This window comes from Paenibacillus chartarius, assembly GCF_042432825.1.
GTDB lineage: Bacteria > Bacillota > Bacilli > Paenibacillales > NBRC-103111 > Gordoniibacillus > Gordoniibacillus chartarius.
The window spans coordinates 1-57671 of sequence record NZ_JBHLWN010000002.1; the positions used below are offsets into that span (position 1 = coordinate 1).

Here is a 57671-nt window from a genome sequence, read left to right on the forward strand (position 1 = left end):
ACACCATCACCTACCAGAAGCTCACATCATGACCTTAGCGGAGCTAACTTGATATTCAAATAAAATTATTATGGCGCCGCAAGGCAATATGGGATCGATCGCCCATGTTACGCTTAGCAAGCAGGCAAACGGACAAATCGCGATTGCTCACGAATTCTTGAAGGCTGACGAAACTGTTAAGGAAGACGCTTCGCTAGCCGCTTTAGCCGCCGAATACCAGGCCAAGCTCGAACAAGAGCTGAGCAAGAAAATCGCTGCTGCCGAAAGCAGTTTGCCCTATGGCGACAACCACGAATCCCGGTTCAGGGAAACCGCCATCGGAAACCTGATCGCCGACGCGTATCGCGATTACTACCAGACGGACATTGCGTTCGCGAACGGCGGCGGTATCCGCGCCAGCATCAATAAGGGCGATTTTACGTTAAAGGACGCGAAGTCCATATTGCCGTTCGGCAACAAAATCGTTGTTGCCGAGGTAACCGGCGACATGCTGCTTGCCGCGTTAGAGAACAGCGTATCGGCCGTTGATAAGCTTGCCGGCGGCTTCCTGCAAACGTCGGGATTAACGTACTCGTACAACCCTTCTCTGCCTGCGGGTCAGCGGATCACACAGGCCGCGGTTGCCGGAACTCCATTGGTGAAGGAACGTTTATACAAGCTCGCGCTCTCGAATTATATGTACACGGGGGGCGACAAATATACGATGTTCAAGGACGCCAAAACGATTGTCGGGGCTAACGAAGCCTTAACCGATTTCGAGCTGCTGATCGCTTACGCCGAGAAGCAAAAGATGCTGTCCGCCAAGGAGGAAGGCCGAATTGCGGTCAACGGCTTCGCGGACGTGACGAACGGCCACTGGGCCGCTCGGGAAGTGTACGAGCTTGTGGGTAAAGGCGTGCTCACTGGTATGGACGAAGCGCGATTCGCGCCGCTTCTAGCGGTCAAACGCGGTGAGTTTATCGGGTATGTAGGCAAGGTGCTGGGGTTGGAGCCGTCAAAGATTTTCGCCTCAGTAGGTTGGAGCGCAGATCGTGCTGATGAAGCTGTAAGCCGGGAAGAAATGGCTGCAGTGCTGAAGTGGTCCTATGAGCTGAAATCGGGACGTCCACTGCCGAACTCCTTGCCGGCATCGTTCCGGGATCAGGATCAAATCGCCGTTGAAGCTCAGCCGGCCGTGTCCGGGCTTGTGGAGATTGGGGTTCTGAGCGGTCGTGAAGACAACAAATTCGCTCCCAAGGAACCGGCTTCCCGCGCGGAGATCGCCCGAGTGCTGTGGAAGTTAAGCGAGATCGAAAAATAAGTATGGATCGGTATCTTGCGGCTTTCTGCGAGATACCTTTTTTGTTATGAATGTTATCGACAGCAACAAACAACCGGCATAACACCGTATGCGCGCCATCCTCCCTTTCGGCACCTAATCACGAACCGAAAACTCTTTCCATGTTCCCCAATCGAACGAACATCTTCTTTATCTTTGTGTGAAGCGTTAAAAATGTTGGCGGTCACTCGTGCCCGTGATATTCTCAAAGAGACGATGCTCTTCAATTGGAAAATGGAGGTTGAACTTTATGCAAACGATTCGCAACATGTTCGCGCACCTGGATTGGGCGAACCGCAGGATTTTGGAGGCGCTGCAGGCTGCACCGGCAAACGAAGTCGGGCATTCGGTGAAGCTGTTCAGGCATGTGCTTCAAGCGGAGCGCATTTGGCTGATCCGGCTGCGCGGTGAGAGCAGCGAAGGTCTCTCGGTATGGTCGGATGACACCGACTTGGCCAACTGTGCCGCTCTGATCGAGGCGAACGGCAGCGGTTTCGCTGCATGGCTCGACGCCATTCCTGAAGCCCGGCTGAACGATCCGATTGCGTATCGCAATCAGGCAGGCGCCCCGTTCGAATCGACTGCACGGGACATCTTGACGCATATTGCCCTGCACGGCCAGTACCACCGAGGTCAGGTTAACGCAGCGCTCCGTGCAGGCGGATTGGAGCCTTCCCCTGTCGATTACATCCTCTACGCACGGCTGAACGAGAACGCTTGACCCGTATGGAATTGAACGAAGATCACATCTTTAAGGTTAATCAAGCGATGTATTTTATCGAAACGCATCTTGACCGGGAGCTATCGCTTCGTGAAATTTCGGAAGTAGTCGCCTTCTCCCCCTTTCACTTCCACCGAATGTTCTCGATCGTTACAGGCGAGACGCTCCACAGCTATGTGCTGCGCGTCCGTCTGGAAACGGCGGCGCGGCACATACTGCTGTATCCCGGAGATTCGATAACGGACATTTCGGCGCGGCTGGGCTTCTCTTCGATATCGAATTTCAGCCGAGCATTTCAGAAGCGGTTCGGGATGGCGCCGATACAATATCGCCGGAGCGGGAAGCAAGCTCCTCAGCTTGCACCACGATCCTTACCGACACCGACGAACTTGCAGCCCCCTTCTTACCCAATTGAGATACGTTCGTTGCCTTCCCTGTATGTGGCCTGCAAACCTTTTCGGCAAGCTCGGATGGGCTTAATGAACAACAAAGTAACGTCGGCGTTCCGTGATGTTGGGGATTGGTGCCGCCGCAACGTGCCTGACCAAGCGCCACGTACAACGTTGTTAAGCTCCGGTGAAGAAAACTGGCACATCCTTCCAAATTCGATGGCTTATGACGCCTGCATGACCGTCCCCGATCATATTGTGTCAGAAGCACAAGCTATTCGAACGAAGCGCTTGCCTGGCGGACTGTACGCGGTCTGTCGATTAGAGAAACGGGCTGAACATCCTTCCGCCTTCGCCGAAGCGATTCGGGAGATGACGTGGGCTTCCGAGCATATGTACGTTCACTGGATCCCGAACCACAGCTATCGGTTGGACGATAGGCCGGGATTGCATATATTTTATACGGAACCAACGAATCCGAGCATCGTAATGGAGTGCTGCCTGCCCATTGCACCTCTGAATCCGCAGAAAAGCAAGAAATGAGAAGTGTGTGCCGCCCCTTCCTTGGTATGCTTGCGACATCAAACAAGGAAGGGGTACTATCGATGCAACGCACGGTTTGGCTGTTTTTGATTTTCGCCTTCGGCATATCCTGGAGCTGCTGGACACTATTAATATCCAGGACACCTGACAGTTCGAGTCCGATCATGCTTCTATGGCCTTTAGGACAGTTCGGCCCTTGCTTTGCCGTGCTTATCCTGATGCTGCTATCAAGGCTCGGCACTTTTCCTTCACGCCCCCGGCTGCTTAGCGCCCGATTTACCTTATTTCTCCGTTCACCTGGATGGTATCTTTGCATTCTGCTCCCGCTGCTATGGATTGCTCCCGCCTGGCTAATCGCCTACGCCGAACACACTGCGCCCCTGCCGGAATACCGTTGGGCTGTTATGACTCAAGTGTATGTGTCGTCCATCCTCTTCGCGATCGGCGAAGAGGCGGGCTGGAGAGGTGTTTTGCTGCCAGCGCTCCTGGACAAGAAACGTCCCTTCACCGCCAGCATACTGCTCGGAGCAATCTGGAGTGTATGGCATCTTCCTATCCTTTATTTTTCCGTCTTTGATTCGATCGTCCAATTCGCTTCCTTCCTCGCCGGATACGTGCCTGTACTTCTCATCTGGTCGTTCATATTTACATGGGTTTATGAACGGACCGACCGCAATATCTGGATCGTGACGCTGCTTCACGGCTCTTTTACGGCGACTTATCAGATTTTCGAACCGATTCTGGGTCGGATAGGTGCTTTCGGAGTGCTGCTTCCGCTATGTTCCGGTCTCTTATTTGTCTGCTGCCTGCTCATCTCGGGTAGATCGTATTGGTTTGGCAAACCGGCTTATTCGAAAAAGGATTAAAGAACACGCTCGATCCAAAGTCCGTGAAAGCGCCAATTGCGAACTCACGGACTTCTCGTCGTTCAACGGGTAACTTCACTGTTTTTTAAACAAGGATATCTGAAATTTGGCATATAATCCCAATCAAAACTTGATAAAATTTCCATGAGGGAAGCCATTTCCTTAGCCGCCTTGATGAAGCGAGTCACTTCGCAGCCAAAAAGTAAGCGCATACAATCGAGAAAGGAGGAACGATTTCGAACCGTCATTGCTTCCCTAAAACCCCAATCGATTGGAGGAACATTGTGAATGAGTAAGAAGAAAATGAAGCGTCGAATCGCCGCGGTGTGTGCCTTTGCTTTATCCGTTGCAGCCTCCTCCTTTATTCCTGTGCAAGACGCGTCGGCCGCTGCGGCTCGTCAAGCCGAGAAGCTGAACCGGGGTATCGTAGCGGTCAAAGCCGGCACCGGCGTGTTTGTGAGCTGGCGTCTGCTCGGAACGGAAACGAGCGCGGTCTCCTTTAATTTGTACCGCGACGGTACGAAGGTCAACTCCACTCCGATTACGGACAGCACCAATTATCAGGATCCTGCAGGCACTACGTCGTCCAGCTATACAGTTCGCGCCATCGTGAACGGTGTGGAACAACCGGCTTCTGCCGCTGCGACGGTTTGGGGCACCAATTACAAAGATATCCCGATTCAAAAGCCGGCCGGCGGAACGACTCCTGACGGCGTAGCCTACACGTACAGCGCAAACGATGCAAGCGTTGGTGATTTGGACGGCGACGGCGATTATGAAATCGTTCTCAAATGGGATCCTTCCAATTCGAAGGATAACTCCCAATCCGGCTATACCGGCAACGTCTATCTGGATGCTTACGAAATGAACGGCACGCGGCTATGGCGAATCGATCTCGGTAAAAACATTCGGGCAGGCGCTCACTATACCCAGTTCCTCGTATACGATTTCGACGGAGACGGCAAAGCCGAAGTCGTATGCAAAACAGCCGACGGCACCGTTGACGGTACGGGCGTTACGATCGGCAACGGCAGCGCGGATTACCGCAATTCGAGCGGCTATATTCTCAGCGGCCCCGAATATTTGACGGTCTTCTCCGGTCAAACGGGCAAAGCGCTCACAACCGTATCGTACGAGCCTCCGAGAGGCACCGTGTCGAGCTGGGGCGATAGCTACGGCAACCGCGTCGACCGATTCCTTGCGGGTGTCGCTTATTTGGACGGCGTACGCCCCAGCATTGTGATGGCCCGCGGGTACTATACCCGTACGGTGCTGGTTGCTTACGATTGGCGGAACGGCACGCTGACCCGAAGATGGACGTTTGACAGCAACAGCTCGACCAATTCGGGTACGGCGGGACAAGGCAACCACAATCTCAGTGTGGGAGATTCGGACGGCGACGGCAAAGACGAAATTCATTACGGCTCGCTCGGCATCGACGACAACGGCGCAAAGCTGTACAATACGGCGCTTGGTCACGGCGACGCCATGCACTTTAGCGATCTGAATCCGGATCGTGCGGGCCTCGAGGTGTTCGGCGTCCATGAGAGCACGTCCGCGCAATACGGTGCCGAAATCCACGATGCCCGTACCGGCCAAGTGCTCTGGGGCGTCCAAACCGGCGCGGATACGGGCCGGGGCCTTGCTGCGGATATCGATCCGCGCTACAAAGGCGCCGAGCTCTGGGCAGCGGGAGTCGGCCTTCATACCGTGACCGGAACGCAAATCAGCAGCTCCAATCCGGGCTCGATCAATTTCGCCATCTGGTGGGACGGTGATTTGTCCCGTGAGCTTCTGGATCATACCGGCGGAACCGGCAAAATCGACAAATGGAACTATTCGGCGGGCTCGCTGACGAGACTGCTTACGGCAACCGGTACGAGCTCCAATAACAGTACAAAAGGAAATCCGGCTCTACAGGCCGATCTGCTCGGTGACTGGCGCGAAGAGGTCATTTGGAGAACAACGGACAGCACCGCCCTGCGCATTTATACAACTACCGATGTAACCGCTGCTAAAATACACACGCTGATGCACGACCCGGTATACCGCCTCGGCATCGCCTGGCAGAACGTCGGCTACAATCAGCCGCCGCATACGAGCTATTATCTCGGCACCGGCATGAGCGCAGCCCCGCAGCCCAATATTTATACGACTCCGTAATAAAATAAGAAGGAGACAGCCGCGAGGCTGTCTCCTGTTTCAGTCATAAAGTTCTTCCAACTGAATGTCACGGTTCACGGGGCGGGCTTACTTCCTCGCCATACGGAAGACGCAAGCATTGCTCTCCGGTCATATGTGCGCCGCGAGAGCGAGCGCTTCATTTTGCCGTTCCAGGATGGTATCGATCAACGCTGCGATGACTTTGCCATTGGCCTCCACGAAGCCCGGTTCCAGCACCTCAGCATGCTTCCCGAGCAGCTCGTATTCCACATATTCGTACGCCGTCGCTTGCTTCCACAATAACAAATCGGTGGTCGCGGCTTTGCCAGGCTCCGTCCCTTCCGCTACCAGGCCGTGAATGCGGGCCTGCACCGTTCCCGTATTAACCAGCTGATTCGTGTACGACATGTAAGCGTACATTTTATTACGGGTTTTTTCCCTGATGAATGGCGTGGACAGAAGCCTTTGGTACGGTTCGCCGGCCTCGTCAAGCAGCCGCTCGACCACGTCGTTCATCGCTTCCGGAGCCATATCGGTTCGCTCGGTTTGTCTCGTCGAATCGATCATGATGATGTCGGATACCGTGTGTCCCCTCTTCTCCATCGCTTTGGCCACCTCAAACGCCAGACAGCCTCCGGCCGAATAGCCGAGAAAGACGAACGGCCGCTGATCTTGAACGCTTGTGATGGCGCCGACGTACCGATCGATCAAGTCTTCCTCGCTGCCGGCATCGTCGATAAAATCCAATCCGTACACAACGCAGTGATGATCCAGACGTTTGGCGAGCTCGTAGTAAGCAAAACCGTAGCCCGCTCCCGGAGGAAAGCAAAACACTAGAATGGAGCCGTTATCGTTCAGCTTGACCATCGTACCGGTGTCATCCAGTTCGAACTTGCTGCGGACGAGCTCCCGGGCCATATGCTCGATTGTAGGCATCTCCAGCATTCGTTGAATCGGGACCTGAATGCCGGTCGCCATATATACCTTCTGAATCAGCTCGAGCATTTTGATTGAATGTCCGCCGATGTCGAAGAAGCTATCCGTCATGCCGATCCGGTCCAGCTTCAGCACCTCTTGCCATATTTGCGCAAGCTGCGCTTCCAGGGAGGTGCGGGGCGGCACGTATTCCGCCGCCGCTTGTTGTATGCCGCGATCCGGAGCGGGCAGCGCCTTGCGGTCGAGCTTCCCGCTGTGCGTGAGCGGCATCCGCTCTACTTGCACAAAGTAGGACGGAAGCATGTACGACGGCAGCTCCTCCGCCAGCCGGCTGCGCAGCTCGCTTGCAGTCAGCGGCTTGTCCGCTACGAAGTAGGCGCAGAGCTGCTTCTGCCCGACTTCGTCCTCCCGTGCGGTTACCGCCGCCTCTTGTACGGACGCCGCTTTCAGCAGCTGTGCTTCCACTTCGCCAAGCTCGATGCGGTATCCGCGGATTTTCACCTGATGATCAATGCGGCCCAGATATTCAATATTGCCGTCAGTCAGCCATTTGGCAAGATCGCCCGTTCGGTACATACGCTCTCCCGGCGCGTAAGGATTGTCCACGAATTTCTCTGCGGTCAGCTCGGGGCGGTTCAAATAGCCTCTCGCCAGTCCTTCGCCCGCGATGCACAGCTCGCCCGGCACGCCGACCGGCTGCAGGGCGGTCGTCCCAACGCTAACGATGTACAATTGGATATTCGAGATCGGTTTGCCGATCGGCACAGGGACGTGTGCCGGTTCTGTACCGCAATCGTAATACGAGACGTCGACGGTCGCTTCCGTCGGACCGTACAGATTGATGAGCTGCGCCCCGCTTACAGGCGTAATCCACTGTGCGAATCTGCGCACTTGCGGCGCCGTCAGCGCTTCCCCGCTGGCGAACACGCGCTTCAGCGATGAGAGCTTGCTCTGGACGGCATCTCGCGGCTGGCGCTCCACATATTCGAGGAAGGCGTGCAGCATCGACGGCACGAAGTGCATCGTCGTAACGGCTTGCCGCTCGATCGCTGCCAGAATCGTTTCGGGATCCTTCTCCCCTCCCGGCGGCAGCAAACACACGCTCGCCCCTGTCCACGACCACCAGAACAGCTCCCACACGGAGACGTCGAAGGTGATCGCCGTCTTTTGCAAAATTGTGTCATCGGCACCGATCGGGTAAGCCTCCTGCATCCAGAGCAGCCGGTTGACAACCGGACGGTGTTCGACCATGACGCCCTTCGGTTTGCCGGTCGAACCCGACGTATAGATCACGTAAGCCAAATGCTGCGGTCCGCTCAGCGGCGGCAGGTTGGTGCCGTCTTCAGCGTAGGCCGATGCATCGTTCAGATCGACGAGCTTCCATTCGTTCGTCAAGCGGTCGGCGTTCGTTTCCCCGATAGAACCGTCCCCCCTCAAATGGCCTTGAAGCAGCAATAGCTTGGCGCCCGAATCGTCGAGCATGTAGCGGATGCGCTCCTTCGGGAGCTGCGGGTCGATCGGCACGTAGGCACCGCCGGCCTTCAGGATCGCAAATATACCGACGATCATCTCCAGCGAGCGCTCGGAGAGCAGCCCGACCGGCTGATCGGCCTGTACGCCAGCGGCGCGCAGCGTCCGCGCCAGACGGTTAGACCGTTCGTTCAGCTCCCGGTAGGTAAGCCGGCAGTCTTCGTAAACGACAGCGGTCTGCTCCGGCGTGCGCATGGCTTGCTCCTCGAACAGCTGATGAATCGTCTTGTCCCGCGGATAGTCCGCATGGGTGGCATTGAAGGCCGTGGCGATTTGCGCTTGCTCCTCCGCCGTCAGCAGCTCCAGCTCGTCCACGCGGATGTCGGGGTTGACCGCAACCTGCTCCATAATTCGGACAAGATGACCTTGAATCTTCTCCATCATCGCCCTGTCATATACGCTTGCATTGTATTCCAGGCGAATCTCGATGTCCTCGCCGGGAATGACCATCAAGTTAAAATCGTAGTTCGTTTGCTCGACGATATCGACGTCCGAGATCGCAAATCCGGCCGGTTCGGCGCTGCCAAGCTGCTCCATCCGCTGCTCGACAGGGAAGTTTTCGAACACCATAATATGCCCGATCAAGCCTTGCTTGAGATCGCTGAGCGCTTGAATTTCATATAGCGGATACGTTTCGTATGAACGGGACGCGAGCGCCTGCTCCTGCACCCGGCGCATCGCCGCCGCGAACGTATCCTCCGCTTCACAGCGCACTCGCACCGGAATCGTGTTGATGAACAGGCCGATCATCGATTCGATGCCGGGGATTTCCGCCGGCCTTCCCGATACGACGCTGCCGAACACGGCATCATTCGTGCCGTTATACCGCTGCAGCAGGATGCCCCAGGCCGTTTGCAGCAAGCTGTTGACCGTCACCTGCTGACGCGTTGCCGTCTGCTGGATGGCATGCGTCCGCTCTTTACCGAACGAGAACGACAGCTTGTTGAGATCGTAATCCGCCGCCGGATCCGGAGCTTTCGCGTGAGGAAGCGCCGTCTGCTGCTCGAATCCGGCCAAATATTCGCCCCAGTACTTCGCCGCCGCTTCGCGGTCCTGCCGCTGCAGCCACTCGAGATATTGACTGTAAGGATACGCTTCGCCAAGCTCGGGCTGCTGCTGCCGGACGATCGCGAAGTACGCCTCGAACACTTCCTTAGCGACCAAAGACAAGCACCAGCCGTCCATCAAAATATGATGGAAGCTCCACAGGAAGCGGTACGTCTCCTCTCCGGTACGAACCATTGCAACGCGGATCAGCGCATCGTCGGCAAGGTTGAAGCTGCGGGCTTTATCTTTATTTTTCTTTGACGTAAAATACGCTTCCTGCTTGTCCGGCTCCATGCCGCGCAGGTCTTCATACTGATATTCAACCCGCTTGTTGCGGAATACGACCTGCAGCGGCTCCTCCTTCCACCCGCTGTAAAAGTTCGTCCGCAGTACGGCGTGCCGCTGCGCAAGCACGTCCAGGCTTTTTCCGAACGCCTCCGGATTCAAGCTCCCCTGCAGCGTAAACGAAGCCTGCTCGAAGTAGGCTCCCGATTCTGCGTCAACCAGGCTGTGGAACAGCATGCCTTTCTGCATCGGGGTCAGCATGTACACATTTTCGATGTCGCCGATATGGCCGGTTTGTTCTGCGATCCGCTCCAGCTCCTCGATCGTCAGCCCCTTGTACAGCACATCGCTTGGCGTCAGCTCCGTCCGCTCTTTCCCGACACAGTGCGCGATGACTTGCCGCAGGCTCGACCGCAGCATCCCGGCCAGCCGCTCGATCGTTTCCTTGCGGTACATGCCGCCGCTGTAGCCGATCGTCATCGTCAATTGCCCGCCGGCGATCATGCCGTTAATATCCAGCACATAGGTTCTGGCCATGCTTTCGCTGGAAGACTGGCCGCTCGAATAGGGAGAAATATGCAGAGCGTTATTGTCCAAATCCTGATCGAATTGCCCCAAGTAATTGAAGCTGATTTCAGGCTCAGCCGCCAAGCCGTTGAAAGCATCGCCCGCCGGGCGCGACGACATATATTTCAAGATGCCGTAGCCGATTCCCTTGTTCGGAATTTGACGCAAGCTCTCCTTCACGCTCTTGATCCGGTTCGACAGCTCCATCCCCGTCTTCATCTCCAGGACGATAGGGTATTGGCTTGTAAACCAACCGATCGTACGTGTGATGTCGAGATCCGGGACGATGGGCTCCCTGCCGTGCCCTTCCAGCTCGACGGCCACCTGCTCCATGCCGGTCCATTCGTGAACCGCCATCCCGAGCGCCGTCAGCAGCAGGTCATTCATATCCGTACCGTACGCCCGGTGCGCCTGCTTCAGGAGCTGCTCGCTTTCTTCCCGGGTCCATTGCAGCGTAACGGTCTCGGTGTCCCGCATCAAGGCATACTCCTGACCGTAATCGCGGGGCAGCGGCTTGATCGCGGCTTGCGCGATCCGCTCCCAGTACGTCCGCTCGCTCTCCATGGCCGGGCTGTCGGCATGCGCGGCAAGCCGCTCGGCCCATGTGCGGAACGCATCCGTTTTATCCGGAAGACGGATGTCCCCTCCTTGCAGCGCCTGCTCATAGCCCGCAGCCAAATCCTCAAACAAGATGCGCCACGAGACGCCGTCTACCGCCAAATGATGGACGACGATCAGCAGGTGATCCCCGTCGCCGCAGCGGAACAGCCCCAGCCTCATCAGAGGGCCTTCCAGCAGATCGATGCCGCGCTGCAGCTCGTCGGCCTTGGCTTCGATCGCCTCCGCGCAGTCTGCGATCCCGCGCATATCCATCACTTCCAGGCTGTACAGCTCGCCTTCTGCGATACCCCGGTTATAAGCTGTATATCCGGTTTCGGCCCGGCGGAAGACGAGACGAAGCGCATCGTGATGCACGGCGAGCTTCCGCACGGCCTGGCGAAGCGCAGCTTCCTCGAAGCCTTCTTCCCGGTACAGCATGATCGCCTGGTTATAGTGGTGTCGCTCGGCGAACGGCTGCTCGAAGAACCGGCGCTGAATCGGTGTAAGCGGCGTGTCCCCCTTCGCCTCCCCCTGTTCCGCGCGTCTGGCGATCGGCTGGAGATGCGGACTTAGCTCCGCTACAGTCGGATATTTGAACAAATGCTTGATTTCGAGCTTGTACCCGGCTTGATACAGCCGCGAAGTAACCTGAATCGACTTGATCGAGTCGCCGCCGAGCTCAAAGAAGTTGTCGAGCACGCCGATCGGGCGCCCGGTTCCGAGCACCTTTTGCCAAATTTCCGTTAACGTCATCTCCACAGGGGTTCGGGGCGCTACATAGACCGTTTGCAGGCTTGCTTCCGGAGCGGGGAGCGCCTTGCGGTCGAGCTTCCCGCTGTGGGTGAGCGGCATTCGCTCCAGCTGCACGAAGAAGGACGGAATCATGTACGACGGCAGCTTCTCCGCCAGCAGGCTTCGCAGCTCGCTTGCGGCAAGGTGCTTGTCCGCCACGAAGTACGCGCACAACTGCTTCTGGCCGTCCGCGCCCTCCCGGGCGGTGACGACCGCCTCCTGAACAGACGCCGCTTGAAGCAGCTGCGCTTCCACCTCGCCGAGCTCGATCCGGTACCCGCGAATTTTCACCTGATGGTCGATCCGGCCCATATACTCGATATTGCCGTCCGGCAGCCATCTCGCCAAATCGCCTGTCCGGTACATACGCCCGCCCGGCGCGAACGGATTGTCCACGAACTTCTCCGCGGTCAGCTCGGGGCGGTTCAAATAGCCTCTGGCCAGCCCGTCGCCCGCGATGCACAGCTCGCCGGGAACGCCGACAGGCAGCAGCGTTGTCGTCCCTTCCTTGACGATGTATAGCTGAATATTCGAAATCGGCTTGCCGATCGGCACCGAAAGGCGGGTCTCTTCCGGTCCGCAATCGAAGAACGACACGTCGACGGTCGCCTCCGTAGGCCCGTACAGGTTGATAAGCCGAGCGTGATGGACCGGCGCGATCCACCGGGCGAACCGGCTCACATGCGACGGAGCCAGCGCTTCCCCGCTCGCAAACACCTGTTTCAGCGTACTCAGCTTCGTATCGAGCGCTTCGCGCGGCTGCCGCTCGACATAATCCAGGAAGGCGTGCAGCATCGACGGCACGAAGTGCATCGTGGTAACGGCATGCTGTTCGATCGTGTCGAGAATCGATTCCGGATTTTTCTCCCCGCCGGGAGGCAATAAACATACACTGGCCCCTGTCCATCCCCACCAGAACAGCTCCCATACGGAGACGTCGAACGTGATGGCCGTCTTTTGCAATATCACGTCATTCGTATCGATCGGGTAAGCGGTTTGCATCCACAGCAGCCGGTTCACCACAGGGCGATGCTCGACCATGACGCCCTTAGGCTTGCCGGTCGAGCCCGACGTGTAGATCACGTAAGCCAGATGCTCCGGCCCGCTGGCTGGCTCCAGGTTCGAGCCGTCTTCGGCGTACGAAGCATCGTCGTTCAGATCGACGAGCCTGAGATTGCCGCCGATGCTATCGGCGAAGGAAGCATCCCGTACATGTCCTTGATGCAAGAGCAGCTTCGCCCCCGAGTCGTCCAGCATATAACGGATGCGCTCCTGCGGAAACTGCGGGTCGATCGGCACGTAGGCGCCGCCGGCCTTCAAAATCGCGTAGATGCCGACGATCATCTCCAGCGACCGCTCGGCCATGATCGCGACCGGCTGATCGGCCTGCACGCCCATGGCACGAAGCGAGCGCGCCAGCCGGTTCGCCTGCTCGTTCAGCTCCCGGTACGTGAGGAAGCTCTCTTCAAAGACGACGGCGACGAGCTCCGGCGTACGCGCCGCCTGCTCCTCGAACAGCCTGTGGATCGTCTTGTCCCGCGGATAGTCCGCCTCCGTATCGTTGTACCCGGTGACCAGCTGCGTCCGCTCGGCCTGCGACAAGATGTCGATTTGCTCAATTGGAAGCTCGGGCTGGTACAGAACTGTTTCAAAAATACGGCTCAAATGATCGGCCAGCTGGGCGGCAAACGATTCCGTATATCGATGCTCGCTATAAAGCAGCTGCAAACGTACCAATCCGCCAACTTGTTCAAATTGAAACTGAAGCTCCGAAACGGCGGCCCCTGCATCATCCGTACTGTGCAGCGGCTTCAACGTAACCATCGTAGGTACAACAGGAGTTACGTCCGCATCGTAGGATAGATGAAGCGGACCGGCCATGCTGCGGAACGGAATGTTTTGATGCTGGATTGCCTCGGTGACGGTCGTTTTGACTCCGTTTAACAACGATTTCAAGGTATGCCCGCCGCTCACGTTCTCTTTCAGCAGGACGACTTGATTGACGGGGCGCCTCGCCTCATCCGGTCTTCGCACGATCGGCATGCCGACAATGATCGTTTCGGATCCCGTGTATGTATGCAGCAGGATGTGCACCCCTGCCAATAAAACCATGTATAGCGCCCTGTCGGAGCCTTTGGCCAAGGAGACGATCCTTGCGGACAGCTCCGCCGGCAATTCCCGTACTAAGGAGAGTCTGCTGCTCGCCGGCTTCCCGGAAGCATGGCTGTACGGCACGACCGTCGGGCTGTCTGCGGACTCGAACCGGCCTGACCAATACGCGGCTTCTTTCTCAAACACTGCTTTCACATAGGCCACCCCTCATCGTTGATTGCATGCGTCTATATTTCGGGACCGTGCATGGCCAGAGTGCGTGCAGCCGTACAGGCCCCACACACTCTAAGCACAGGAACAGTAGGCAATCAGAAAATAAATTCGATATCCTCCGACGCATCCTCATCGCTCACGGAGTTTTCCGCTACTTGCATATCCAGCAGCCGCAGCTCGGGCCGTTCGGAAATTTGCGACAGCAGCAGCTGAAAATCATCGGTGAGCTGCTCAACCAAGCTTCTCGTAAACAGCTTCGTGCAATATTCGAAATGCCCCCGGATCCCGTCGTCCTCCAAGGCGATCTCCAGCGTCAAATCAAACTTGGCGATCGTATGCTTTTGCTCGTATGGCGTGCCATGCAGCGAATCGACGCCGATTTCCGGCATTTCCGTATTTTGCAGGACGAACATCGTATCGAACAGAGGATTACGGCTTGCATCGCGGGCGAGCTGCAGCTTGCCGACCAGCTCCTCGAACGGATAGTCCTGGTGCTCATACGCCTTCAAGGTCGTTTGCCGGACTTCCTCGAGGAAGCTGAGGAACGTCTTCTCACCCGCCGGATAATTGCGGATGGCCAGCGTATTGACGAACATCCCGATGAGCGGCTCCAGGTCGGCATGCGTTCTGCCGGCGATCGGCGTGCCGACGATAATGTCGGTTTGCCCCGAATATTTGTGCAGCAGCACGGTATAGGCAGCCAAAATGACCATGTACATCGTCGTGCCGGTGTCGGCTGTCAGGCGCCGCAGGCCTTCACAGACGTTCGCATCGATGGCAAAATCGACCTTATCTCCGTGATGGCTTTGCACGGCCGGTCTTTCGAACGATGTCGGCAGCTGCAGTACCGGCAATTCGCCGCTGAACGCTTCCAGCCAGTAGGCTTCCTGCCGCTTGAGCCGTTCGCTCTCGCGCTCCGACTGCTGCCATGCGGCGTAGTCTTTATATTGAAGCCGCAGCGGCGGCAGCTCCTCGCCCTTATATGAGCGGACAAACTCTTCCACCAATATGCCCATGGAAACGCCGTCGGAGATAATATGGTGCATGTCGAACAGCAAAATGCGGCGGTTAGCCTCAAGCTCGATCAGACCTACCCGCAGCAGCGGCGGCTTGTCCAGCTCGAACGCGCGAACGAAGCGGCGGATGATGTCGTCGGCGTCATCCCCGTTAGCCCGGCTGTACTCTACGTTGAACGGCGTTTCCGCATGTACCCGCTGTACCGGTTCACCGTGTACGGTCTCAAAGCCTGTGCGCAGCGTCTCGTGCCTTGCGATCAGCTGACGGAACGCCGCTTCGAATCGCTCCAAGTCGAGCGGCCCGTCAAGCGTCATCGCGCCGGGCATATTGTAGCTGAGCTCCGCGTCTTCCATTTGATGCAGCAAATACAGACGCTTTTGCGCCGAAGATACCGGATAGAAGTCCTTTACCTCGGCAGGCGGAATAGCAGAATACGAGCTTTGCTCCATCGCTTCGAGCTTTTGCGCCAGTTGTTCGATCGTAGGCGATTCGAATACGTCGCGCAGCGGAACACTTCGGTTCAGCTCTTTATGAATGAGTGTCACAAGGGTCGTAGCCCGCAGCGAATGGCCGCCGAGGTCGAAGAAGTTGTCCTTCACGCCGATCGTCCGGACGCCGAGCACCTGCTGCCAAATACGTACCAGCTGCGCTTCCGTCGGCGTTCGTGGCGCTGTATAGTCCGCTCCGGTTTGCACGCTTTCTTCCGGCGCCGGCAGCGCTTTGCGGTCCACCTTGCCGTTCGAAGTCAGCGGCATCCGTTCCAGCTGCACGAAGTAAGTCGGGAGCATGTAGGCAGGCATGACTTGCGACAGCTCGCTGCGCAGGCCGCTCACGGACAGCGGCTGCTCCGCCACGAAATACGCGGCGAGCTGCTTCTGTCCGGCTCCGTCCTCGCGGGCGATCACAATCGCTTCCTGGACGGCTGCCGCCTTCGCCAGCTGCGCCTCGATCTCGCCCAGCTCGATCCGGTAGCCGCGGATTTTCACCTGGTGGTCGATCCGGCCCAAATATTCCATACTGCCGTCAGGGAGCCATCTCGCAAGATCTCCCGCCCGGTACATCCGCTCGCCAGGTGCGAACGGATTGTCCACGAACTTCTCCGCGGTCAGGTCCGGACGGTTCAAGTACCCTCTCGCCAAACCGTCGCCCGCCACGTACAGCTCGCCGGCCACACCGACAGGCACCGGACGACGTTGTTCATCCAAAATGTACGTCCGCAGCGTCGGAATCGGTTTTCCGATATTGCTCTTGGCCTGCTCGATTTCGGCTTCCGTAATTTCTTTGTACGTAACATGGACCGTCGTTTCCGTGATGCCGTACATATTGATCAATTGGACATCCGGGTAGACTGCCTTCCAGTCCTTCAGCAAATACGGGCTTAACGCTTCGCCGCCGAAAATGACCTTTCGCAAGCTCAACTGCGCGGCTTCGCCTGCGGACAATGCTTCTTGCAGCAGCTGATAGAAATACGTCGGCGTTTGGTTCAAGATCGTCACCTGTCGCTCATGCAGGAGCTTCAGGAACTGCTTCGGACTTTTTGCGGTTAACGATGGAACGATGACGAGCTTCCCTCCGTACAGCAGCGCACCGTACATTTCCCATACCGAGAAATCGAAGCAGAACGAATGGAACAGCGTCCATGTGTCCGAGGCGCAGAAATCGAACAAGTTCTTGTCGTTGAACAGCAGCCGGACGACATTTTTATGCTCGATCAGCGTGCCCTTCGGCTTGCCGGTTGTCCCCGACGTATAGATGACGTAAGCCAGATCCTTCGGTCCGCTCGCCGGCGCGAGGTTCACCGCTTCCCCTCCGTACGAAGCCTCGTTGTCGAGCTCGATCACTGCACCGGCGAACGTTACGCTATCCCGCAAATGTCTTTGCACCAGCAGCAGCTTGGCTCCCGAATCGTCCAGCATGAAGCGGATGCGCTCCTGCGGATATTCCGGGTCAATCGGCACATAAGCGCCGCCCGCTTTCAAGATCGCGAGAATGCCGACGACCATCTCGATCGAACGCTCCGCCATAATCCCGACCAGCTGCTCGGACTGCACGCCCTCCGCACGCAGCGTATGCGTCAGCCGGTTCGCCCGCTCGTTCAGCTCCCGGTAAGTCAGCACGCGACCTTCATACTCGACGGCCGCCTGATTCGGTGTGCGCTCCGCCTGCTCTTCGAACAGCTGATGGATCGTCATCTCCCGCGGATAATCCGCGTCTGTGCCGTTAAAGAGCTCTGTTATTTGCTCGCGCTCATCCGCCGTAAGCAGCTCCAGCTCGCTCACGCGAATGTCGGCATTTTCGGCGATTTGTTCCATGATGCGAACCAAATGCCCGCGAATCCGTTCCATTCCCGCTTTGTCATATACGTTTGCATTGTATTCCAGCTGAATTTCAAGCTCTTCGCCGGGAACGACAATCACGTTAAAATCGTAATTCGTCTGATCGGCCATCTCGACGTCCGCGATGTCGAAACCTGCCGGGTCGCGGCTTCCCAGCTGCTGCATTTGCTGCTCGACCGGATAGTTTTCAAACACCAGTATATGGCCGACCAAGCCTTGCTTTTGTTCGGTCAGCGCCTGAATCTCATACAACGGATACGTATCGTAAGCCTGGGAGGCCAGCGCCTGCTCCTGCACTCTGCGCATCGCTTCCGCGAACGTGTCCTCCGCTTTGCAGCGGACGCGCACCGGAATCGTGTTGATGAACAAGCCGATCATCGATTCGATGCCGGGAATTTCCGCCGGTCTTCCCGAGACGACGCTGCCGAACACCACGTCCGAAGTCCCGTTGTACTTGTGAAGCAGAATGCCCCAGACTGTTTGCATGAGCGAGTTCATCGTCACCTGCTGGCGCTTCGCAGCCTGCTCGAGCGCCCGGGTCAGCTGGCCGCCCAGAGAGAACTCCAGCTTCTCTCCAGCATATTCCGCCGAATTGCCGGCCGTGTTCGCCAGCGGCAGTACCGTCTGATGCTCATAGCCCGCCAAATAGCCGCGCCAGTAATTCGCCGCCGCTTCGCGGTCCTGCCGCTCCAGCCACTCGAGATACTGGCTGTATGGCCATACCGCATCTATCTCGGGCTGACGCCGCTGCACGATGGCAAAATAGGTCTCGAACACTTCCTTCGCGACTAAAGACAAGCACCAGCCATCCATCAATATATGATGGAAGCTCCACAGGAACCGGTACGTATCGGTATCGGTGCGCACAATCGACACGCGGATCAGAGCGTCCTGGGCCAGGTCAAAGCCGCGGGCTTTGTCTTGTTTGCCCATCGCCGCAACATACGCATCGCGTCTATCCGCATCCATGCCGCGAATATCTTCATAGTAGAAGCCTCCCGCTTTGCTCCGGTAAACGACCTGCAGCGGCTCCGTGTTCCATCCGCTATAGAAGTTCGTCCGCAGTACGGCATGGCGTTCCACCAATTGCTCCAAACTTTGGGCGAATGCTCTGACGTCCAGACTGCCTTGCAGCGTAAACGAAGCTTGTTCGAAATAAGCCGCCGATTGCGGCTCCATCAAGCTGTGGAACAGCATTCCCTTCTGCATCGGCGTCAGCGGATACACGTTCTCGATCTCGCCGATGTGTCCGGTATGCTCCGCGATCCGCTCCAAATCTTCGATGGACAGGCCTTTGAACAAGACGTCGCTTGGCGTCAGCTCGACCCGTTCCTTCGCCGCACAATGCGCGAGGACTTCCTTCAGGCTCTCGCCAAGCAATCCGGCCAGCCGTTCCATCGTCTCTCTTCGGTATTGCATGCCGCTGTAGTCGAGCGTCAGCGCCAGCTTCCCGCCGGCAATCATACCGCTCACGTCGAGCGCATGCGTTCGGGCCAAGCTGTCGCTGACCGACCGGCCGCTCGGATACGGCGATACTTGCAAAGCGTTGTTGTGCAGGTCCTGGTCGAATTGGCCCAAGTAGTTAAAGCTGATATCGGGCTTCGCCGCGAATGCGCGGGCTCTCTTGTCATCCGGGTGAACCGACATATATTTGAGGATGCCGTACCCGATCCCCTTGTTCGGAATGCGGCGCAGGCCCTCCTTCACGCTCTTGATGCGGTAAGCCAAAGGCTTGCCCGCGTCCATCTCCAGCACGACAGGATACTGGCTTGTAAACCAGCCTACCGTGCGTGTGATGTCGACATCCGGGATAATCGGCTCCCGGCCGTGCCCCTCCAGCTCGACCGCCACCCGCTGCAGGCCTGTCCAGCGGTGTATGGCGAGACCGAGCGCCGTTAACAACAGGTCGTTCACTTCCGTGTTGTAGGCCCGGTGCGCCTGCTTCAGCAGCAGCTCGGTCTCCTCCTGCGTCCACTGTACCGTTATAGCTTCGCTATCCCGCATCAACGCATGTTCTTGGGCAAAATCGCGGGGCAGCGGCTCGCAATCGGCTGCGGCAAGCTGCTCCCAGTAAGTACGTTCGGCCTCCATGGCAGGGCTTACGGCGTAAGCCGACAGCCGCTCCGCCCAAGTCCGGAACGAGTCCGTCTTGGCCGGGAGCCGGATGTCCGCCCCTTGCAGAGCCTGCTCATAGGCGGCGCTAATATCTTCGAACAGGATCCGCCAGGATACCCCGTCAATCGCCAAGTGATGGACGACGATCAGCAGATGGTCCCCGTCGTCGCAGCGGAACAGCCCAAGCTTCAGCAGCGGCCCTTCCTGCAGATCGATGCTGCGCTGCAGCTCGTTCGCTTTGGCTTCAATTGCTTGCGCGCAGTCCGCCACTCCGCGGAAATCGATTGTTTCCATGCTGTACAGCTCGCCTTCCGAAATGCCGCGGTTATAGGCCGTAACTTCGCGATCGCTCTGGCGGAAGACGAGGCGCAAAGCGTCATGATGCTCGGCGATCGCCCGCATCGCCTGCCGGAGCGCTGCCTCGTCGTAGCCGTCCTCCCGGTACAGCGTGACCGCTTGGTTGAAGTGATGGAGATCGGCGAACGAATTTTCGAAGAACCAGCGCACAATCGGCGTAAGCTTCGACTCCCCTGTCACTTCACCCTGATCCGCACTTCTGCCGACCGGCTGCACGAACGGGCTCAATGCCGCCACAGTCGGATATTGGAACAGATGCTTAATTTCCAGCTTGTAACCGGCCTGATGCAGCCTCGACGATACTTGGATCGATTTGATCGAGTCGCCGCCGAGCTCAAAGAAATTGTCCGAAATCCCTATCGCCTTTACGCCCAATACCGTCTGCCAAACCGAGACTAAAGCTTGCTCGACGGCGGTTCGCGGCTCGACGTACGGTTTGCCGGTATGCAGACTCTCTTCCGGTGCCGGCAGCGCCTTGCGGTCCACTTTGCCGTTCGGCGTAAGCGGCATGTGCTCGAGCTGCACGAAGTACGATGGGAGCATGTACGCCGGCAGCTGCTGCTCCAGCTCGCTGCGAAGCTCGCTTACGGTGAGCGGCTTGTCCGCTACGAAATAGGCGCACAGCTGCTTCTGTCCGGCTTCGTTGTCGCGGGCGATAACGACTGCTTCCCGTACGACGGCCAACTTCGCGAGCTGCGCTTCGATCTCGCCGAGCTCGATCCGGAAGCCGCGGATCTTCACCTGCTGGTCGATCCGCCCGATATATTCGATGTTGCCGTCCGGCAGCCATCTTGCCAGATCCCCCGTCCGGTACATTCGCTCTCCCGGAGCAAACGGATTGTCTGCGAATTTCTCCGCCGTTAGCTCGGGCCGGTTCAAGTAGCCTCTTGCCAGCCCGTCGCCCGCCACGCACAGCTCGCCCGCTGCGCCTATAGGCTGCAGCTGATTGTCCGCGCCGACAATGTACACCGACGTGTTGCTGATCGGCCTTCCGATCGGCACGTTTGCAGCTGCCGCAGCAATCTCATCGATCTCGTAATACGTGGCGAATACCGTACTTTCCGTCGGACCGTACACGTGCGTTAGCTTGCCCCGGCCCAATTCGTGCAACGCTCTTCTGGCATGCTCTACCGATATGCGCTCGCCGCCGAACAGCACCTTCCGGACGTGGCGCAGGCAGTCGATGTTGATGTCGACCAGAACGTTGAACAACGCTGTCGTAATAAACATGACGGTGATATGCTCCCGCGCGATCATGGCCGCCAGAGCTTCCATATCCAGTACGTTTTGCTTGGAGCTGAGAACGAGCCGGGCTCCGTTCAGCAGCGCGCCGAAGATGTCGAAGGTCGAACCGTCAAAGGCGTAGCTGGACAGCTGCAGCAAGGTATCCCGTTCGGTAATGTCGATATAGTTCGTGCCCCGAACGACCCGCACGATATTCCGGTGCGTCGTCAAATTGCCTTTCGGCTTGCCGGTCGTCCCCGACGTATACATAACGTATGCCAGGTTGTCCGGTCCGCCCGCCCGTTCCGGGTTCGAAGCGTCCTTGCCATATGCAGCCGGATCGTCAAGCACCATGATCCTGCCTGCATACGATTCGCCGGCTGCGCGCTCCCGCAAGCCGCTTTGCAGCAAGAGCAGCGTTGTCCCCGAATCGTCCAGCATGTAGCGGATCCGCTCCTGCGGATACTCCGGGTCGATCGGCACGTAAGCGCCGCCGGCCTTCAAAATCGCAAGAATGCCGACGATCATCTCCATGGAGCGTTCGGCCATAAGGCCGACCGGCTGTTCGGCCTGTACGCCTTCGGCACGCAGCGTATGCGCGAGCCGGTTCGCCCGCTCGTTCAGCTCCCGGTACGTCATCCGGCTTCCTTCGAATACAAGCGCCGTCTGCTCGGGCACCTTCATCGCCTGCTCTTCGAACAGCTCCGGAATCGTCATTTCCCGCGGATAATCCGACGATGCGGCGCCCCATTCGTCCAGCAGCTGCGACTGTTCGTCGGCTGTCAGCAGCTCCAGCTCGTTCACGCGTATTTGCGGATTTTCGGCGATCTGCTCGATGATCCGAACGAGATGCCCTTGAATTTGCGCCAGCTCCGACGGATCGTATGCATGAGCATTGTATTCAAAATGAATTTCGATATTGTCGCCCGGCATAACGACCAGGTTGAAGTCATAGTTCGTCTGCTCTGCCGAACGCACGTCAACGATATCGAAGTCTGCCGCCCCGCCCCCGCCGATCTGCTCAATCTGACGCTCTACCGGATAGTTTTCAAACACGACGATATGGTTGATCAAGCTCATCTTTTGCTGACTCAGCGCTTGAATTTCATACAGCGGGAACGTTTCGTACAATTGGGACGACAGTGCTTGTTCCTGTACGGCCTGCATCACGTCCGCGAACGTCGCTCCGGATTCGCAGCGGACGCGGACGGGAATCGTGTTGATAAACAGCCCGACCATGTTCTCGATGCCCGGAATTTCCGCAGGTCTTCCCGATACGACGCTTCCGAACACCGCGTCCTGTGTGCCGTTATATTTTTGCAGCAAAATGCCCCATACCGTCTGGATCAGCGTATTCAAGGTAACTTGATAACGCTTCGCGGCCTGATGGATGCTTCGAGTCAGCATCTGCCCCAAGCTGCAGCCCATCTTCTCGAATACGTACGCTGCCGGTTTGTGCTGCGCCTTCGTTTGCGGAAGCTCCGTCTGATGCTCGTAGCCCGCCAAATAGCCGCTCCAGTAGCTGGATGCCGCCTCCCTGTCCTGCCGCTCGAGCCATTCGATATACCGGCTGTACGGATATGCAGCAGCAAGCGGCGGCCGGCTCCCGCGCACGTAGGCAAAGTACGATTCGAACACTTCTTTTGTAATCAGCGACATACACCAGCCGTCCATCAAAATGTGGTGGAAGCTCCACAGGAAGCGGTACGTTTCGTCCCCGGTACGCCAAATCGATACACGCATCAGCGCATCCTCGGCGAGATCGAAGCCGATGGCCCTGTCTTCATTTTCCATAGCTTCTACATACGCTTCGAGACGTTCCGCATCCAAATCCAATTCGCGCAGATCTTCATAGGCAAAGCCTGCCTTCCGGTTCCGGAAAACGATCTGAATCGGCTCGTCCTGCCAGCCGCTGTAGAAGTTCGTGCGCAGGACAGCTTGACGCTCCGCCAAATCGTCCAGGCTTTTCTTGAAGGCTTCCACATCCAGGCGGCCCTTCAAGGTGAATGCGGTTTGCTCAAAATAAGCCCCCGACTGCGCATCCATCAGGCTGTGGAACAGCATCCCCTTCTGCATCGGCGTCAGCATGTACACATTCTCGATTTCGCCGATATGGGAGGTTTGGTCTGCGATTCGCTCCAGTTCCTCGATGGTCAGCCCTTTGAACAGAATGTCGCTCGGGGTCAGCTCGGTCCGTTCCTTCGCCGTGCAATGCGCGATCACTTCCCGCAGGCTAATCCGGAGCTTCTCGGCGAGCCGCTCCATCGTTTCCTTGCGGTACATCTTGCCGCTGTAGCTAAGTGTCAGCGTCAATTGCCCGCCTGCGATCATACCGTTGACGTCGAGAGCATGGGATCTGGTCATCCCCCCGCTTACTTCCGCGCCGCACGAATAAGTCGACAGCTGCAAATCGTTGCTCTGCAAGTCCTGATCGAATTGTCCGAGGTAGTTGAAGCTGATGTCCGGCGCCGGCGCTTGACGGAGGAATGCAGCGCCGTCCGCTTGCGGCGACATGTATTTGAGAATGCCATAGCCGATCCCTTTGTTCGGAATATTGCGCAGGCTCATCTTCACGCGTTTAATCCGGTACGGCAAGCCCTTGTCCGCTTCCATCTCCAGCACAACCGGGTATTCGCACGTAAACCATCCGACCGTGCGCGTGATATCGATATCCGCACCGATCGGTTCCCTGCCGTGTCCTTCCAGAGTTACCGCCACCTGCTCCAAGCCGGTCCATTCGTGAACCGCCATCCCGAGCGCCGTCAGCAGCAGGTCGTTCATGTCGGTGCCGTAAGCCCGGTGCGCCTGTTTCAGCAGAAGCTCCGTTTCCGCTTGCGTCCACTGCACCGTAACGGCCTCGCTGTCCTGCATCAATGCGCGCTCTTGGGCGAAATCGCGCGGCAGCGGCCGGCTTGCCGCTTGTGCGATCCGTTCCCAGTACGCCCGCTCACTCTCCATGGCCGGGCTTCCGGCATATGCGGCCAGCTGCTCCGCCCATAAGCGGTACGAATCGGTCTTTTCGGGAAGGCGGATAACTTGACCGCGCAGCGCCTGCTCGTAGCCCGCCGCCAAATCCTCGAACAGGATGCGCCATGACACGCCGTCTACCGCCAGATGGTGAACGACGATCAGCAGATGATCCCCGTCCGTGCAGCGGAACAGCCCAAGCTTCAGCAGCGGCCCTGTCTGCAGGTCGATACAGCGCTGCAGCTCGTTTGCCTTCGCTTCGATCGCCTGCGCGCAGTCCGCCATACCGCGGAAATCCAGCACATCGAGGCTGTAGAGCTCTCCTTCCGCAATGCCGCGGTTGTATGCCGTATAACCGGATTCCGTCCGGCGGAACACGAGACGCAGCGCATCGTGGTGCTCGGCGAGCTTCCGCACGGCTTGACGCAGCGCCGCTTCATCGTAGCCTTCCGGGCGGTACAGCATGACCGATTGGTTATAATGATGCGGCTCGTCGAACGACTGCCCGAAGAACCAGCGCTGAATCGGCGTCAGCAGCGCCTCTCCCTTCGCTTCTCCCTGGTCGGCTCGCCTTGCGACCGGCTGCACGTAAGGGCTGAGCTCCGCCACAGTCGGGTATTTGAACAAATGCTTGATTTCCAGCTTGTAGCCGGCTTGCTGCAGCCGTGAAGCGACCTGAATCGACTTGATCGAGTCCCCGCCGAGCTCGAAGAAATTGTCGAGCACGCCGATCGCCTTCGTGCCGAGCACCGCCTGCCACACCGCAACCAAAGCCTTCTCCACCGGCGTCCGAGGAGCGATATAAGCCGCACCGGTCTGTACGCTGCCCTCCGGCGCGGGCAGCGCCTTGCGGTCGAGCTTGCCGTTCGGCGTAAGCGGCATCCGCTCCAGCTGTACGAAGTAGGACGGCACCATGTATGCGGGCAGCGCCTCAGCCAGCGCACTCCTCAGCTCGCTAACGGCGAGAGGCTTCTCCGCAACGAAGTACGCACACAGCTGCTTCTGTCCGGCTTCGTCTTCCCGCGCGACAACGACCGCCTCTTGTACGAATTCCGCTTTCAGAATTTGCGCTTCCACTTCGCCCAGCTCGACCCGGTTGCCGCGAATTTTCACCTGATGGTCGATCCGGCCGATGTATTCGATATTGCCGTCCGGCAGCCGTCTTGCGAGGTCGCCGGTCCGATACATCCGCCCGCCCGGTACGAACGGGTTGTCGGCGAACTTCTCCGCGGTCAACTCCGGCCGGTTCAAGTAGCCGCGGCCTACGCCGGCGCCGCCGATCATCAGCTCGCCCGGAATGCCGGCAGGCTGCAGCACACCGTGCTCGTTCAAAATATACACGTTCACGCCCGGCAGCGGCTTGCCGATCGGCAGACTGACAAGACCGTTCATATCTTGATCCGGCTGCGTCTGTTCGAAATAGCTCGAATCGATACAAGCTTCCGTTACGCCGTAGCTGTTCAGTATGCGCATCTGCGTCCCGAACCGGCTTGCAAGCGTCCGGAACGACTCCGGCGGGAACCGGTCCGAGCCAACGATCAGCGTCTGCAGACTGTCGATGTTCAGGCCGTTCTCGTACACATAGTCCATAAGCGGAATGACGAGCGACGGTGTCGATTCGAACATGTTGACCTGATGCTCCGCGATCAGCTCGTAGATCCGCGCAGGATCGAGCCGCGCGTGGCCGGGACATAGAATCAGCTCGCCGCCGTGCAGCAAGGCGCGGACGAAATCGCCGGTGAAGACATCGAAGGAGAAGCTGGCCCACTGCAGAATACGAATGCCGGCTTCGTGCAGCCGATATTCGTGCTTCCAGGCCCGGGCCATTGCCGCTACCTGCCTGTGCTCGATCATGACCCCCTTCGGGTTGCCCGTTGTGCCCGACGTATAGATCACATACGCCAAGTGCTCGGGTCCGGCCGCCGGCTCCAAGTTCGATCCGTCCTCATGATACGCAGCCGCATCGTCCAGCTCGACCACCGTGCCCGCAAACGGCGCGCGTTCCCGCAAGCCGCTTTGAAGCAGCAGCAGCTGCGCTCCGGAATCGTCCAGCATATAGCGGATGCGCTCCTGCGGATATTCCGGATCTATCGGCACGTAGGCGCCGCCGGCTTTCATAATCGCGAGGATACCGACGATCATGTCGAGGGAGCGCTCGGCCATAATGCCGACCAATTGATCGGCCTCTGCGCCCGCAGCGCGCAGCGTACGCGCCAGCCGGTTCGCCCGCTCGTTCAGCTCCCGGTACGTGAGCCGGCTATCCTCGCAGATGGCTGCGGTGTGCTCCGGAGTCCGCTCCGCCTGCGCCTCGAACAGCTGCGGAATCGTCTTGCCGCCCGTATCGTCCGCCTCCAACGCGGCCGCCGAAGCACCGAGCAGCTCCGCTTTTTCTTCAGCCGTCACCAGCTCCAGCTCGCTTACGCGAATGTCCGGATTGGCTGCGATTTGTTCGACGATGCGGAACAAATGCCCGCGAATTTGCTCCATACCCGGCCGGTCATATACGCAAGCATTGTATTCCAGATGAATGCCGATCTCGCTGCCGGGCACGACAACCAGATTGAAATCGTACGTAGTCAAATCAACCGACTGGAAGTCCGTGAAATCGAAGCCGGCCGGTTCGCCGCTGCCAATTTGCTCGATTTGCCGTTCTACCGGGTAGTTTTCAAACACCACAATATGATTGAACAAGTCCTGCTTCCGCCCGTTCAGCGATTGAATCTCATAGAGCGGATATGTTTCGTATACTTGAGACGCCAGTGCCTGCTCCTGAACGTTCCGCATAATATCCGCAACGCTTTCGCCCCCTTCGCAACGGATGCGCACCGGTATCGTATTGATGAACAAGCCGATCATCGTCTCAATGCCGGGGATTTCCGCCGGCCTTCCCGATACGACGCTGCCGAACACCGCGTCCTGCGTTCCGTTATACTTCTGCAGCAGGATCCCCCAAGCCGTCTGCATCAGCGTGTTCACGGTAACCTGATGGCTTTTGGCGACGTGATGGATCGCGCGGGTCAATTTTTCGTCGAAGAAGCCGTCCACTTTTTCCAACATATACGGTTCCGCCGAATCTCTTGTCTTCGCCTGCGGCAGCACCGCTTCATGCTCATACCCCGCCAAGTAGGCGCTCCAATAGCCGGATGCGGCTGCACGATCCTGCCGTTCCAGCCATTCGATATACCGGCTGTACGGATTTGCCGCAGCGAGCTCGGGCTGACGATGCCGGACGATGGCGAAGTATGCTTCGAACACGTCCTTGGCCACCAGCGACAAGCACCAGCCATCCATGAGAATGTGATGGAAGCTCCACAGGAACCGGTACGCCTCGTCACCGGTACGCACAATTGCCAGACGCATGAGCGCATCGTGAGCCAGATCGAAGCCTCGCGCTTGGTCTTCATTTTGCAATGTCTCGACCTGCGCCGCCCGCCGTTCCTCGTCCAGACCGCGTAGATCCTCATAGTGAAAGCCGATCCGCTTGTTCCGGAATACGACCTGCAGCGGCTCGTCCCGCCATCCGTTGTAAAAATTCGTCCGCAGCACGGCATGACGCTGCGCGAGCGCATCGAGGCTGAGCTTGAACGCCTCTACATCCAGCCTGCCATGCAGGGTGAATGCGGTTTGCTCAAAATAAGCCCCCGACTGCGCATCCATCAGGCTGTGGAACAGCATCCCTTTTTGCATCGGCGTCAGCATGTACACGTTCTCGATCTCTCCGACATGTGCGGTTTGCGTCTGAAGCCGCTCGAGCTCCTCCATCGTCAGCCCCTTGAACAGGACATCGCTCGGCGTCAGCTCTGTCCGCTCCTTCGCTGCACAGTGCCCGATAACTTGACGCAGGCTCGTTTGGAACAGCCCGGCGAGCCGCTCCATCGTTTCCTTCCGGTACATGCCGCCGCTGTAGCCTAACGTCAGCGTCAATTGTCCGCCTGCGATCATGCCGGTGATATCTAGCGCGAAGGACCGCTTGTGCCGTCCGCTGACGGCTTGGCCGCCGGAATACGGCGACAGCTGCAAGGCGCTGCTCTGCAAGTCCTGATCGAACTGGCCGAGATAGTTGAAGCTGATTTCCGGCGCCGGTGCTTGATGGAGACTTGTGACGCCATCCCCTTGCGAAGACATATACTTGAGAATGCCGTAGCCGATCCCTTTGTTCGGAATTTGACGCAAGCTTTCCTTCACATTCTTGATCCGGTATGTCAGTTCTTGGTCCGCTTTCATCTCCAGTACGACCGGGTATTCGCACGTAAACCATCCAACCGTGCGCGTCACGTCAATATCCGTACCGATCGGCTCCCTGCCGTGACCCTCCAGGCTCACCGCCACCTGCTCCATACCGGTCCAACCGTGAACCGCCATCCCGAGCGACGTCAGCAGCAGGTCGTTCATGTCCGTGCCGTATGCCTTGTGCGCTCGCCCGAGCAGCCGCTCCGTCTCCTCCCGCGTCCACTGCACCGTAACAGCCTCGCTGTCCTGCATCGACGCGCGCTCTTGCACGTAATCGCGGGGCAGCGGCTTGAACTCGGCTTGCGCAATCCGCTCCCAATACGCCCGCTCTAGCTCCATAGCCGGACTGTCGGCATAAGCGGCCAGCTGCTCCGCCCATAAGCGGTACGAATCCGTCTTATCCGGAAGACGGATGTCCCTGCCGCCTAACGCCTGCTCGTAGCCCGCAGCCAAATCCTCGAACAAGATGCGCCATGACACGCCGTCTACCGCCAAATGGTGAATGACGATCAGCAGATGATCCCCGTCCGCGCAGCGGAAGAGCCCGAGCTTCAGCAGCGGTCCTTCCTGTAAATCCATGCCGCGCTGCAGCTCGTTCGCCTTCGCTTCGATCGCCTGCGCACAGTCCGCCATGCCGCGGAAATCCAGCACATCGAGGCTGTAGAGCTCGCCTTCCGCGATGCCGCGGTTATATGCCGCAAAGCCGGTTTCCGTCTTGCGGAACACGAGGCGCAGCGCATCGTGATGCTCGGCGAGCCTCCGCACGGCTTGGCGCAGCGCCGCTTCATCGTAGCCTTCCGGGCGGTACAGCATGACCGATTGGTTATAATGATGCGGCTCGTCAAACGATTGCTCGAAGAACCAGCGCTGAATCGGCGTCAGCAGTGCCTCTCCCTTCGCTTCTCCCTGGTCCGCGCGCCTTGCGACCGGCTGCACGAATGGGCCGAGCTCCGCCACGGTCGGATATTTGAACAAATGCTTGATTTCCAGCTTGTAGCCGGTCTGATGCAGCCGTGAAGCGACCTGAATCGATTTGATCGAGTCGCCGCCGAGCTCGAAGAAATTGTCGAGCACGCCGATCGCCTTCGTGCCGAGCACCGCCTGCCACACCGCAACCAAGGCCTGCTCCGCCGGCGTCCGAGGCGCAACATATGCCGCGCCCGTCTGTACGCCGCCTTCCGGCGCGGGCAGCGCCTTGCGGTCGAGCTTGCCGTTCGGCGTAAGCGGCATCCGTTCCAGCTGTACGAAATATGAAGGCACCATATAGGCAGGCAAAGCCTCGCCAAGCACTTTCCGCAGCTCGCTAACGGCCAACGGCTTATCCGCGACATAATACGCGCAAAGCTGCTTTTGTCCGGCTTCGTCCTCCCACGCGACGGCGACCGCCTCTTGCACGAACGCCGCCTTCAACAGCTGCGCTTCCACTTCGCCGAGCTCGATCCGGTGACCGCGGATTTTCACCTGATGGTCGATCCGGCCAATGTACTCGATATTGCCGTCCGTCAGCCTCCTCGCGAGGTCGCCGGTCCGGTACATCCGCCCGCCCGGCACGAACGGGTTGTCGACGAACTTCTCCGCCGTCAGCTCCGGCCGGTTCAAGTAGCCCCGGCCAACACCGGCGCCGCCGATAAACAGCTCGCCCGGAACGCCGATCGGCTGCAGTCCGCCGTGCTCGTTCAGAATATACATCCTCACGCCCGGCAGCGGCTTGCCGACCGGCAAGCTTGGCAGGCCGGCATAGCTCCGGGATCGCACATCCGCCTGCTCGAAATAGCTCGAATCGATGCACGCTTCCGTTACGCCGTAGCTGTTCAAAATGTGCATCTCCGCCCCGAACCGGCTGAATAGCGTCTGGAACGCCTCCGGCGGGAACCGGTCGGAGCCTACGATCAGCGTTTGCAGACTTTCGATATTCAGCTTGTTTTCGTATACGTAATCCATCAGAGGAATGACAAGCGCCGGCGTCGATTCGAACATGTTCACCTGATGCTCCGCGATCAGCTCGTAGATCCGTGCAGGATCGAGCCGCGCATGGGCAGGACACAAGATCAGCTCGCCGCCGTGCAGCAAGGCCCGAACGAGATCGCCGGTAAAGACGTCGAACGAGAAGCTCGCCCATTGCAGAAGACGGAAGCCGGCTTCATGCAGCCGGTATTCGTGCTTCCAGGCTTTGGCCATAGCAGCGACCTGCCTATGCTCGATCATGACGCCCTTCGGGTTGCCGGTCGTACCCGAAGTATAGATTACGTACGCCAAATGATCCGGTCCGCAAGCCGGCTCCAAGTTCGACCCGTCCTCATGATACGCCGCCGCAGCGTCCAGCTCGACAACCTTGCCCGTGAATGCTATGCGATCCCGCAACCCGCTCTGCAGCAAAAGCAGCTGCGCTCCCGAATCGTCCAGCAGATAGCGGATGCGCTCCTGCGGATAATCCGGATCGATCGGCACATAGGCGCCGCCTGCTTTCATAATGGCGAGGATACCGACGATCATCTCAAGGGAGCGTTCGGCCATAATGCCGACCAATTGATCGGCCTCCACACCGGCAGCGCGCAGCGTGCGCGCCAGACGGTTCGCCCGCTCGTTCAGCTCCCGGTACGTCAGCCGGCTGTTCTCGAAGACGACGGCCGTATGCTCCGGAGTCCGCTCCGCCTGCGCCTCGAATAGCTGCGGAATCGTCCGCTCTTCGTCCTCCCCCGTGTCCGCCTCCGGCGCTGCAGCCGATTCTCCGAGCAGCTCCGTTTTCTCCTCCTCCGTCACAATCTCAAGGGAAGCGAGCGCAGCTTCCGGATCGTCCGCCAAGGCTTCGATCAGCCGCGTATAATGCTTGGCGAGCCGCGCGACGGTATCCGGCTCATACAAAGCAACGGCATATTCCATACTGCAGGACAGTGTGCCGTCCGTTTGCTCCATCGCGTTCAGCGTCAAATCAAACTTGGCTGCCGTATGACCGCCGGTATAAGGCTTCAGCTGCAAGCCGTCCATGCTCAAATGGACCTGTTCGACGTTTTGCAGGGCGAACATCGTGTCAAACAGCGGATTGCGGCTTAAATCCCGTTTCAAGTTCAGTTTGTCCACCAGTTCCTCGAACGGATATTCCTGATTCTCGTAGGCTTTCAGCACCGCTTCTTTCATTTCCCGCACGTAATCCGCGAACGTCTTCTCGCCCGACGGGAAGCTGCGGATCGCGAGCGTGCCGACAAACATACCGATCATCGCTTCCAAATCGGCATGCGTTCTGCCGGCAATCGGCGTACCGACGACGATGTCGGTTTGCCCCGTATATTTATGAAGCAAGACCGTGTAAGCCGCGAGCAGTACCATGTACAGCGTCGCTCCGGTTTGCGAAGCGATCTTCCGCAGGCCCTCCATCTGTGCCGTGCCGACCGCAAATTCATACAGTGCGCCTTCATAGCTTTGCACGGCCGGTCTCACATAGTCGGTCGGCATATCGAGTACCGGGATTTCACCGCGGAACACATCGAGCCAGAACGACTCCTGCCGCTGCATGCGCTCGGTATGCACCTCCGACTGCTGCCATGCCGCATAATCCTTGTATTGAATCCGGAGAGGCTGCAGCTCATGACCGGCATACAGCTCCACAAACTCTTGAATCAGAATCCCCATGGACACGGCGTCCGAAATCATATGATGCATATCCAGCAGCAAAATATGACGCTCGCGCTCAAGCTCGATAAGCCCCACTCTCAGCAGCGGCGGCTTTGCCAGATCGAACGGGCGCACGAACGCGCGAATAAGCGCATCGGCTTCCTCTTGCTCCGCCTGCAGGTACTCCACGCTAACATCCGCATCGCGGTAAATCCGCTGCACCGGCATGCCATTTTCCAGCTCAATGCCGGTCCGCAGCGTCTCATGCCGCACGATCAGCCGGCGAAGCGCCTCCTCGAGCCGCTTCTTGTCCACCGGACCGTCCATGGCAATGGCCCGCGGCATGTTGTAGCTCAGCTCCGCACCTTCCAGCTGGCTCAAGATGTACAGCCGCTTTTGCGCGGAAGAAACCGGGTAAACGTTTCTTTCTTCGATGACGGGAATGGCCGTATACGCCGTTCGCTCCGCGCCTTCGATCACTTTCGCCAGCTGTTCGACCGTAGGATGCTGGAATACGTCGCGCAGCGGCACGTTGCAATTCAGCTGCTTGTAAATTTTGGAAACGAGTGCTGTTGCCCGTAACGAATGGCCCCCGAGCTCGAAAAAGTTGTCCTTGACGCCGATTTTCCGCAGCTTGAGCACGTCCTGCCATATTTGCGCAAGCTCTACCTCCAGAGGAGTGCGCGGTTCCACGTATTCCGTTCCGGTCTGAAGACCGCCTTCCGGGGCCGGCAGCGCCTTGCGGTCGATTTTCCCGTTCGTCGTCAGCGGCAGCCGTTCCAGCTGCACGAAGTAGGATGGAATCATATAGCCGGGAAGATCTTTCGATAAGGCAGCTCGCAGCTCGGCCGCTTCAAGCGGTTTGCCCGCAGTGAAATAAGCACACAGCAGCTTCTGTCCGCTTTCGTCCTCCCGCACGATGATTTTTGCTTCGCCGACCCCTTCGCACGCATTCAACCGGCTCTCGATTTCTCCCGTTTCGATGCGATAGCCGCGGATTTTGACTTGATCGTCCGCCCGGCCGATGTATTCGATATTGCCGTCAGGCAGCCAGCGTCCCAAGTCGCCGGTCCGGTACATCCGCTCTCCAGGCCGATATGGATTCGGAATAAATTTCTCCGCGGTCAGCTCCGGACGGTTCAAATACCCTCTCGCCACACCGGCGCCGGATATGTAAATTTCCCCGATGGTTCCGATCGGAACCAGCTTCATCTCCGCATTCAAGATCGCGATCGTTTGATTCGGCAGCGGCTCGCCGATCGGCACATTGGCCCGCTCGTCCCCTTCTTTAACTTCCCCCCGATAAATGGTAGAGTCCACGCAGCATTCCGTCGGTCCGTACACATTCGTCACTTGGATGCCGTCCCTGCCGTACTTCGCCATTTCCAGAACGGTCCGAGTCGGTAAAGGCTCTCCCCCGATGACAAAATGCTTCACGCCGATCCTGCGGTTCATCGCTTCGGCCGTCTGCAGCAGCAGCGATAAGTATGTCGGCGTACCGTCCGCGATATCGATGTCGTGCTTTTCAAAATAGGCAATCAGCTTTTGCCCGTCGAGGCGAGTCTCCTCAGGTACGATATGGAGCGTCCGACCCATCAGCAGCGACCCGTAGATCGGCTTCACAGACATATCGAACACATACGGCGCCAGCTGGGCCATATTGCGGTAATGCTCCCGGCCTTCATAGATGATGCCGAACAAGCTCAACGTCAAATTGACGACGCTGCGGTGTTCGATCATAACCCCTTTCGGCTTGCCCGTCGTGCCTGACGTATAAATGACATAGGCCAGGTGATGAGCTTCGCTTACGGGCTCCAAATTGCTGCCGTCCGGGTGGTAAGCTTCTTCCTGATCCAGTACGACAATTGTGCCGTCATAAGAGACCCGATCCTGCAAGCGCCGCTGTGTCAGCAGCACCCGGGCCCCCGAATCGTCCAGCATAAAATGAATCCGCTCCTGCGGATATTCCGGATCGATCGGTACATAGGCGCCCCCGGCTTTCAAAATACCGAGCATCCCGACGATCATTTCAAGCGACCGCCCGGTCATCATCCCGACCAATTGATCGGCCTGGACGCCGGCGGCCCTGAGCGTACGCGCCAAACGGTTCGCCCTCTCGTTCAGCGCGCGGTACGTTAGACATTCATCCTCGTATACGGCCGCCACCCGATCAGGCGTTCGCTCCACTTGCGCTTCAAACCACTGATGAATCGTAACATGCTGCGGATAGTCCGCCTCGGTTTGATTGAATTCCACCAGCAGCTGATGTCGTTCGGCTTCGCTAAGAATGTCGATACGCCGTATTTCCAGATCGGGCTGAAACAACACCTCGGCAAACAGACGATCGACATGCTCCGCCATGCGGCTGATATACTCCCGTTCATACCGGTTTGCGTCATACTGTACATCCAAAAGGATGGAGCCGCCCTGCAGCTCAAAATGAAACCGCAGCCCGGTCGCCGCTTGATCGGAAACCTGCTCCGAATGCAGCGAATTCAATGAAACCATCGTATGGATCATAGGCAGCCCTGCCGTGTCGTATTCTACACTTAGCTGACCGGCCATCGTTTGAAACGGGATATTCTGATGCTCGACCGATTCGCGAACGGATGCGTTTAATTGCGTCAGCACGGTTCGGAAGGAGCTCGCGCCGCTGATCTGATTTTTAATCAGGATGAGCGGGTTGACGAGCGCGGCATTCGGCACTCCGACGGCCGGAGTGGCTACGATTATATTTTCTTCAAACGTATAGTGATGCAGCAAGCATTCGACCCCGGCCAGCAGGATCGAAAACAAGCCGATATCGGAGCCGTTTGCAATGGCGAGCATTCGCTCCGCCGTCCGGGACGGGAAAGGATAACGGACGCTGTTGATGTTTCGATGCATGGCGCCGCTCTTCGAGGCTCGGGTATACGGCAGACAGATGATAGTGTCGTCTTGAGTGAATCTATGGCTCCAAAAAGCTCTCGTTTTCTTCATTCATCATCGCTCCCATACGCATAGGATTTCATAGAGAGTGTGCTGGAGACGAACGCTGCAGCACACTCCCGAATCCTCGTTCAGCTAAAACGCAAATTCGTTCGATGCGGCGAGCACCGCACCGGCCAGGCGATTATCCCCGTACTCGAGCTCGCCGAGCGGCAGGTGCGGACTCTTCACGAGCGCCGACAAAATCGCAACATAGTCGCAGGACAGCTTCTCAATCGTCGTCTTCTTAAACAGCTTAGCCGCGTAGGTGACGGTGCAGATGAGTTCATCGTCCAGCTCCGCCGCGGTCAGCGTCAAATCCAGCTTGGATACGCCGCTTTCCCGGAAGTGACGAATAAACTGAAGCGATTCGATCTGCAGCTCCTGCCGCTCGGCGTTTTGCAGCACGAACATCGTGTCGAAGAGCGGATTGCGGCTCGGGTCCCGCGCCACGTTCAGCTGCTCTACCAGCTGCTCGAACGGATACTCTTGATTTTCGTACGCTTGCAGAGCATTGTCTTTGACTTCCAGGAGGAAATCTCGGAACGTCTTCTCCTCTGCCGGGTAATTCCGCAGCGCCAGCGTGTTGATAAACATGCCGATGATCGGCTGCACATCGCTCGACGCCCGGCCTGCGATCGGAGTTCCTACAATAATATCTTCCTGCCCGCTGTAATGAGACAGCAGCACCGTGTAGGCGGCGAGCAGTACCATGAACAGCGTGCATCCATGTTCATCGGAAAGCCGCTTCAACGCTCCCGTCAGTTCGGTATCGATCTTAAACTCGCTATGGCCTCCCTCGAAGCTTTGCAAGGCCGGTCTCGGATAATCGGTCGGCATGTCCAGCACAGGCAGCGGCCCTTCAAACGATTCCAGCCAATACTGTTCCATCTCCCGGTAACGCTCGCTTTCGGTCAGCCGCTGCTGCCAAACGGCATAATCTTTGTATTGAATGCGCAGCGGTGCAAGCTGTTCGCCGCCGTACAGCTGGACGAATTCGTGCACCAATATGCCCATCGATACACCGTCGGAGATGATATGATGCATATCGAATAGCAGCATGTGGCGGTCGGGCGCCAGCTCAACCAGCTTGACCCGCAGCAGCGGAGGCTTCTCCAAATCGAACGGGCGCATAAATTCGCGCAGATACGAGTCGGCCTCGTCATGGCCCGTCCCTTCCGTCTGCTCCGCAGCCGTTGCCGGCACCCGCTCCTTCGTCTGCTCCAACTCTACCGCAAAATCTGCATGCGGGTGCACCCGCTGCACAGGCTCGCCGTTCACGGTTTCGAATCCGGTCCGCAGCGTCTCATGGCGCTCGATCAGCTTGCGGAACGCTTCCTCCAGACGAACGCGGTCCAGCGGTCCTTCGATCGTCATGACATTCGGCATATTGTAGCTGAGCTCTCCGCCCTCCAAGTGACTGAGCAGATACAGCCGCTTTTGCGCCGAAGATACCGGGTAGTAGTCCCGCTCTTCCGCCACCGGGATTGAGGCGTAGGTGGTTTGCTTCAAGGCCGCGATCACTCGCGCCAGCTGCTCGATCGTCGGGGCTTCGAAAATGTCCCGCAGCGGTACTTGAATGCCCATAACCTGATGAATTTGCGCCGCCATCGTCGTGGCTCTGAGCGAATGCCCCCCGAGGTCGAAGAAGTTGTCCTTCACGCCGACCTGCTCCAGCTTCAGAACCTGCTTCCATACTTGCACCAGCTGAGCTTCGACCGGCGTCCGTGGGGCGGTATGATCGGCCCCGGTTTGCACGCTGCCTTCCGGAGCCGGCAGCGCCTTGCGGTCGAGCTTCCCGCTGTGCGTAAGCGGCATCCGCTCCACTTGTACGAAGTAGGACGGAACCATGTAAGCCGGCAGCGTCGCCGCCAGGGCCATTCGCAGTTCCCCGGCGGCAAGCGGCTTATCCGCCACGTAGTAGGCGCAAAGCTGCTTCTGTCCGGCGTCGTCCTCCCGGGCGATTACCGCAGCTTCTTGCACGGACGCCGCTTTCAGCAGCTGCGCTTCCACCTCGCCCAGCTCGATGCGGTAGCCGCGGATTTTCACCTGATGGTCGATCCGCCCCAAATATGCAATAGTGCCGTCGGGCAGCCATTTGGCGAGATCTCCCGTCCGGTACATGCGCCCGCCTAATGCGAACGGACAGTCTACGAATTTCTCCGCGGTTAGATCCGGCCGGTTCAAGTAGCCTCTCGCCAGTCCGTCGCCCGCGATGCACAGCTCACCCGGCACACCGACCGGCTGCAGCGCTGTCGATCCGAGGCTCACGATGAACAGCTGAATATTCGAGATCGGCTTGCCGATCGGCACTGAAGCGTAGTCTCGTTCCGCCTCACACTCATAGTACGAGACGTCGACCGTCGCTTCCGTAGGCCCGTACAGATTGATGAGCTTCGCCCCGCCTGCCGGCGCAATCCACTCTGCGAATCGGCTCACGTGCGAAGGCGCCAGCGCCTCCCCGCTCGTAAACACCTGTTTTAACGAAGACAGCTTCGTATGGAGCGCTTCACGAGGCTGCCGCTCGACATACTCCAGGAAGGCGCTCAGCATCGACGGCACGAAGTGCATCGTCGTGACGGAGTGCCGTTCGATCGTGTGAAGAATCGTCTCGGGGTTTTTCTCCCCGCCCGGCGCCAGCAAGCAAACGCTCGCCCCCGTCCACGACCACCAGAACAGCTCCCATACGGAAACGTCAAACGTGATCGCCGTCTTCTGCAGGATTGTGTCTCCGGTGTCGATCGGGTAAACGGACTGCATCCACAGCAGCCGGTTCACAACAGGCCGATGCTCTACCATGACGCCCTTCGGCCTGCCGGTCGAGCCTGATGTGTAAATCACATAGGCCATATGCTCCGGTCCGCTCACCGGCGTCAGATTGGAGCCGTCTTCGTCGTACGCCGCTGCATCGTTCAGATCGATGAGCGTCAAACCGCTCAACGAGCGATCGGCGACCATGTCGACGAAGGAGGCGTCCCTCCACAGCCGCTCTTGATGCAGCAGCAGCTTCGCTCCCGAATCTTCGAGCATGAAGCGGATACGTTCCGTCGGGAGCTGCGGGTCGATCGGTACATAGGCGCCGCCGGCCTTCAAGATCGCATAAATGCCGACGATCATTTCCAGCGAACGCTCGGCCATCAGCGCGACCGGCTGGTCGGCTTCCACGCCCGCGCTGCGCAGCGAGCGGGCGAGCCGGTTTGCCAGCTCGTTCAGCTCCCGGTACGTCAGGCGGCTGTCCTCGTACTTGACGGCGACCTGCTCCGGCGTACGCTCCGCCTGCTCTTCGAACAGCTGGTGGATCGTCTTATCCCGCGGATAGTCCGCCGCAGTTGCGTTGAACTGCATCGTTATTTGCTCGCGCTCTTCCGCTGACAGCAGCTCCAGCTCGCTGACGCGGATGTCCGGTTTGCTCGCGATCTGCCCCAACACTCGTATGAGGTGCCCTTTGATCCGCTCCATGATGCTCCGATCATACACGGATGCATTGTATTCCAGACGAATGCCGATCTCGTCGCCGGGAATGACGATCACATTCAAGTCGTAGTTCGTTTGCTCGACCATTTCCACGTCTGCGATCGCCAACCCCGCCGGTTCGCCGCTGCCGAGCTGTTCCATCCGCTGCTCCACCGGGTAGTTTTCGAACACCATAATATGGCTGATCAAATCTTGCTTTCGTTCGCTATGCGCCTGGATTTCATACAGCGGATACGTATCGTACGTTTGGGAAGCGAGTGCCTGCTCCTGCACCCGGCGCATCGCTGCCGCGAACGGTTCTTCCGCCTCGCAGCGCACGCGCACCGGAATCGTGTTAATGAACAAGCCGATCATCGTTTCGATGCCGGGAATTTCCGCCGGCCTTCCCGAAACGACGCTGCCGAACACGGCATCCTGCGTGCCGTTATACCGCTGCAGCACGATGCCCCAGGCCGTTTGCAGCAAGCTGTTGACCGTCACCTGCTCCCGCTTCGCCGTCTGATCGATCGCTTCGGTCAGCTCCCGGCCGAAGGAGAACACCAGCTTCTCAGGAGCGTATCCCGCCGTCTTATCCGCAGCTTTCGCCTGCGGCAGCGCCGTCTGATGCTCGTACTCGGCCAAGTAATCGCTCCAGTATGCCGACGCCGCTTCACGGTCCTGACGCTCCAGCCATTCGATGTATTGGCTATACGGATAAGCTTCGCCCAGCATCGGCTGCTGGTGCTTCACCATCGCAAAGTAAACGTCGAACACTTCTTTCGTGACAAGGGACACGCACCAGCCGTCCATCAAAATATGATGGAAGCTCCACAGGAAGCGGTACGTCTCGTCGCCGGTACGCACGATCGATACGCGGATCAGCGCATCTTCGGCGAGATCAAAGCCCCGCGCTTTGTCTTCCTGCTTCAAGGCATCGAGGTACGATTCGCGCCGTTCCTCTTCGATTCCGCGAATGTCTTCGTAACGGTATCCCGGCCGCTTGCTGCGGAATACGACCTGCATCGGCTCTTCCTTCCAGCCGCTGTAGAAATTCGTCCGCAGCACGGCATGCCGCTGCGTTAACGCTTCAAGGCTTTTCCCGAACGCTTCCTCATCCAAGCTACCATGAACGGTAAACGTAGCCTGCTCAAAGTACACTCCCGATCCCGCATCCATCAAGCTGTGGAACAGCATCCCTTTTTGCATCGGCGTCAGCAAATATACGTTCTCGATCTCGCCGATGTGTGCGGTTTGCGCCTGGAGCCGGTCCAGCTCCTCGATGGTCAGGCCTTTATATAACACATCGCTCGGCGTCAGCTCCGGCCGTTCTTTGGCGATACAATGCGTGATCACGTCCCGCAGGCTCGCTCTGAACATGCCGGCCAGCCCTTCCATCGTTTCCTTCCGGTACATCTTGCCGCTGTAGACGAGCGTCAGCGACAATTCGCCGCCCGCGATCATGCCGTTCACATCGAGCGAATGTGTTCTTGGCATGCTCTCGCCGATAGTCTGACCACTCGAATACGGGGATATTTGCAAGGCGTTGTTTTGCAAATCCTGATCGAACTGTCCTAAATAGTTGAAGCTGATTTCCGGTGTATACGCATGCTCCCGGAATGCGCCGCCTTCCATATTCGAAGTCATATATTTCAGAATGCCGCAGCCGATCCCTTTGTTCGGAATTTGGCGCAAGCTTTCCTTCACACTCTTGATCCGCTGCGCGACCTCCTGCCCCGCCTTCATGTCCAATACGACAGGGTACTGGCTGGTAAACCATCCGACGGTACGCGTGATGTCGATATCCGGGACGACGGACTCCCTGCCATGCCCTTCCAGCTCTACAGCGATTTGCTCCATGCCGGTCCATTCGTGAACCGCCATCCCGAGCGCCGTCAGCAGCAGGTCGTTCATATCCGTACCGTACGCCCGGTGCGCCTGTTTGAGCAGCCGCTCGGTCTCATCCCGCGTCCATCTTATCGTAACGGTTTCGCTGTCTCCCATCACCGCGCGCTCCTGTGCGAAATCGCGTGTCAGCGGCTTGGATCCGGCTTGCGCGATCCGCTCCCAGTAAGCGCGTTCACTCTCCATGGCCGTGCTGCCGGCATAGGCGGCAAGCCGCTCCGCCCACATGCGGAACGAATCCGTTTTATCCGGAAGACGAATGACCTGGCCGCGCACCGCCTGCTCATAGCCCGACGCCAAGTCCTCGAACAAGATTCGCCACGATACCCCGTCCACCGCCAAATGATGGACGACGATCAGCAGATGATCTCCGTCTGCGCAGCGGAACAGTCCGAGCTTCAGCAAAGGCCCTGTCTGCAGGTGGATGCCGCGCTGCAGCCTGCTCACGTTGTCAGCGATATCCCGGGAGCAGCCGGCCTTCTCGCGGAAATCCATCACATCGAGACTGTAGAGCTCACCTTCCGAAATGCCCCGGTTATACGCCGCATACCCGCTTTCGGTCCTGCGGAATACGAGGCGAAGCGCATCATGGTGCTCGGCGAGCTTCCGCACGGCTTGACGAAGCGCCGTTTCCTCGAAGCCTTCCTCCCTGTACAGCATAACCGCCTGATTAAAATGGTGCGGTTCATCGTACGCCAGTCCGAAGAACCAGCGCTGAATCGGCGTCAGGGGCATCTCTCCTTGCACTTCCCCTTGGTCCGCACGCCTGCCTGACGGCTGGACATAGGGGTTTAGTTCCGCCACAGTCGGATATTTGAACAAGTTCTTGATCTCCAGCTTGTAACCAGCCTGATGCAGTCTGGCCGACACTTGAATCGCTTTGATCGAGTCGCCGCCAAGCTCGAAGAAATTGTCGAGCACGCCGATCGGACGCCCGGTTCCGAGTACTTTCTGCCATACTTCAATGATCGTCCGCTCCACCGGAGACCGTGGCGCAACGTATTCCGCTCCGGTTTGCACGCTTTCGTCCGGAGCCGGCAGCGCCTTGCGGTCGATCTTGCCGTTCGGAGTCAGCGGCATCCGCTCCAGCTGTACGAAGAACGACGGAATCATGTACGCAGGCAGCTCCTGCGCCAGCGCGCTTCGCAGCTCGCCCACGGCAAGCGGCTTATCCGCTACAAAATACGCACACAGCTGTTTTTGGCCATCGCCGCTTTCCCGTACGGTCACTACCGCTTCTTGAACGGACGCCGCTTTCAGAAGGTGCGCTTCGACTTCGCCGAGCTCGATCCGGAAGCCGCGGATTTTCACCTGATCGTCTATTCTGCCCAAATATTCGATGCTGCCGTCCGGCAGCCATCTGGCCAGATCGCCAGTCCGGTACATCCGCTCGCCCGGCGCAAACGGGCTCGCCGTGAACTTCTCCGCGGTCAGCTCCGGCATATTCAAGTATCCTCTTGCGAGACCGGCGCCGGCGAGGCACAGCTCGCCCGGTACGCCGACCGGCTGCAGCTGATTGTGAGCACCCACGATATAGACCCGGTTGTTGGCGATGGGCTTGCCGATCGAAAGCGGCTGATCCGCATGATCGATCCGCAGCGATGTCGAGACGACGCTGTTTTCGGTCGGGCCGTATTCGTTGCAGATTTCAACAGCCGGATGCATCGCTTTCAGCTTCTGTACGAGCAAGGAGGTGAGCTTTTCCCCGCCGACGACGACATTTTTCAGCGACCGCACATCATGACTGTTCATATGCTCGAGCAGCGTCATCAAGAAGCTTGGCGAGCTCTGCAGATGGGTAATGCCACTTTCGGCTATAGCATGGCGGATCGCGGAAGGCTCCTTGCTGTCCTCGTCGCTCAAGAGATATACCGTTGCCCCCGATACGAGCGGTCCGAACAGATGCGTCAAGAACGGATCGAACACAAACGGTGTCAGCATCAGCGCACGATCGTTCCGGGTGAAGCGGTATGCATCGGCTTTCCAGCCAATCGTGTTGGCGATGCTGCGATGCTCGATCATCACGCCTTTCGGCCTGCCTGTCGTTCCCGACGTATAGATGACATAGGCCAAGTCGTTCGGCCCGGCTTCAAGCCCCAGATTCGAGCCGTCCCTATCATAAGCCGCCGGATCGCCCAGCTCGACGATGCTGCCCGCAAAGCTGACGCGATCCTGCAAGCCGGCCTGCAGAAGCAGCAGCTGTGCGCCCGAATCGTCCAGCATGAAGCGGATGCGCTCCTGCGGATATTCCGGGTCGATCGGCACGTAAGCTCCGCCTGCCTTCATAATCGCGAGCAGGCCGACGATCATCTCCAGCGAGCGCTCCGCCATGATGCCCACGATCCGCTCCGCCTGTACGCCTTGCCCGCGCAGCGTGCGCGCCAGCCGGTTCGCCTGCTCGTTCAGCTCGCGGTAAGTCAAACTGCGTTCTGCGAAGATGACCGCCGCCTGCTCCGGCGTGCGTTCCGCCTGCTCCTCGAACAGCCGATGGATCGTCTTGCCACGGGGATATGCCGCGTAAGTATCGTTAAACTGCTCCATAAGTTGAAGTTTTTCTTGATCCGAAACGATCTCGATGGATGAAAGCTTCGCTTCCATATTTAGCGTTACAGCATCGATCAGCCTAAGGAAATGCATCGCCATCCGCTCAACTGTTTCCCGCTTATAGAGGGCCGTCGCGTATTCGATGCTGCAAATGAGCTTGTCCGCTTCCTCAAACAAGTTGAACGTCAGGTCAAACTTCGCCATCCGATGCTCGCCGGCGTTCGGCGTAAACGTCAAACCCTCGATACTCAGCTCTTTGACCCCGCCGCTCTGCAACACAAACATCGTGTCAAACAGCGGGTTGCGGCTCATATCCCGGTTCAGATCCAGCCGGTCAACCAAGTCCTCGAACGGATATTCCTGATTTTCGTACGCTTTGAGCGCCAGCTCCTTGATTTCCAGCACGTGGTCGCGGAACGTCTTCTCGCCCTCGGGGCAGCTGCGGATCGCCAAGGTGCCGACGAACATGCCGATCATCGGTTCGAGGTCCGCATGCGTCCGTCCCGCGATCGGGGTGCCGACAACGATGTCTTCCTGTCCCGTGTATTTGTGCAGCAGCGCCGTATAAGCTGCCAGCAAAACCATGTACAAGGTCGTGCCGGTCTGCGAAGCGAGCTGCCGCAGCCGTTCCAGTCTTGTCCGATCGACGGCGGCTTCGAACGTATCGCCCCGGAAGGTGCGCACGGCCGGTCTCGAGTAATCGGTCGGCATGTCCAATACCGGAATGTCCCCGCCGAACACATCCAGCCAGTACGCTTCCTGACGGCTCATTCGCGGGCTGTGCAGCTCCTTCTGCTGCCACGCCGCATAATCCTTGTATTGAACTCTCAGCGGGGAGAGCTCTTCTCCGTTGTATAGCTGTACAAATTCTTTCATGAATATGTTCATCGATGCGCCGTCGGAGATGATATGGTGCATATCGAACAGAAGCAGATGCCGCTCCTGTTCCAAACGGATCAGCCCTGCGCGCAGGAGTGGCGGCCTTTGCAGATCGAAGGGGCGCACAAAGTCCCGCATCATGCTGCGGATATGCTCCTCTACCGTCTCTGATCGTTCTACAGTCCAATATTCCACGGCAAAATCGACTTCCTGCTGCACCCGCTGCACCGGTTCCCCGTTCGCCAGCTCAAAGCCGGTCCGCAGCGTCTCGTGGCGTGCGATGAGCTTTCGGAACGCAGCCGCAAGCCGGTCCCGGTCGAGCGGGCCTTCAACCTGCATGGCACCGGGCATGTTGTAGCTGAGCTCCGCGCCTTCGAGCTGGTTCAATATATACAGCCGCTTTTGGGCGGATGACACCGGGTAGCTTGCACGTTCTTCTGTGACCGGAATGGCGGCGTACGCCGTTTGCTTCATACCGGATATGACCTCCGACAGCTGCTCGACGGTCGGTGCCCGGAACACTTCCCGCAGCGGCACATGGATGTCCAGTTGTTTGTGTATTTTGGCTATAAGTGTAGTTGCCCGCAAGGAGTGCCCGCCAAGGTCAAAGAAGTTGTCCTTCACCCCGATGCCCGGAAGCCCGAGCACCTCCTGCCATAGCTGCACGAGCTCCGCTTCAAGCGGTGTCCGTGGCGCGACGTATGCCGTACCTGTCTGCACGCTTCCTTCCGGTGCCGGCAGTGCCTTGCGGTCGATCTTGCCGTTCGGAGTCAGCGGCATCCGCTCCAGCTGTACGAAGTACGACGGAATCATGTACGCAGGCAGCTCCTGCGCCAGCGCGCTTCGCAGCTCGCCCACGGCGAGCGGCTTATCCGCTACAAAATACGCACACAGCTGCTTTTGGCCTTCGTCACTTTCCCGTACGGTCACTACCGCTTCTTGAACGGAAGCCGTTCTCAGAAGCTGCGCTTCGACTTCGCCGAGCTCGATCCGGAAGCCGCGGATTTTCACCTGATCGTCGATTCTGCCCAAATATTCGATGCTGCCGTCCGGCAGCCATCTGGCCAGATCGCCCGTCCGGTACATCCGCTCGCCCGGCGCAAACGGGCTCGCCGTGAACTTCTCCGCGGTCAGCTCCGGCATATTCAAGTACCCTCTTGCAAGACCTGCGCCGGCAAGGCACAGCTCGCCCGGTACGCCGACCGGCTGCAGCTGATTGTTACCGCCCACGATATAGACACGATTGTTCGCAATCGGTTTACCGATGGAAAGCGGCTGATCCGCATGATCGATCCGCAGCGAAGTGGAGACGACGCTGTTTTCGGTCGGGCCGTATTCGTTGCAAATCTCAACAGCCGGATGCATCGTTTTCAGCTTCTGAACGAGCGCCGAGGATAACTTTTCCCCGCCGACGACGACATTTTTCAGCGATTGCACATCATGAGTGTCCATATGCTCGAGCAGCGTCATCAGGAAGCTCGGAGAGCTTTGCAGATGCGTGATGCCGCTATCGGCCAACGCCTTGCGGATCGCGGGCGCATCCTTGCTCTCCTCATCGTTCAGGAGATGGACCGCCGCCCCCGATACGAGCGGACCGAACAGATGCGTAAGGAACGGATCGAACACGAACGGTGTCAGCATCAGCGCGCGATCGTCGTGTGAGTAGCGGTATGCATCGGCCTTCCACGTTATCGTGTTGGCGATGCTGCGATGCTCGATCATCACGCCTTTCGGCCTGCCAGTCGTTCCCGATGTGTAGATGACATAGGCCAAGTCGTTCGGCCCGGCTTCAAGCTCCAAATTCGAGCCGTCGCTATCATAAGCCGCCGGATCGTCCAGCTCGATGATACTCCCCGCGAAGCTGACGCGTTCCCGCAAGCCGCCCTGCAGGAGCAGCAGCTCTGCGCCCGAATCGTCCAGCATATAGCGGATGCGCTCCTGCGGATATTCCGGATCGATCGGCACGTAAGCTCCGCCTGCTTTCATAATCGCGAGCAGGCCGACGATCATCTCCAGCGAGCGCTCCGCCATGATGCCCGCAATGCGCTCGGCACGTACGCCTTCCGCGCGCAGCGTGCGCGCCAGCCGGTTCGCCCGCTCGTTCAGCTCGCGGTAGGTCAGCCCGCGCCCAGCGAAGACGACCGCCGTCTGCTCCGGCGTGCGCTCCGCCTGTTCCTCGAACAGCTGATAAATCGTCTTGTCACGGGAAAATTCCGCGTAAGTATCGTTAAACTGCTCCAAAATCTGCAGCCGCTCATCAGCGGTCACCATATTTAAGGACGAAAGTGTGCTTTGCGGATCGTTGACGATCGCATCGATCAACCGCAGCAAGTGGCTCGCCATCCGCCTGACGGTTTCCGGCTTGAACAATGAAGCTGCATATTCGAGCTGGCACACAATTTGTTCCGCTTGCTCCTCAGCGCTGAGAGTCAGATCGTACTTCGACACGTGAAATTCCCCGGTGCTTCTTCGCCCCAGCTTCAAGCCTTCAATCGCCAGCTCCCCTTGCTCCGCATTCTGCAGCACGAACATCGTGTCGAACAGCGGATTACGGCTTAAATCCCGCTTCAGATCGAGCTTCTCGACCAGTTCTTCGAACGGATAGTCTTGATTCTCGAACGCCTGTAAAGCACGCTGCTGAACCTCCTGCAAATAATCCAGGAACGACTTCTCCGCAGCCGGATAGCTGCGAATCGCCAGCGTATTCACGAACATGCCGATGATGCCGCTCAGGTCGGCATGCGGTCTGCCCGCGATCGGACTGCCGACGATAATATCTTCCTGACCCGTATATTTGTGCAGCAGCGTTGTGTACACAGAAAGCAAAACCATATACAAGGTCGAACCGGTTTGCGCAGCGAGCCGCCGCAGCGCCGCAGACCTCGCTTCGTCGATGACAAATTCCAAGCGGTTCCCCCGGTAGCTCCATACCGCCGGTCTCGCGTAATCGGTCGGCATATCCAGAGCCGGAATGTCTCCGCGATACTGCCCAAGCCAGTAAGCCTCCTGCCGCATCAAGCGCTCGCTGTGCGCTTCCGTCTGCTGCCAAGCCGCATAATCCTTGTACTGGATCCGAAGCGGTGCTAGTGATTCTCCCTTGTACAGCCGGACGAATTCCTCGATAAGAATGCCTATGGAGGCGCCGTCAGACACGATATGATGCATGTCGAACAGCAGCAGATGGCGTTCCCGCTCAAGCCGAATCAGCCCTACCCGGAGGAGAGGCGGCATCCGCAAGTCGAACTCGCGTACGAATCCGCGAACGGCGGCGTCGACTTCTTCTTCCGCTGCCTGCATCACTTCTACAGCAAAATCCACATCCCGGTGAATCCGCTGCACCGGCTCCCCGTTCTCGAGCGCAAAGCTGGTGCGCAGCGATTCGTGTCGCTCGATCAGCCGGCGGAACGCCCCTTCCAGACGACCCGGGTCAAGCGGACCTTCGATCGTCATGACGCCCGGCATGTTATAGCTGAGCTCCGCTCCGTCGAAGCCTTCGAGCTGATTCAAAATAAATAACCGCTTCTGTGCAGAGGAGACCGGGTAGTAGCTTCTATCTTCTGTGACCGGAATGGCTGCGTAAGCGGAAGCCTCCATTCCCGAGATTTCGCCCGCGAGCTGTTCAATCGTCGGCAATTGAAAAATCGTCTTCAGCGGCACGTTCCGGTTCAGTTCTTTATGAATTTGAGCCACAAGGGCTGTAGCCCGCAGCGAATGGCCGCCCAGGTCAAAGAAATTGTCCTTCACGCCGATCGTCTGCACGCCGAGCACTTCCTGCCAGATGCGGACCAGCAGCGTTTCCACAGGCGTACGGGGCGCCACGTAGTCCGCGCCTGTTTGAACGCCGCCTTGAGGTGCGGGCAGTGCCTTGCGGTCCACCTTGCCGTTCGAAGTAAGCGGCATGCGCTCCAGCTGCACGAAGTAGGACGGGATCATGTAGGCTGGCATCTCCTGTGACAGCGCACTGCGCAGCTCATTTACGGTAAGCGGCTTGTCCGCCACGAAATAGGCGACGAGCTGCTTGTGCCCGGCCTCGTCGTCGCGGGCGACGACGACCGCTTCTTGGACGGACGCCGCCTTCGCCAGCTGCGCCTCGACCTCGCCCAGCTCGATCCGGTAGCCGCGGATTTTCACCTGGTGGTCGATCCGGCCCAAATATTCCATGCTGCCGTCCGGCAGCCATCTTGCAAGGTCCCCTGCCCTGTACAGCCGCTCGCCGGGTACGAACGGATGATCCACAAACTTCTCTGCGGTCAAATCGGGACGGTTCAAATAGCCTCTCGCCAGTCCGTCGCCCGCTACATACAACTCGCCCGCCACGCCGACAGGCACAGGTCGCCGATGTTCGTCCAAAATGTACGTTCGCAGTGTCGGGATCGGTTTTCCGATATTGCTCTTGGCCTGCTCGATCTCAACTGACGTAATTTCTTTGTACGTGACATGAACCGTCGTTTCCGTGATCCCGTACATATTGATCAATTGGACATCCGGATAAGCCGCCTTCCAGTCCTTCAACAAATACGGGCTTAACGCCTCGCCGCCGAAAATGACCTTCCGCAAGCTCAACCGGCCAGCTTCACCTTTGGACAACGCTTCCTGCAGCAGCTGGTAGAAATATGTTGGCGTCTGATTCAATATCGTCACCCGGCGCTCATGCAGCAGCTGCAGGAACTGCTTCGGACTTTTCGCCGTTAGCGACGGGACGATGACGAGCTTGCCTCCGTACAGCAGCGCGCCGTACATTTCCCATACCGAGAAATCGAAGCAGAACGAATGAAACAGTGTCCACGTATCGGAAGCATCGAAATCGAACAAGCTTTTGCTATTGAACAGCAGCCGGACGACGTTTTTATGCTCGATCAGCGTGCCTTTCGGCTTACCGGTCGTTCCCGACGTATAGATTACATAAGCCAGATGGTGCGGTCCGCTCGCCGGGACGAGATTCAAAGCAGCTTCCCCGCTGTACGAAGCCTCGTTGTCCAGCTCGATCACTGTACCGGCAAACGTTACGCTGTCCCGCAAATGTCCTTGCACCAGCAGCAGCTGCGCCCCCGAATCGTCCAGCATGAAACGGATGCGTTCCTGCGGATATTCCGGGTCGACCGGCACATAAGCGCCGCCCGCTTTCAAGATCGCGAGAATGCCGACGACCATCTCGATCGAACGCTCCGCCATAATCCCGACAAGCTGATCGGACTGCACGCCCTCCGCACGCAACGTGCTCGCCAGCCGGTTCGCCCGCTCGTTCAGCTCCCGGTAAGTCAACACGCGACCTTCATACTCGACGGCCGCATGATCCGGCGTGCGCTCCGCCTGCTCCTCGAACAGCTGATGGATCGTCTTTTCCCGTGGATAATCCGCATCCGTATCGTTAAATTGCTCCAAAATCTCCCGCATTTCTTGAGGTGTCACGATATCCGCAGACGATAGCGTCATCTGCGGGCTTTCCGCCATCGCATCGATCAATCGGAGCAAATGATTCGCCATCCGTTTCATCGTTTCCGGCGTATACAGCGATGTCGCATATTCGAAATGGCAGGCGATCCGTTCCGCTTCCTCCGAAGCATGAAAGGTTAGGTCGAACTTCGCAATGTGATGCTTGACAGGATACGGCTTAAACCGCAGCCCGTCGATGGCCAGCTCCCCCTGCTCCGCATTTTGCAGCACGAACACTGTGTCAAACAGCGGATGGCGGCTTACATCCCGTTTCAGATCGAGCTTCTCGACCAGCTCCTCAAATGGATAATCCTGGTTCTCATATGCCTTCAATGCGCTGTCTTTGATCTCCAGCAGATGATCCTGGAACGTCTTTCCTCCTGCCGGAAAGCTTCGGATCGCCAGCGTATTGACGAACATGCCGATGATGCCGTCGAGGTCGGCATGGGGCCTGCCGGCAATCGGGCTGCCGACGATGATGTCCTCCTGGCCGGAGTACTTATGCAGAAGAGTCGTAAATGCAGCAAGCAGCACCATGTATAAGGTGGAGCCGGTCTGCGCAGCGAGCTGCCGCAGCGAATCCGTTCTCGGACGGTCAATGACAAATTCCAAGCGGTCTCCCCGGTAGCTGCGTACCGCCGGTCTCGGATAATCCGCCGGCATATCCAGTACCGGAATGCTTCCGCGATATTGCTCAAGCCAGTAAGCTTCCTGCGTCTTTACTCTTTCGCTTTGCGCTTCCGCTTGCTGCCATGCCGCATAATCCTTGTACTGAATCCGCAGCGGCGATAGCGTTTCTCCTCCATACAAGCGGACGAATTCCTCGATCAGTATGCCGATGGAGGCGCCGTCGGAAACGATATGATGCATGTCGAACAGCAGCATATGACGTTCCCGTTCCAGCTCGATCAGACCTACCCGCAGAAGCGGCGGCTTCCGCAGATCGAACTCGCGCACGAACCCGCTTATGATGGCGTCGGCGTCTTCTCCCGCAGCTTTCACCAATTCCACGGCAAAATCTACATCCTGATATACCCGCTGCACCGGCTCTCCGTTCTCCAGCTCAAAGCCGGTACGCAGCGACTCATGGCGCTCGATCAGAGATCGGAATGCTTCCTCCAGACGCTTTACGTTCAGAGGGCCTTCGACCGTCATGACACCCGGCATGTTGTAACTGAGCTCCGCACCTTCAAAGCCTTCGAGCTGATTCAGGATAAACAACCGCTTTTGTGCGGAAGAGACCGGATAATAGCTTCGTTCTTCGCTGACCGGAATGGCAGCGTACACCGAAGAGTCCATGCTCAGGATCGTTTCCGCGAGCTGTTCGATCGTAGGCGATTGAAATACCGTCTTTAGCGGAATGCTGCGGTTCATCTCTTTATGAATATGGGCCACAAGAGCCGTTGCCCGCAGCGAATGGCCGCCGAGATCAAAGAAATTGTCCTTCACGCCGACCTTCGGAACGGCGAGCACCTCTTGCCATATACGCGCCAGCTGCACTTCGAGCGGCGTGCGGGGCGCCACGAATTCGGCTTCCGTCACCATACCGCCTTCCGGCGCCGGCAGCGCCCTGCGATCCACTTTACCGTTCGGTGTCAGCGGCAATTGCTCCAGCTGCACGAAGTGCGTTGGAATCATATAAGCCGGCAGCTCTTGCGCCAGCTCGCTGCGAAGATCGCTTACGGCAAGAGGCTTATCCGCAACGAAATACGCGACGAGGTGCTTCTGTCCGGCCTCGTCCTCGCGGGCGATCACGACCGCTTCCCGCACATCGGCCGTCTTCGCCAGCAGCGCTTCGATTTCCCCTAACTCGATCCGGAAGCCGCGGATTTTGACCTGCTGGTCGATCCGGCCGATATATTCGATACTGCCGTCCGGCAGCCATCTGGCAAGATCTCCCGTCCGGTACATCCGCTCGCCCGGTGCGAAAGGGTTCGCTGCAAACTTGTCCGCGGTCAGCTCGGGGCGGTTCAAATATCCCCTTGCCAGCCCGTCGCCCGCTACGCACAGCTCACCCGCCACCCCGACGGGCTGCAGCTGATTGCCGGCACCGACAATATACACAGACGTGTTGCTGATCGGTCTTCCTATCGGCACGTTCACGGCATGCTCTTCAATTTTGTTAATGCCGTAAAATGTTGCGAACACTGTGCTTTCCGTCGGGCCGTACACATGGATGAGCTTATTGGGTCCCAATTCATGTAACGCTCTTCTTGCATGTGAGACGGAAATTCGCTCGCCTCCGAACAGCACCTTTCGAACATGCCGTAAGCAGTCGATATTCAGATCCACAAGAACGTTGAACAGCGCGGTCGTAATAAACATGACCGAAATATGTTCCCGAGCGATTAACGCCGCCAATCCTCCCATGTCGAGTAAAGTTTGCTTGGAGCATAGTACGAGCCGGGCTCCGTTCAGCAGTGCGCCGAAGATGTCGAACGTCGATCCGTCGAAGGCATAGCTCGACAATTGCAGCACTTGATCCTGCCCGGTTATGTCAATATAGTTCGTGACTCGCACGACTCGCACGATATTCCGGTGCGTCGTCAAATTGCCCTTGGGCCTGCCCGTTGTCCCCGACGTATACATCACATAAGCCAAGCTGTCCGGCCCGCCCGCCGGCTCCAGATTGGAGCCGTCTTCATCATAAGCCGCCGCATCGTCCAGCTCCACGATTTTGCCGGAGTAACTTTCGACGGATACGCGGTTCCGCAATCCGCTTTGCAGCACCAGCAAGCTTGTCCCGGAATCGTCCAGCATGTAACGGATGCGCTCCTGCGGATATTCCGGGTCGATCGGCACATAGGCTCCGCCGGCTTTCAATATCGCGAAAACTCCGACGACCATCTCCATGGAACGTTCGGCCATAAGCCCGATTGGCTGATCGGTCTGCACGCCTTGCGCGCGCAGCGTGCGAGCGAGCCGGTTCGCCCGTTCGTTCAGCTCCTCGTACGTCATTCGGCTCCCCTCGAAGACGAGCGCCGTCTGCTCCGGCGTTTGCAACGCCTGTGCTTCAAACAGCTCAGCGATCGTCTTCTCGCGCGGATAATCCGATGCGGTTTCGTTAAACACCGTCAATATTTGCCGTTTTTCTTCTTCACTGATCAGCGACACTTCGGATATCGAATCCGACGGTCGGGAAACGATATGCCCGGCAACCGCGAGCAGACGCTGGATCATGGCGTTTACTTCATATTCCTCGAAAACCTCCGTCCGGTAATCGACAATGAGCTCGATATGCTGTTCGTCCAACATCTCTTTCACATGAATAGCAAAATCATTCACTTCATGACCGCAGAAATGGTTACTCGTCTGGTAGGAGATGTTGTCAACATGCAGCCAGCTCATCGGCTGATATTCGATCGCAATGCCGAACAGACGCTGAATGTCCTGCCCCTTGTGCATGTCCCTCAAATCTTGGATCAATTGATTATACGGGTACTTTTGATGCCGCAGAATCGCGCTTTGTTCCTTGGCCGTGAGCCGCAAGAACGAGATCAAATCCTGCTCCGGCTCCACAGTGAGCCTCGTCGCCACCGTACTGGCGAACATCCCGATCATATCTTTTTCTTTTTTCGTTGTGCGGTTGGCGTAGACGGTTCCGACCGTCAATTCGCGTTCATTCGTTACTTTATACAAATAAATGTACAAGCAGCCCAAGAAGAAGGTAAACACGCCGAGCTTGTTCGCTTCGCAAAACCGCTGTACATTTCGGTAAAGCGCATCGTCCATCGTCACGCTGATGCGCTTGGCAGCCGTGCTTACCGATAACGGATTGTATGGCTTAAGTCCTGTCAATTCGGGCAAATCCCGAAATTTGTCCAGCCAATACGTCCGGTCCTTTTGATAACGGTCCGAGCCCTCATATTCCTGTTCTACATGCAAATAATCGAAATACGAAGGCTTTTCATTCGCTGCGGCCGATATATCTCCATTCAAGCTCACGTAATTGTGAATGATTTGATTGCCGATCAGGTTCATGGAAATGCCGTCGGACACGATATGATGCATTTTCAAAACGCACCAAATTTCCATTGCACTTGCCCGGACAATGACAAATTCGTATAAATCGGAATCGATCGGCTCGAACGGTTTGCCGTTATGAAGCTTAAGCCACGCCTCCGCTTGCGACCGATCGTCATTTCCGCTAAAATCCAAAAATTCAATTTCCTTCTCTGCATACGGTTCGATATATTGCCGGGGTTCTCCGTTTTCGATGGTGAGTTTTACTCGAAATGCATCGTTTTGCCGTATAGTCAACTGAATCGCTTGCTGCAACTTATCCAAATTCAACTGGCCCCGCAGCGTAATCGAACCGGAGAGGACGCACGCTGAGGTGTCCGGGTACAACAGCTCCGTATACCAGATTCTTTGTTGTGCATGGGTTAACGGAAATAATTGACGGGATTTCGTGCTCACTTGGCGCTTCACTCCTCAGTTGAAGTTCAAACATTTTTATTTCGCATCCTTGTTGATACGAATTGTATCGCGATATACCTGATTCATCAGCGGCATTTCTTTAGAAATGCATGCATCAGAGGTAAATTCGAATGTTTAATGTCATTAATCGATATTAATGCCGATTCGGATATGGATTCCCGCTTGATCCCCTTACAAACTCCCCCCCAATATCCCGAAATATAATATTACTGTTGATAACCACACTTTCAATTATTTAATAGCATTGTTTAAATTTCCCATACCAATTTATTACATCCTTCGATGTTTGTCTAGTTAAGATTTAGTTGCGGTATATTAGATGACAGCATCTTGCACGATCTTACTTGCATTGTCGGGATTTGCCGCAATAACGCAAAAAACCTTAATCTCTTATAGGAAGAGATTAAGGGACATTGATGGCTAATGACACACCCCATTAAGCTGCTTACATCGATTGCACTGCCGTATGCGAGGATTATTTGACAATCGAGACGCTGGTCGTCCCGTCGAAGTAGAATGGATCATAGGTGACCAGCGTTTTGCTGACACTATCCCGGGTTTTAAAGTAGCCTTCAGCGGTGACGGTGGCAGTTGATTCAACGTACTGCAGTTTACCGCTTTCATCGGCAATTTGCTCAAAGTAGCTGATTTCACGGCTGAAATGCGGCTCCTTCTGCGGATCCCGTTCGGTCACATTCACCGGCGAGAAATAAAACTTCGTTCCGAAGATGGAGGCCGACCATTTGGAGCCATAGCTGTTGACGAAAGTAAAGGAGGTGCCGGTATAGTACTGCAAATAACCTAAAGCGTTAATTGTCGTTACGTCCAACAGCCGTTCCGTCGCTTGGCTTGGCGCGACTAGCTTCGTGTCCGGGGAGGCGTTGGCAGCTGCGCCTGCAATCGGTCCCGTCAGCGAGGCGGCCAAAATCAAACTCATTGTTAATGCAGTTAAATACTTATTCATCAATCACACACCCTTTCGATACGGTATGTAACGATTGTATGAGCATTTAACACGAACTGGAAGTTCCTTTTTGCCTATGAAAAGTAATGAACGAATCCGTAAAGGACCTGATCCCCGTAGAAGTTGCTGCCTGCGGTCGGGTCACCGCTGTTGTCGGTTAGCCGTTAAGCATCCTCTTCAGAACCGGCGTCAATCCATCCGCCATCCGCATAAAGCCGAGATCCGTCGGATGTACGCCGTCCACGGTGCATTCATCGGCGCTTTCGCCAAGCAGATCGGAGCCGTCAAAGAAGTAAATGTTATTGTCGCCCTGCTCTCTTCTTTGTTCAACGGCGCGCAATTGAACCTGCTTGCGTTCCGCCTTGTGCCGAGCCATTTCCGCATGAAAACGGTCTTTGGCATACGTAATTCGGGATATGACCAGGATCGGTGTGTCCGGATGGCGCTCTCTATAGATGGCTATGAATGCCGGTAGCGTCTGCTGCAGCAGCTCGGTAGACACGCAGTTCGCTTCATAGTCGAGAATCAGACATTCCGGGTCCGGAATTTCCGCAATGATGCGAGCCAGCTCAGGCTCCCCTTTGCCGTTGCCGGCGAATCCGAAGTTAAGAAATTCACGGTTAAATCGGCGGCTTAATATGTTCGGATACGCCAAGCCCGGACGGGAAGCGCATCCGCCTTGCGTGATCGAGGTGCCGTAGAAGATGACCTTCCGATCTGTGTCGTAGGCAGGCGGCGGCGCCGCTTGAGCATCCTTGTCAAGCCCGATGAGCACCTCTTCGACAGCTTGATACAATGGGAAATTCAGCGTAACGGTCCGCATTTGACGGTCCAATTTTTCGAAGAGAACACTTTCATACATCTTAAGCCGATGATCGTAACGGGTCGTGCTCAAATAACGCTGTTCTCCGAAATCGCCGATGTAGCAATCGAACCCGCACTGCCCCGTAGCCGGCATGTGGTACATATCCGCCGCTCCCGCCAGCTTAACCTTGACGGATAAGGAGGCCGAATCGGTACGGAACCTGATCTGCCCGCCAGCCGTGCAATTCGCCAGTGCATCTACCGCCGCCGGTACAGGCCAAGCGGGTGCGGTCGGCAATCTCCGATAGCGACCATCCTGACGCAGCCAGGCAAAGCCCGCCACGTGAAACGGTTCCTCCGTCGGCCGATACCAGGCTGCAGGACTTTCACTTCCTTCTACAATTCGCATATTCGGATCGAGCTGCAGAAAACGTACCGGCTGCTCTTTTTGTGACATGTACCCTCGCCTCCAGCCAATGCTTCTTAGGATGTATACAATCATTCGACTCTCGGCGGGCATTTCCCTTTTCCCGCAAGAAGTAAACAGCGGCAGCTTCGGACGATTAGTCCCAGGCTGCCGCTGTTCAACTTACCTCGCTTTTCTTCTTGAGCTAAGGCTTAACGTGCTAATGCGATAACGATTCGATTCGGATTCCGAGGTGCGCTTCAAGTACCGAAACACTTCAACGATTCCTTTCGATATAAGCGCGATAATCATATATCCGAGAAACAAATAGAAGTAGTTCATCCACTTGTACATGACAAACATATCAAAGCTTGTAATGAGCGGTTTAAGTATGAAGGCAAATAACAAGCTTACTGCGGTAGCGTACAAGTAATAATTTTTTCGGTGATTTTCAACCCACTGATACATCAACATATACACGATAGGTACTAGGGAAACATCCAATGCGGTGTTGACAGGCATGAATGGCATCATCTTGTACGGGTACTCCCATAAACCATGTCTCGCCCCAAATAAGTCGATATAGGTGAACCAAACATGGACGTTGAATCCATAAAATCCGATCTCGAAGGCTTTCCTTCTGTCGATGGCTTTCCATAAGACAAACAGCGGAACAATGAGGAACGCCACATTGATCCAAAATTGCCATGTACTTAGGTTCGTGTATTGACTCCAATACTGCAGCCACAAAGATGCGGAGCTTTCCTGGTGCTCCTTGATCTGATTCAGCATTTGTTCCTGATCTCTTGTCATATGCTCCCATGTTCACCTCAATAAGCAGCTTGGTGCTTAAGGTCCCCTTAGCTGAACATTTCCATACAACAATTGGCAGAAATATGGCGTGAAATCGTAAAAATTAATGATTTCTCAATTGAGATCTATTATTATGAAAGAGTGACAACTCATCTGACAATACACGTTCATATTCTTCAATGTGCTTCAATAACACGTAAGCGGGGTCACTTGAAACAGACTTCCCTTCGCATACAGGCAGATTGTTTAATCTTTCCGTTAGTGTAGGGTGCGTGTCATCGGCAGAAGATATTTTGGATCGAGCAAATTGTAATTCTTGGGCAACTTCTCCGCGGAGACTATCCGAATACTGTCTAAAAACCTGAAAATAATTGATGATCCCCCTCCCTTCTTTATACCTCCCTGTCAGATCACCATATGACACTCGTTCAAATATAATAGGGTTGCTGTGCATTTTTTCCAAAGAGCTCATATAAGTTGCTGTTCCGCAGGTTTGAGCTGCCCATGCATCTGCACGGTATTCACGAGCCCTAGAAATCGCCACCATATGATTATGAAACCACTTCAAATAATAACGAACTATAACTGTTGGTATTAGGGACGGAACCATCATAAACGAGGCTAAATCAGATCTGTCAGTATTAATTCCATAGTCAATACGCTTCAACATCGTCATAGCCCCTTGATAGACAGGCGCGATCTTCTTGCTGAACTTTGTATCCCATCCTGTAAAATGGGCTAATTCATGACTGACAATGGAACGCAGTTCATCAATGTTAACATTGTATAGCATTGGTAAACTTATACTTAGAATTGTACCTCTAATCTTCTCGTTTGGCAGACTAATTGCTGCATCAGCGGCAAAAAAAGCACTTCTGGCATTTAGAATAATATACTTCGGCATCTCCGCGTGCATTTGCTCGCACAAGTCTTTGATTTGCTCGAATAATTCAGGTTCCATAGCTTCATTCATCACGATGCCGACCTCTTCTATAGTTCTAGGGAACAAAGATCTAAAAATTCCGGAAAACACAGAATAATATCCCAGAAGAACCCCAATCCCAACGCCTAAAAATGCTCCGAATAGCAAAACCGCAACTAACGGGGGTGCAATATGTAGAAGGAAATA

Annotated in this window: 12 protein-coding genes (1 of these 12 running past the window's edge); 5 read left to right on the forward strand and 7 right to left on the reverse strand. The window is 57.1% G+C overall.

The genetic code is table 11. The features are described 5' to 3' along the window. The first annotated feature begins 88 nt into the window (after positions 1 to 88). The 5 genes from ACFFK0_RS00255 to ACFFK0_RS00275 all read left to right on the forward strand — a co-directional run bounded on the left by ACFFK0_RS00255 (position 89) and on the right by ACFFK0_RS00275 (position 6000). Positions 89 to 1300, forward strand: a complete 1212-nt coding sequence (locus ACFFK0_RS00255) for a 5'-nucleotidase C-terminal domain-containing protein (protein ID WP_377467449.1) — start codon at positions 89 to 91, stop codon at positions 1298 to 1300. A 268-nt stretch (positions 1301 to 1568) separates the two neighbouring features. Further along, positions 1569 to 2039 (forward strand): DinB family protein, encoded by a 471-nt coding sequence (locus ACFFK0_RS00260; protein WP_377467451.1) that lies wholly within the window; start codon positions 1569 to 1571, stop codon positions 2037 to 2039. Positions 2040 to 2044: 5 nt separating this feature from the next. Further along, positions 2045 to 2971 (forward strand): AraC family transcriptional regulator, encoded by a 927-nt coding sequence (locus ACFFK0_RS00265; RefSeq protein WP_377467453.1) that lies wholly within the window; start codon positions 2045 to 2047, stop codon positions 2969 to 2971. Between the two features lie 404 nt (positions 2972 to 3375). After that, a complete protein-coding gene (locus tag ACFFK0_RS00270; RefSeq protein ID WP_377467455.1) occupies positions 3376 to 3837 on the forward strand; it encodes a CPBP family intramembrane glutamic endopeptidase in 462 nt (153 codons plus the stop codon). 288 nt (positions 3838 to 4125) lie between these two features. Then, positions 4126 to 6000, forward strand: a complete 1875-nt coding sequence (locus ACFFK0_RS00275; RefSeq protein WP_377467457.1) for a rhamnogalacturonan lyase — start codon at positions 4126 to 4128, stop codon at positions 5998 to 6000. Between the two features lie 129 nt (positions 6001 to 6129). Here the strand turns inward: ACFFK0_RS00275 and ACFFK0_RS00280 are convergent, their stop codons facing one another. From ACFFK0_RS00280 to ACFFK0_RS00310, 7 genes are all read right to left on the reverse strand, one after another. Beyond that, complete coding sequence (locus ACFFK0_RS00280) at positions 6130 to 14064, reverse strand: non-ribosomal peptide synthetase (protein ID WP_377467459.1); 7935 nt, start codon at positions 14062 to 14064, stop codon at positions 6130 to 6132. Between the two features lie 113 nt (positions 14065 to 14177). Then, positions 14178 to 34916, reverse strand: coding sequence for a non-ribosomal peptide synthase/polyketide synthase (locus tag ACFFK0_RS00285; protein ID WP_377467460.1), 20739 nt, complete (start codon positions 34914 to 34916; stop codon positions 14178 to 14180). Between the two features lie 84 nt (positions 34917 to 35000). Continuing rightward, positions 35001 to 53534 (reverse strand): non-ribosomal peptide synthase/polyketide synthase, encoded by an 18534-nt coding sequence (locus tag ACFFK0_RS00290; protein WP_377467462.1) that lies wholly within the window; start codon positions 53532 to 53534, stop codon positions 35001 to 35003. Between the two features lie 496 nt (positions 53535 to 54030). Next, complete coding sequence (locus ACFFK0_RS00295) at positions 54031 to 54519, reverse strand: hypothetical protein (protein WP_377467464.1); 489 nt, start codon at positions 54517 to 54519, stop codon at positions 54031 to 54033. A gap of 157 nt (positions 54520 to 54676) precedes the next feature. Then, on the reverse strand, positions 54677 to 55780 hold the full coding sequence (locus ACFFK0_RS00300) for an SGNH/GDSL hydrolase family protein (protein ID WP_377467465.1): 1104 nt from the start codon (positions 55778 to 55780) through the stop codon (positions 54677 to 54679). Between the two features lie 132 nt (positions 55781 to 55912). Beyond that, positions 55913 to 56542 carry a CBO0543 family protein gene (locus ACFFK0_RS00305; protein WP_377467467.1) on the reverse strand — a complete coding sequence of 210 codons (630 nt, stop codon included), beginning with the start codon at positions 56540 to 56542 and terminating at the stop codon, positions 55913 to 55915. A gap of 103 nt (positions 56543 to 56645) precedes the next feature. Next, positions 56646 to 57671, reverse strand: the 3' portion of a protein-coding gene (locus ACFFK0_RS00310) for a M48 family metallopeptidase (RefSeq protein ID WP_377467469.1). It continues 150 nt past the right edge of the window; 1026 of the gene's 1176 nt are visible here — the last part of the coding sequence; its start codon lies beyond the right edge, outside the window — the gene reads right to left on this strand; it ends in the stop codon at positions 56646 to 56648.

Bases quoted from the DNA above. Each gene is read 5' to 3' on its own strand.
- ACFFK0_RS00255 (WP_377467449.1), top strand. From the start codon at position 89: ATGGGATCGATCGCCCATGTTACGCTTAGCAAGCAGGCAAACGGACAA.
- ACFFK0_RS00260 (WP_377467451.1), top strand. From the start codon at position 1,569: ATGCAAACGATTCGCAACATGTTCGCGCACCTGGATTGGGCGAACCGC.
- ACFFK0_RS00265 (WP_377467453.1), top strand. From the start codon at position 2,045: ATGGAATTGAACGAAGATCACATCTTTAAGGTTAATCAAGCGATGTAT.
- ACFFK0_RS00270 (WP_377467455.1), top strand. From the start codon at position 3,376: ATGACTCAAGTGTATGTGTCGTCCATCCTCTTCGCGATCGGCGAAGAG.
- ACFFK0_RS00275 (WP_377467457.1), top strand. From the start codon at position 4,126: ATGAGTAAGAAGAAAATGAAGCGTCGAATCGCCGCGGTGTGTGCCTTT.
- ACFFK0_RS00285 (WP_377467460.1), bottom strand. From the start codon at position 34,916: ATGAAGAAAACGAGAGCTTTTTGGAGCCATAGATTCACTCAAGACGAC.
- ACFFK0_RS00295 (WP_377467464.1), bottom strand. From the start codon at position 54,519: ATGAATAAGTATTTAACTGCATTAACAATGAGTTTGATTTTGGCCGCC.
- ACFFK0_RS00300 (WP_377467465.1), bottom strand. From the start codon at position 55,780: ATGTCACAAAAAGAGCAGCCGGTACGTTTTCTGCAGCTCGATCCGAAT.
- ACFFK0_RS00305 (WP_377467467.1), bottom strand. From the start codon at position 56,542: ATGACAAGAGATCAGGAACAAATGCTGAATCAGATCAAGGAGCACCAG.